Genomic DNA, 56,026 nt, shown 5'->3' on the forward strand with positions numbered 1-56,026 from the left:
GTATGCGGGAGGGGGATGGGGTGGGGGATAAGAGGGATAAGTGAGCTCTTTGCTGTCTCCAGCCACAATGTCATCCCCGCGAAAGCGGGGACCTCTGTTTGCTTTCTTTCAGCACCCCTAAACGGAGGTTCCCGCTTTCGCGGGAATGACACCGTGGGTGGGGGGCGAGTTGGTGCATTGCTCCCAATATCACCGCACCTCCCTCGGGCTCGACCCGAGGGCCTTTCTCAATCTGGCGCAAGCGGCGAGTGGCCCTCCGGTCGAGCCCGAGGGAGAGCGGTGGGAAGGAGAGATTGGGGATGAACCGGGCTCGCTCAATCAACCACAATATCATTCCGGCGCAGGCCGGAATCTATACTGAAGGCCATCGGCCGGAAATGCGGCGGCCAGCGCGGTCGGCTTTCGGCTTCCTGCCGTTGATTTGGGGGTAAGTTGAACGGGCCGAGACAGAGAGCTGATAGCCCGACCCCACCCCGTGTCACCCTCGGGCCTGACCCGAGGGCTCTTCACTTGACGATCTCGTCCCAAAGATCACGCCAGTCCGGATTGCTCTTCTCAATCAGCTCGATCTTCCAACTTCTGTACCAACGCCTCAATGAGGTCTCGCGCTGGATCGCCATACTAATCTCGCCAAACTCTTCGAAATAGACCAGCCGCTTAATGCAATTAGCTTTGGTGTAGCCTTCAGCCAAACTTTCGCGGTGCTCATAGACACGACGCACAAGGTCATTGGTGACGCCAATATAAGTGCGCCCGCGCCGCATGTCGGCAAGGATGTAGATATAGAAGCCCATGTCGGCATCTTGAAGTATAGCGTCCTCGGGTCAAGCCCGAGGATGACGGCCGGTGGGTTCTTCCAACTTTGGGGCTGCAAAGCCGATCGCACCACATTTTGTGTATTGAACGGGCGTAGTTGAAATCGAAGCGTAAAGTCAGCAGCGGCCGCCGATTCCCTCCGGTTCGCCCCTCGTGACCATGTCGGCAATCATTGCGCTACAAAACACCTGCCACCGGGCTAGCCCGGTGGCGACGTTTCGATGCCTCACCCCAGATGCGCCAGCACCGCCAACAGCAACAGCGCCACGATGTTGGTGATCTTGATCATCGGGTTCACCGCAGGACCAGCCGTGTCCTTGTAGGGGTCGCCGACGGTGTCGCCGGTGACGGAGGCTTTGTGGGCGTCGCCGCCCTTGTGGTGGACGACGCCGTGGCTGTCGGTGAAGCCGTCTTCGAAGCTCTTCTTGGCATTGTCCCAGGCGCCGCCGCCGGCGGTCATGGAGATGGCGACGAAGAGGCCGGTGACGATGACGCCCATCAGCATGGCGCCCAGGGCCGAGAAGCCCGCGGCGGCGCCCGCGATCCAGTAGATCACGAAGAACACCACGATGGGGCTGAGCACCGGCAGCAGCGAGGGCACGATCATTTCCTTGATCGCGGCCTTGGTCAGCATATCGACGGCCCGGCCATAATCGGGCTTTTCGGTGCCGGCCATGATGCCCGGCCGTTCCTTGAACTGGCGGCGCACTTCGACCACCACCGATTGGGCGGCGCGGCCCACCGCGGTCATGCTCATGCCACCAAAGAGGAACGGCAAGAGCCCACCGAACAGCAGGCCGACCACGACATAGGGATCGGCCAGCGAGAAGCTGAGCGTGCCCATGCCCTGGAAGATGGCCGGGGCATCGGGGAGATTGGCGAAATAGATCAGATCCTGCGTATAGGCGGCGAAGAGGACCAGAGCCCCCAGGCCCGCCGAACCGATGGCGTAGCCCTTGGTGACGGCCTTGGTGGTATTGCCCACCGCGTCGAGCGCGTCGGTATTGTGGCGAACGGCCTTGTCGAGCCCGGCCATTTCGGCGATGCCGCCGGCATTGTCGGTGACGGGGCCGAAGGCGTCGAGCGCCACGATAATGCCGGCCAGAGCCAGCATGGTGGCCACGGCAAAGGCGATGCCGAACAGGCCAGCCAGATTGTAGGTGACGATAATGCCGGCAATGATCACCAGAGCCGGTAGAGCCGTGGATTCCAGCGACACGGCCAGGCCCTGGATGACATTGGTGCCGTGGCCGGTGACCGAGGCTTCGGCGATGGAATTGACCGGGCGCCGATTGGTGCCGGTGTAATATTCGGTGATGACGATGATCAGCCCGGTAATGACCAGGCCCGCCGCGCCGCACCAGAACAGGCTCATCGGGGTGAAGGTCTTGTCACTGGCTTCGATGGCCACGTTGAGATCGCCAAAGATCAGCCAGAGCACGGGGAGCAGCGCGATCAGCGAGAGCACGCCGGTGGCGATGACGCCCTTGTAGAGCGCGCCCATAATATTGTTGGAGGCACCCAGCTTGACGAAATAGGTGCCGATGATCGAGGTGACGACACAGGCGCCGCCAATGGCCAAGGGCAGCACCATGCCGGCCAGCTTCCACTGCTCGGGCAGGATGATGGCGGCCAGCACCATGGTGGCAACGATGGTCACCACATAGGTTTCGAACAGATCCGCCGCCATGCCGGCGCAGTCCCCGACATTGTCGCCCACATTGTCGGCAATGGTGGCGGGGTTGCGCGGATCATCCTCGGGAATGCCGGCTTCGACCTTGCCCACCATGTCGCCGCCCACATCGGCGCCCTTGGTGAAAATGCCGCCGCCCAGACGGGCGAAGATGGAAATCAGCGAGGCGCCGAAGCTGAGCGCCACCAGGGCATCGATGACGGTGCGGCTGGTGGGGGCAAAGCCCATGCCGGTGAGGACGATGAAATAAAGGGTGATTCCGAGCAGGCCCAAGCCCGCCACCAGCATGCCGGTGACCGCGCCCGATTTGAAGGCCAGATCAAGCCCGCGGGCGAGCGAGGTGGTGGCCGCCTGGGCGACGCGCACATTGGCGCGCACCGACACATTCATGCCGATAAAACCGGCTGCGCCCGACAGCACCGCGCCGATCAGGAAGCCGATGGCGGCATAGATGCCGAGCAGGAAATAGGCGGCGATCAGGATGACCACGCCGACAATTGCGATGGTGGCATATTGCCGCTTGAGATAGGCCGAGGCGCCTTCGCGCACGGCCGCCGAGATTTCCTGCATGCGGGCCGAACCGGCATCGGCCGCCAGCAGCCCCTGGGTGGTGATCACGCCATAAACAATGCTGAGCCCGCCGCAGACGACGATCAGCCATAAAGCCAAAGTCATTCCTTAAGTCCCTCTCGGTGTTCCTCCAGGGACCCAGCATGGACCAGGGCCGATCCTCCAATCGGCGCCGAGCCCATCCTCCGCTGTGACCCTTCTGCGTCCGATGATGTGATGGATTTGTGCGTTAAGCAATGGATATTGCGATGATTTGCCGCAGCGGCGGCGGGCGGCTAGGACGGAATATTCCCGAGCGCCCTGATCAAGGCGGCACCGTTGCCCGCCACGGCCAGCGTCTTGAGCCGCGCCGTTTCGCCGCTCACCACTGTCACCGCCGATCTGGGCACGCCCAAAGCCTTGGCGAGCAACGCCACCACGGCTGCATTGGCCTTGCCCTTGTCGGGCACCGCCTTGACCCGCACCCGCAGCACGGCGCTGCCATTGTCGCGTTGTTCCACGCCCTCGATGGCGTCGCGGCCCGCATTGGGGGTGACGCGAACAAAAAGGCTCAGCCCCGCGGGGCTGAGCCGATAGCAGACCGGGCGATCCATAGACCCTATGGCACTGCGGCGTAGCCGTAGCGCAGGATAAGCTGCTGGATGAAGAATATGATCAGGAACAGGATGATCGGAGAAATATCGAGCCCTGAAAAATTCGGCATAAAGCGCCGGATCGGGTTGAGCAGAGGTTCGGTCAATTGGTTGACCACGCGCCAAACTGCAGCGACGAACTGATTGCGCGTGTTGATCACGTTGAACGATATCAACCAGCTCATGATGATCATGACCAGCAACACCCACCAGTAGAGCTGGAGGATGACCATGATCACGTCGAGTACGGCCTTCATAGCGGTCTCCCTTTTGTCGGCAAATTATCTAATGACTATGCGGCCTTGCCACAAGAGCGTGATTGCCTCGGCTCCCAAAGACATGAGAGCCCCGCACCGGTCGCACGGTGCGGGGCCCACATGACTGACATCCGGTACGCATTACATGGGAACTTCCGGACATCCCTATATTAGCAACAAGCGTGCCAAGTCGGGGAGGCAGGCAAACCGGGCGGCAGAGATTAAGTTCTTGTGAAGATTGGCATTTTGCGAGCGGGCCTGCCTTGCAGAATGCAAGGCGCGTTGCGTTTTGCGAAAGCCTATTCCGCTGGCCTACGCGGCTTGCTCGGCTTCCACATTACCAGCCGCACCAGGTAGATCAGCACCACCAGGGCCAGCACGATGTAGCTGAGAGGATCAAGGATCACCTCGACCAGTTCGTAATGCTCATGCAGCAGGTAGCCGGCGGAGGTGAGGATGATGTTCCAGATCAGCGCGCCTGATGTCGAGGCGAGGAGGAACACCGGCAGCGGCATGCGGGCGAGGCCCGCGGGAATGGAAATCAGCGTGCGGATCAGCGGCATCAGCCGGCCGAACAGCACGATGATGGGGCCAAAGCGGTGGAACCAGTCGACGGCCACGTCGATCTCTTCGGCATTGAGCGTCATGACGCGCCCGAAGCGGTCGGCCAGGCGCCGCACGCGCTCGAGCCCGAACAGCCGGCCGGCATAATACCAGGGCAGCATGCCCACCACCGCGCCGACAGTCGCCGCGATCAACACGCCAAAAAAGTTGAGATCGCCATTGGCGGCGGCAAAGCCGGCAAAGGGGATGATCAATTCGGACGGGATGGGCGGGAAGATCGACTCGGCCAGCATCACGGCGAAAATGCCGGCATAGCCCCATTGGGAAATGGTCTGGATGATCCAATCGGTCATGGGGATGCTCCTTGCCGCGCCAGCGTCACCACCCGATGCGGTGGCCCTAGAAATGGATTGCCCGGACAAGCCGGGCAATGACGTGATGGAAAACTAGTGGCGAAACCCTAACCCCGGCTTACGCCGATTTCTGGGCGCGCATATTGCGCTTGCGATCATTGGGATCGAGCCAGATCTTGCGCAGGCGGATCGACTTGGGCGTGACCTCGACATATTCGTCTTCGGCGATATAGCCGAGCGATTGTTCGAGGGTGAGCTTCTTGGGCGTGGTCAGGCGCACCGCTTCGTCCTTGGACGTGGTGCGGATATTGGTCAGCTGCTTGCCCTTGAGCGCATTGACCTCAAGGTCATTCTCGCGGGAATGCTCGCCGATGATCATGCCTTCATAGATATCGACGCCAGCGTCGATCATGATCGGGCCGCGGTCTTCGAGGTTCCACAGGGCGAAGGCGACGGACTGGCCGGTGCCGTTGGAGATCAAGACGCCCGTGCGGCGGGTCGGCAGGTCGCCCTTGAAGGGCACGAAGGAGTGGAACAGGCGGTTGAAGATCGCCGTGCCACGGGTGTCGCTGAGCAATTCGGGCTGATAGCCGATCAGCGAACGGGTCGGAACCAGCAGCTGAATGCGGGTGCGGCCAACGCCGGACGGACGCATATCGGTCAGTTCGCCCTTACGCTCGGTGAGCTTCTGCACCACGGTGCCGGTATGCTCGTCATCGACGTCGATGATGACTTCTTCGATCGGCTCGTGGCGGACGCCATCGATATCCTGCATCAGCACCTTGGGGCGGCCGATGGTCAGCTCGAACCCTTCGCGGCGCATGTTTTCGATCAGCACGGCCAGCTGCAATTCGCCGCGGCCGGCTACGTCGTAGGAGTCATTGTCGTCGCCGGGCGTCACCTTGATGGCGACATTGCCTTCGGCTTCGCGCATCAGGCGCTCGCGGATGACGCGGGACTGCACCTTGTCGCCTTCGCGGCCGGCCAGCGGGCCGTCATTGATGCGGAAGGTCACCGACAGGGTCGGGGGATCGATCGGCTTGGATGCGATGGGCTTGGTCACCGAAGTGGCGCACAGCGTATCGGCCACGGTCGAGGTGACGAGGCCCGCAATAGCGACGATATCGCCGGCTTCGCCGACATCGACCGGAGTGCGCTCGAGGCCACGGAACGCCAGCACCTTGGAGACGCGGCCCTTTTCGACTTCCTTGCCTTCACGATTGAGCGTGTGGATCGGATCGTTGGAACGGACACTGCCCGAAGTGATGCGGCCGGTCAGGATACGGCCCAGGAAGGGATTGCGCTCGATGGTGGTGACCAGCATGCGGAACGCGCCTTCTTCGACGGTCGGCTCCGGCACGTGTTCGATGACCTTGTCGAGCAGCGGGCCCAGATCTTCCTTGGGACCTTCGGGCTCCAGCGCCATCCAGCCCTGCTTGGCCGAACCGTAGAGCACGGGGAAATCGAGCTGCTCGGGCGAGGCGTCGAGCGCGATGAAGAGGTCGAAGATTTCTTCGAGAACTTCCAGGTGCCGCTCGTCGGACTTGTCGATCTTGTTGATCGCCACGATCGGGCGCAGGCCCTGCGCCAGCGCCTTGCCGAGCACGAATTTGGTCTGGGGCATCGGGCCTTCGGCCGCGTCGACCAGGATCACCACGCCATCGACCATGGAGAGGATGCGCTCGACTTCGCCGCCAAAGTCGGCGTGGCCGGGGGTATCCACGATATTGATGCGGGTGTCTTTCCAGAGCAGGCTGGTGACCTTGGCCAGGATGGTGATACCGCGCTCACGCTCGATATCATTGCTATCCATGGCGCGTTCTTCGACGCGTTCGTTCTCGCGGAACGAGCCGGACTGCTTGAGCAGAACGTCGATCAGCGTGGTCTTGCCGTGGTCAACGTGGGCGATGATGGCGATATTGCGCAAGCTCATAAGGGATCGGCCTCTTTGGCATGATCCCAAAAATTGGCCCCGGAAGTGTTTCGGAGCGCGCCTTGGCTGAAATCATGCGGAAACATGAACGCCAGCCGCAATTTTTCGGGCAGGCTGGCGCATTTGTCGCGGCTATTACAGCACTTGAGCCCGCCCGACAAGCGCCCGACACGCAAAGGTGGGTTGCAGGGCGGCCAGGACCGCCCCGCAGGACTACTTCAGCGAGCGCGGCAGCGCCTCCGATTGCCAGAGCCCCAGGCCAAAGCCATCGGGGTCCAGAAAGTCGGCGCTCCAGCCGCCCGGCGCCTCCGAGACGGGGGTGACGATGGTGACCCCCTTGGCGACGAGATCGGCAATCACGTCGTCAATGCCGCCTTCGGTGACGTCAAACACCAGAGCCGGCGTATCGCCGCGCTTGCCATCCATCTGGAAGAAGACCAGGTCGAGTCCGTTTTCGAGCCGGCCGGACAGCCAGAACGGCTCGGCCCCTTCCTCGCGCTTGAGCTCGAGCCCGAACACGTCATTGTAGAAGCTCTCGGTGCGGGCAATGTCGGAAACGTAAAATACGATGCTGGCCGATTTCGGCTTGAATGCCATGGCGTCCTCCTGTGGCTGATATGCCTTGTTGCCGCGCTCAGCTGTTTTGTGAGCGCCGCACGATAAAAAGATGCCCATCGGGATCGTGGCTGGCGAAAATCCCGCCCTGTCGCAACAGGCCCGGCAGCAAAGCATCGCGAATGCGGCCATAGGCCAGATCGAGATTGAGCCCCGGCATGCCCTCGGGCATGACAACGCCGCGCGCACTCAGCTGGCGCTTGAGCGCGGTGATGCGTTGGCGCAGGGCGGTATCGCTGAGATTCAGCAGATAGGCGATTTCACGGCGATTGTGCCCCGACAGGGTCAGGGCTGCGACGGCCTTGAGCGCTGGCGGCAGAGTGGCAAGCGTGGTGGTGAGGTCGGGTAGTTCGGCAGGCGGCGCAGGCTCGACCCGTAGAGAATGCCAGTGGCTCTCGCGCAGCCTTCGCCGGCTGGCGCCCCTTGCGGCGAGCTTGGCGCGGTTGCGGATAATGCCGGCCAGCCAGCGGACATCCTGCGGGCCGGCAATCGCACGGCCGCTGCGCACGGCTTCGAGCAGCGCATCCTGCACCAGATCGTCCGCTTCATCAGCCCGAAGGGTGGCGCGGCGGGCAATGGCGAGCAATTGAGCGTAATGGCTTGGCCGCATGGCGTCTCCTTGGCGTGGGGGTGGCAAGGCCGATTGGTACGCCTGATCTCACCACAAACGCGGTGTCACCCCGGCGCAGGCCGGGGCCCATCCTGAGATATATCCTACGCCGCCAGGTGGATGTTCCAACCCGCGATCTGGCGGCCGCCGGCACCATCTCGAGATGGGCCCCGGCCTGCGCCGGGGTGACACCGTGGCTAGGGCGGGTTCTGGTGCAAATAGCCGAAGGGAGGACGTCCTAAGACGCCTTTTTCCGCTCAGCCAGCACTTCGGCCTCTGCCTGCGCCGCTTCGCGCTGCAACAGGCTGGAGAGGGCGGTCGGCGGCAGGGGGGGCGAAAACAGAAAGCCCTGCACTTCCGAGCAGCCCTGCGCGCGCACCATGGCGAGCTGTTCTTCGGTCTCGACGCCCTCGGCGGTGGTCGACATGCCCAGCGATTGGCCCAGGCCGATCACCGCCCGGATAATGGCCTGGCTATCCTGGCGGCTGGTGAGATCGGCCATGAAGGAGCGGTCGATCTTGATTTTGTCGAAGGGGAAGCTGCGCAGATAGGACAGCGAGGAATAGCCGGTGCCGAAATCATCCATGGAAATGCGCACGCCCATGGCGCGCAGGTCGTGCAGCGCCTTGAGCACGCTGTCGCTTTCGGCCAGCAGCAGGCTTTCGGTGATTTCAAGTTCCAGCCGGGTGGCGGGCAGCCGGGCATCGCTGAGCGCGGATTTGACCAGGCCCACCAGATCGCGGCTCTTGAACTGCACGGGCGACAGATTGACCGCCACGCGGATTTCGCCCGGCCAGGTGGCGGCTGTCTTGCAGGCCTCGCGCAGCACCCATTCGCCGATCGGCACGATCAGCCCGGTTTCCTCGGCAATGGGGATGAATTCCACCGGCGAGACCGTGCGATCGTCATGGTCCCAGCGCAGCAGCGCCTCGACACAGGTAACCCGGTTTTCCTTGAGGCCGAGCAAAGGCTGATAGACCAGGCGCAATTCCTGGCGCTGCAAAGCCAGCCGCAACCCCGCCTCGATGGTGCGGCGCTGCTGCAGCTCGGCATCCATGCCGGCTTCAAAGAAGTGATAGGTCGAGCGGCCTTCGCTCTTGGCCTTGTAGAGCGCCAGATCGGCATTCTTGACCAAGGTATCGGTCTTGATGCCATCGCCCGGCCCCAGCGCGATGCCGATGCTGACGCCGATCTCGATCTGCTGACCGGCAATGTTCATCGGCGCCGATATCGCCTTGATGATGCGGTCGGCCACCCGTGCCGCGTCGCTCGCACTCTCGACCGGGCGCATCAGAATGGCGAATTCATCGCCACCCAACCGGGCCAACAGGTCGGTTTCGCGCGTCGTGCCCCAGAGCCGTGCCGAGGCCTGCTTGATGACTTCATCGCCCACCGCATGGCCCAAAGTGTCATTGACCGCCTTGAAGTGATCGAGATCGAGATACAGCACGGCGGCCATTTCGCCACGGCTGAGGCCCGCTTCGGTCTTGGCCATCTGTTCCAAGAATTCGATGCGATTGGGCAGGTCTGTCAGAGCATCGTGGCGGGCCAGGTGGCGGATGCGCGCCTCGGTCTGGCGTTGCTCGGTAATGTCTTCATGGGTCGACACCCAGCCGCCATCCTTCATCGGATGGTGCTGCATCAGGATGACCCGGCCATTGAGCTCATGCACGGTCTTGCCATATTCGCGCCGGGCGATCACCTCGCGCCGCCACACGATATATTCCTCGCGCGTACCCGACGAGCTCATGCCCACATCGAACAGATGGCCCAGAATATCCTCGAGCTGGGTGCCCGGCTTATGCAGGCGCTCGGGCAGATTGTAGATCTTGATATAGGGCTGGTTGCAGATGACCAGACGACCCTTGGGGTCGAACATGCACAGGCCCTGGGAAATATTGTTGACCGCCGCGTCGAGCCGAATGTTCTGCCGCTCGAGCTCCAGCTTGCGCTTGGCAACGATTTCGGTGCGGGCGATCTCGTCGGTGACATCCTCATGCGTCACCACCCAGCCCAGCGCTTCGGAATAGACATGAGCGGTTTCGATCACCCGCCCGCCATGCACCATTTCCTGGCTTTTGTAGCGGGCGCCGCCGCGATTGGCCAGGAGTTCGCCGGTGTAGGCCTCGTAAAAGCCCTGGGCGCCCTGTTCGCGGTGATTGCCCAATTGGGCCGACAATTCCACCACCTCTTCCAGGCTCATCCCCCGATGCACCTGATCGAAGCGGAAGCCGTAGAGATCGCGCCAGTTCTTGTTCCACATCACCAGCCGGAATTGCGGCGACCAGACGCAGAAACCATAGGGAATGTTTTCAAGGGCCGCATCGAGCAACAGGGCCTCGGCCATCTCGCTCAAGCTGCCGGCGTCTTCTGCTCGCACCAGCCGATATCTCCCCGCCCGATGCACCTGCATCCATGCTGGCGGGAAAGCTAGAGATTTCCCATTAACGAGCCATTAAGGCCCTGCCGGGACCTTGCGATCCCGGCAGGAGAATCAGCTACTTGCCGGCTTTTTTATTGCGCGCCGCATAGGTCTTGAGGCGCAGACCGTTGAGCTTGATGAAGCCTTCGGCATCGTGATGGTCATAGGTGCCCGAGCCTTCTTCGAAGGTGACCAGATCCATCGAATAGAGCGAATAGGGCGAAGTGCGCGCGATGACGCTGGCCGAACCCTTATAGAGCTTGACGGTGACTTCGCCGGTAACGAATTCCTGGCTCTTGTCGATCAGCGCCTGCAGCATTTCGCGCTCGGGCGCATACCAGAAGCCATTGTAGATCAGCTCGGCATATTTGGGCATCAGCTCATCCTTGAGATGGGCTTCCCCACGGTCGAGCGTGATGGATTCAATGCCGCGATGGGCCACCAGCATGATCGTGCCGCCGGGGGTTTCGTAAAGCCCGCGCGATTTCATGCCGACGAAACGGTTTTCCACCAGATCGAGCCGGCCCACGCCATGCTTGCCGCCCAGCTCATTGAGCTTGGTGAGGAGGCTCGCCGGCGAGAGCTTTTCGCCATTGATCGAGACCGGATCGCCCTTCTCATAGCCGATGGTGATGATCTCGGCTTGGTTGGGGGCGTCTTCGGGATTGACGGTGCGCTGGGCGACGTAATCGGGCGCCGGCACGGCGGGGTCTTCCAGCACCATGCCTTCGGACGAGGTGTGCAGCAGATTGGCATCGACCGAGAACGGGGCCTCGCCGCGCTTGTCCTTGGCGATCGGAATCTGGTTCTTTTCGGCGTAATTGAGCAGCGCCGTGCGGCTCTGCAAATCCCATTCGCGCCAGGGCGCGATGACCTTGATCGAAGGATCGAGTGCATTGGCGGTCAGTTCGAACCGCACCTGATCATTGCCCTTGCCGGTGGCGCCATGGGAAATGGCGTCGGCGCCGCTTTCCTGGGCGATCTGCACCAGGCGCTTGGCAATCAGCGGCCGGGCGATGGAAGTGCCCAGCAGATACTGGCCCTCATAGACCGTATTGGCGCGGAACATCGGAAACACGAAATCCCGCACGAACTCCTCGCGCAGGTCCTCGATGTGGATTTCCTTGATCCCCATCAGCTCGGCCTTCTTGCGCGCCGGTTCCAGCTCTTCGCCCTGGCCCAGATCGGCGGTGAAGGTCACCACCTCGCATTGATAGGTCTCCTGCAGCCATTTGAGGATGATCGAGGTATCGAGCCCGCCCGAATAGGCCAGCACGACCTTCTTGATGTCTTTTGCCATGAAATTCCGCTCCCGGTATGATAGCGACACAATAGACCGCCCTCCGCGCAATATCCTTGCGATCATCGCAAGTTTGGCGCAGTTTGTGGCATATTATCCCGCCAGATAATTGAAACAGCGCACGACATGCCAGAAACGCTCGACGCCATCGATCGCCGTATCCTGAGAGCATTGCAGCGCAATGCCCGCATGTCCAATGTCGAGCTGGCCAATGAAGTGGGCCTGTCGCCCTCGCCCTGCCTGCGCCGCGTCAAACTGCTGGAAGACCGGGGCGTCATCGACCAATATACCGCCCTGCTCAATGGTCCTGCCATCGGCCTGGGTCTGACTGTCTTCGCGCGCATCTGGTTCAAGACCCAGGACGCCCAGACCACGCACCAATTCGCCGAAACGGTGCGAAGCTATCCCGAAGTGGTGGAGTGCTACCTGACCACCGGGGAATGCGACGCCATCATGCGCATCGTCACGGCGGACCTACACGCCTATTGGCGCTTCCAGTCCGACTATCTGATGCGCATCCCCAGCGTGCAAAGCGTCAAGACCGACGTGCCGATGGAAACCATCAAGCGGAGTTATGAACTGCCACTGGCGTGATGCATCGGAAGGCTCGCTTCGCCACGCCTGGCGGGCTATGGCTAGAACATTCAACACGCGGAAAATCCCATGCCCGGCTTCGTTCCCGATCTTCCCGTCATCCTGGCCTTTGCGCTGGCGACCGTGGTTCTGGCCATCACGCCGGGGCCGGATATGGCGCTGCAGCTCAGCCGGGCGATCAATTATGGCCGCGCGCATGGCCTGGCCTGCATGGCTGGCGCCATGGCGGGGATCATGGTGCATACCACGCTGGTTGCCTTGGGCATTTCCGTGCTGATCATCGCCGCCCCGCCCCTGTTCCTCGGGCTCAAGATCGTGGGCGCACTCTATTTGCTGTGGCTGGCCTATCAAGCCGTCGTCCATGGCGGGGGCCTGCGCATTGCCGAAGCCGCCAAGCGCAAGCCCAGTGTGGGCCAGAGCTTTGCCACCGGCATTGGCATCAACCTGCTCAATCCCAAGGTCGTGCTGTTCTTCGTGACCTTCCTGCCCCAGTTCGTCGATGCGCATGATCCCTCGGCCACCGGCAAACTGTTCTTTCTCGGCGCCGAATTCGTGCTGCTTTCGATTCCACTGGGCGTCGCGACCGTGTTCGCCGCCGATTGGCTGGCCGCCGCCTTCCGCCACAGCAAATGGGTGGAACGCGCCCTCAACTGGAGCTTTGCGGCGATCTTCACCACTTTCGCCGTGACCATCCTCACCGCACAAGCCCGCCACTAGTTATGACTGCCGCACTCCAATGAATTACCGCCACGCCTTTCATGCCGGCAATTTTGCCGATGTGGTCAAGCACCTGATCCTGGTCCGCATTCTGGACTATCTCAAACGCAAGCCGGCCGCCTTCCGCGTGCTCGATACCCATGCCGGTGTCGGGCTCTATGATCTGGAGGGTGATCAGGCCGAGCGCACCGGGGAATGGCTCGAGGGCATTGCGCGCCTGGTGCAAACCGGATTGCCCGCTGAGGCCGCGGAATTGGCCAAGCCCTATCTCGACGCGGTCAAGACGCAGAATCCCGACGGGCAATTGCGCTTCTATCCCGGCTCGCCTCTGATCACCCGTTCCCTGCTGCGCGAGCAGGACCGGCTCTTTGCGCTGGAGCTGCACCCGGCCGATGCCGCGGCGCTGCACGAAAACTTTGCCGGCGATTTCCAGACCCGCGTCACCCATCTCGACGGCTGGGCCGCCCTGGGCACGCATCTGCCGCCCAAGGAAAAGCGCGGCCTGGTCCTGATCGACCCGCCCTTCGAGGAAAAGGGCGAATTTTCCCGCATGGTCGCTGGGCTGGTCAAAGGCCATCGCCGTTGGCCCGGGGGAATTTTTGCCTTCTGGTATCCAATCAAGGAGCCAAGCGAGGTCGAAACTTTCGTGGCCGACCTCAAAGCGACCGGCATTCCCAAAATCCTGCGCCTCGAGCTGACCATTCGCGCGCCGTCCACGCCGGCACGGCTGTTTGGTACCGGCATGATCGTGGTCAATCCACCCTATGCGCTGGAACAGGAAATGAAGACGCTGCTGCCGCCCCTGTCGGCATTGTTGGCCGAGGAAGGTCGTGGTGGGTTCAAGATTGACTGGGTGGCGGGGGAGTAAGAAGCCCCCTCACCCGTCTCGGCCTCCGGCCGATCCACCCTCTCCCACAAGGGGCGAGGGTTGGCTCCGGTTTCAGCCCAACCACCGAGCCTCCCTTCTCCCCTCGTGGGAGAAGGTGCCCGAAGGGCGGATGAGGGGGCCTAAAGCTTGAACTCGTAATATTTGATCGTGTCCTCATCCCCATCAAAGCGGCGATAGAGGCCATTGGCCGCCTCATTATCGAGTTCGGTGCCCAGCCACGCTTCCTTGCACCCCAGCTCGCGCGCCCAGGCGAACAGCTCGGTCAACATGGCCGTCGCAATGCCCCGCCGCAGATAGGCGCTGCTCGTGCCGACTTCATCGACATAAAGCTCGGTGACCTTGTCCGGGTGGTAATGGACCACGCCCGTGCATTGCCCGACGACCAGATCGCCATCGAAAGCCAGCACCATCAGATGCCCCGGCGCGGCGAGGTAGGCCGCCAGCCGGTCCGGCCGGACTGGTTCATCGAATACATCAATGGCGATATTGGCGAATAGGGACGCGTCTGCAGCCGTTATCCGGTGACAGACGACGCTCATGGGTTAGACACCCGCCAGCGCGTCGCGGTCTTTCTTGCTCAGGCGTTCGCTTTCGCTCTTGAGCTGGCCGCAGGCGGCGAAGATGTCGCGGCCGCGGGGGGTGCGGACGGGGCTGGCATAGCCGGCCTTGTTGACGATATCGGCAAAGCGCTCGATGCGGCTCGAGGGCGAGCAGCCGTAATTGGTGCCCGGCCAGGGATTGAACGGGATGAGGTTGATCTTGGCAGGAATGCCGGCTAGGAGCCGCACCAGTTCGCGCGCATCGGCGTCGCTGTCGTTGATGCCGTCCAGCATCACATATTCGAAGGTGATGCGACGAGCGTTGCTGAGGCCGGGATAATTGCGGCAGGCGTCGAGCAGCTCGGCGATCTTCCATTTCTTGTTGATCGGCACCAGCACGTCGCGCAGATCGTCATTCACCGCATGCAGGGAAATGGCCAGCATGACATCGATCTCGCGGCCGGTCGGCTCGATGAAGGGCACGACGCCCGAGGTCGACAGCGTAATGCGGCGCTTGGACAGGCTCATGCCGTCACCGGCCGAGGCGATCAGCAGCGCCTGCTTCACATTGTCGAAATTGTAGAGCGGCTCGCCCATGCCCATCATCACGATATTGGTGATGGCGCGGCTTTCCCCACCGGGCACCAGACCGCCATCATCCGGGCGCACGCCACCGGGAAAATCACCCAGGCGCTCGCGGGCCATCAGGATCTGGCCCAGAATTTCGCCGGCGGTCAGGTTGCGCACCAGCTTCTGCGTGCCGGTATGGCAAAAAGTGCAGGTCAGCGTGCAGCCCACCTGGGACGAAACACAAAGTGTCCCGCGATCTTCCTCGGGGATGTAGACGGTTTCGATTTCGACCGGAGGATAGTTCGGATTGGCCGGATCGCGGAAGCGGAACAGCCATTTGCGGGTGCCGTCGGAGGAGACCTGCTCGGAAGCGATCTCGGGGCGATCGAGGATAAAGGTATCGGCCAGCTTCTGCCGCACGGGCTTGGCCACATTGGTCATGCGCTCGAAATCGGTGACGCCATTGACATAGAGCCAGTTCCACAACTGGCTGGCGCGCATACGGGCTTCCTTGTCGGCCGCGATCCCCGCAGTGGTCAGGGCCTCGGCGAGCTGCAGCTTGCTCAGGCCGATCAGCGACGGCCGGCTCGCCGCAGCAGGGCGGATAGCAGACGAGTGATCGAGATTAAGCGCAATGCTCATGGCAAGGGGGTCCAGACGTGACGGAAACGCGGGCCAATAGCATATAGGACAGCTTTAGGCAAAGTCACGGGGCGGGGAGGTGCTTTGCTTGCGGCGCAGGGACCCCAGTAGACCTCATCCTGAGCTTGTCGAAGGACGAGGGCGGGCACACCGGCCTCCACTCGCTCGACCTCGTGGTTCGACAAGCTCACCATGAGGTCTTCTTGGCAGCGGCGCTCACCCGGTGCCGTTGCTAGCAGCTGCTCGCCGATTGCGATGCGGCGGTCGCGCCGGACAGCGAAAAGGTCTGCACCACTTTGATGCCGGCAGCGCTGGTGCCTTCCACGGTCAGGCTCGACCCGGCGCGGATGGCGCTGGCGAGCGCCCCCGACTGGGCGGCATCGTCGAGCCAGGCGGCGTCGTTCTGGGTGAAGAGATTAAAGCTCTGCCCGCTGACGGTCACCGTGGCCATGCTGTCGGGCTGAAAGGCAAAGCCGGCAACCAGGTTGAATTCATTGGCGACACTCTCGCCGGGCCGGTTGGTGATATAGAGATAACTCTGGGTATAGCCATCGGGCTCGGGCTGCACGCTGGTCGGCTTGGTCATGGCAAAGCACACCGCGCCCGCGCTGTCATTGGCGGCATAGCTCGACCAGGCCCGGTGCTCGCCCAAGAGCCGCACTGATTGCGCCATGGCTGCATGGGGCAGCATCACAATGGCGGCAAGAGCAAGTGCGGCAGCGAGTTTGGTCATCATGGCCTCTGGATATGCAATGGGGCGAGCCCTTTTGGACCCGCCCCGAATTATGGCGTTTCGCCCGAAGCGGGCAAGGCAAATTACGTGCAGCAACGTTACTTGCAAGCCGCGTCGATGGCGTTGACGGCCGCAGTGGCGCCGGACAGCGAATAGGTGTCGGTCGTATTGGTACCGCGCTGGCTGGTGCCCTTGATGACCAGGTTACTCCCCGCCTTGAAGGCCGCCACGAACCCGGCTTCATCCCCGGTCGAAGCGAGCCAGGCGGCCGAGCCTTCGGTGACCATGGGATAGGTCTTGCCATCGATGGCCGCGCTCGCGCCGGCATTGGTGGAATTATAGGGGTAGCCGATGATCGTCTGCACCTCGTTCTTGGTGCCCATGCCCTTGCGATGGATGATCATGAAATGGATCGGGTCGCGATTGGCGCCGGCCGGCTCGCTTTTCTGCGGCGTCGCCGAGACGTAGCAGATCACGCCGGAAGCATCGGTCGCCTGCCAGGCGGTCCAGGCGTTGAAAGTCCCCAGTTCGGTCGCCTGCTGCGCTTGGGCGGCAGGGGCCAGAGCCATGATTGCGGCGACCGCGAGCCCAAGTGTCAGGCCACCGGTTTTCGTCGTCATTGCCAATTTCTTCCTCATCATCAGATCCGGGTTGGGAGGAGCTTGCCCGCTTCAACTTGCCCCAACATGGTTACCAAGGTGTCAAACGCCGCCGCATCCAACCGATTTGTCTCAAATGCGAGCCAATCGCGGCGGCATTTTGGCGTATAGCCCATCATGGCCCCCGGTTTGCGCCGTCGCGGTTAACAATGTGCTAACACTTGCGTTACCTTAAGCGGCCAAAGGATAACTTTGCTCCACCACATAGGGGCCGCCGCCCACCGAATCCTTGCTCGAATAGAGCACGAACCGGCCCACCGGAAAGCTCAACGGCTCGAACCGCCCGGCCTCGGCCATGAACCGGGCGACGTCTTCGGCGCTGGAATTGCGCAGCCGCGCCAGCGACACATGCGGCACGAATTTGCGCCCCTCGGGCGGTAGGCCGGCCCGCTGCAATACCCGCTCCTGCGCCGCCTGGAGGCGGGTCAGCGCCTCGTTCATCTCCACCCCGGCATAGAGCGCGCGCGGCTTGTCGCCGCCGAAAATCCCCAGATGTGTCAGCCGGATGGAAAAGCGCAGCGAATTGGAGAGCCGGTCGAGACTATCGACCACCTCATTGGCGGTCTGGTGATCGACATCGCCGATAAAGCGCAGCGTGATGTGGTAATTTTCGGGGTCGATCCAGCGCGCCCCGGTCAACCCGCCCCGCTTGAGCGAGAGGGCAAATCCCACATCGGCCGGGATTTCGAGGCCGGTAAAGAGCCTGGGCATGGGCTCCTCCTCTAGTGGATCAGTCACGCGATTCGTAGTTTGACCCTAACACAAGCGCGTCATGGGGCCAGTCCAAACGTCGCGGGGGCCCCGTTCGGTCTTGTAAACGACTGGTCTCCCATCCATATTGTGCGTCAAGTGGCGAAACAATGCGCCCACCGGCGGTGCAACGGACCGCTCTACCAATTGGGAAAGGAAACCGACTATGGCTGAATATGACCGTCAGACCCTCGGTGCGCGGGCCGGCTCGGCCTTGGCCATCGACGAGGGCCTGCGCAGCTACATGCTGCGCGTCTACAATTACATGGGTATCGGGCTGGTTGTGACCGGGCTTGCTGCCTGGTTCGCTGCTTCCGCCGCCATCACCACCAATCCGGACGCCGCCGTGGGCCAGCTGGCCAATGGCCAATATGTCACCCAGTGGGGCGCCCTGCTCTATGCAAGCCCGCTGCAATGGGTCGTGATGCTCGCGCCGCTCGCCTTCGTGATGGTGCTGAGCTTTGGCATCAACAAGCTCTCGGTGCCGGCCGCACAGGCCGTGTTCTGGGCCTTTGCCGCCATTATGGGCGTGTCGCTCAGCTCGATCTTCCTGGTCTATACCGACGCTTCGATCGCCAAGGTGTTCTTCATCACCGCCGCGACCTTTGGTGCCATGAGCCTTTACGGCTATACCACCAAGCGCGACCTGACCCAGATGGGCAGCTTCCTGATGATGGGCCTGATCGGCCTGATCATCGCTTCGCTGGTCAATATCTTCATGCAGTCCTCCATGCTCGAATTCGCCATCTCGGCGGTCGGTGTGCTGATCTTTGTGGGCCTGACCGCCTATGACACGCAGAAGATCAAGGAAGGCTATTCGGAGTCGCATGGCGCCGATGTGCTGGCCAAGGGCGCTATCATGGGCGCGCTGAGCCTCTATCTCGACTTCATCAACCTGTTCCTGATGCTGCTCCGCCTGTTCGGCAATCGCGAGTAAGCACCAGCTTCCTTGATTGGACGATCAAGGAATTTGGTTGGACGACAGATTGGACCGCATCCTAAAAGGGGTGCGGTCCTTTTCTTTTGCCGGGTTGTGAGCCGTGTCCACCCCCATCCTGCGTCCCTTCGCCTGGGCCGATATTCCCGCCATTACCGCCATCTACCGGCACTATGTGGAAACCACGGCGATCACCTTTGACACCGAGGCGCCGGGCGAAGCGGCCATGGCCGAGAAATTCGCCCATCTGGTCGCGCTGGGCCACCCCCTGATGGTGGCCGAACAGGATGGCAAGGTGCTCGGCTATGCCTATGCCAGCTTCTACCGCCCCCGTGCCGCCTATCGCTTCACCTGCGAGGATTCGATCTATCTCGACCCCGCGGCGACCGGCAAGGGACTGGGCAAGCTGCTGCTGACCGAGCTTCTGGCGCAGTCGAGGGCCTTCGGCTTCAAGCAGATGCTGGCGGTGATCACGGCCGACACCGCCAATTCCATCGCCATCCACGAAAAATTCGGCTTTACCCGGGTCGGGCGCTACGAAGCCGTCGGCTACAAATTCGATCGCTGGCACGACATCGTGCATTTGCAACTGGCGCTCTAGCCGATGACCATCCTGCACCTCATGGTCGGCCTGCCCTGTTCGGGCAAGAGCACCAGGGCCAGGCAGCTGGAGGCCGAAACGGGTGCATTGCGGCTGACGCCGGACGAATGGCACATCCAGCTGTTCGGCGACGACGTGGCCGACCCTGACCATGACCGGCGCCACGATGCCGTCGAAGTGCTGATGTGACGGGTTGCCAGTGTGGCGCTGCAGAAGGGGATCGACGTGATCCTCGATTTCGGCTTCTGGGCGCGGGGCGAGCGCGAGGACTTTGCGGCCCGCGCCGCGGCTTTGGGCGCCATGACCAAAATCCATTTCATGGATGTGCCGCGCGACGAGCTATTGGCCCGCCTGGCGCGGCGCAATGCCGAAGCGCCCGAGCATGCGTTTATCATTCCCGAAAGTGACCTGCTGGGCTGGCTAGCGCGCTTCGAGCCGCCGACGGCGGATGAACTGGAGACGATCGCAGCGGCCGGCAGCCAGCAGCCAGCAGCAGCAGACCTCATCCTGAGCTTGTCGAAGGGCGAGGGCGTGGCATAGAAGCCTCCACTCGCCCGACCTCGTGGGTCGACAAGCTCACCATGAGGTCTTTCACAATCAGGACGCATCGATGACGCCGCAAAAAACTCTGGCCCATGATGCCTGGACCCCCTTCCACCCACGCGAACTGGCGCAGCGGCTGGAACACATATCCTGGCCCTGGTGCATTGTCGGCGGCTGGGCGCTGGACCTCTGGCATGGTCATGAGACGCGCGAGCATGAGGATATCGAATTCACCGTGCTGCGCGGCGATGTGAGTCTGTTCCGACAAGCCCTGTCGGACCTCGAATTCTACGCGACCGGCAGCGGTGTAGTTGACTATCTGCCCGATGGGCAGGAGCCGCCCGCGGATATTTTCCAGATCTGGTGCCAGGACCCGGCGGCGCAGCGCTGGCGGGTCGATATGATGATCGAGCCGGGCACGCCGGATATGTGGGTCTATAAGCGGGACCCGGGCATCACCCGACCGCGGGCCGACATGGTGGCGGTGACGCCGGATGGCGTGCCCTATCTCAAGCCTGCAGCTATCCTGCTATTCAAGGCAAAGCTGGCCCGGGATAAGGACGTGGCGGATTTTGCCAACGCGGTGCCGAAGCTGGAAATCGCGGAACGGGCATGGCTCAAGGCGATGCTGGAGCGGGCGCATCCGGGGCATGAATGGATTGGGCGGCTGTAGAGCCGCGAGCTGCAGCGCCGGCTACACCAACGCTTTTCGCATAGGATAGCCATTGACCACGCGGCCGCTGGCTTGCGGGCCATCCGCTTGCCAGCCACGGCTTTCATAGAAGGCGCGGGCTGTTCTGGTGCTTTCGAGCCGGCCTTCGTTATGGCCCAGCGCGACGAGCGCCTGTTCCAGTCGGGCGAGCAGGGCTGTGCTGATGCCGGCAAAATGCGCTTGGGGAGCGACATAGTTGAGCGCCACTGTGCCGCCCTTCGTTACGGCGCCGACGGCCACGATTACGCCGTCGCGCTCGGCCACGTAGAGTTCGAGATCGGGATTGGCCAGCATGCCGGCGACGCCCGCTTGGCTCTTATTGCGCGTCCAGGCGGCAATGGCGCCGGCATCCATGCCATGGTCGGTGGCGCAGAGTTCGGTGATCGAGGCGGTCAGCACTACGCTCATGGCTGGCACATCGGCCGCAATGGCGCGGCGAATGGGCAGTGTCACCCCACCACCGCCAATTGCGGATCGAGCACGCGCAGCACCTGGCTGAGGTCGTGGCCGCGCTTGAGGATGCGGCCCTGCTGGTTGGTGACCGAATATTGCCCCTGGCGATTGCGCAGCTTGGGCGATTTTTCGACGATGAACAGCGGGCGCTCGGAGACGCGGGCGTAAATGGAGAAGACGGCGCGCTCGCGCAAAAAGTCCATGGCATAGTCGCGCCACTCACCTGAGGCCACCTTGCGGCCATAGACCGACAGGATCAGCATCAGCTCGCGGCGATCGAACGCCACGATGGGCATGGCCTTGGCCTGAGGCACACTGGAAGGCGCCTCTCCGGAATGGACCAGAGCCAGGCTAACCGTCTTGTCATGCGGCGTACGGCCTTGCACCGGTAACGCTCTCTCCGCTTGTCAACGCAGTGTCATGATTGCGGCATTTGCCTTTGCGCGCAAGGGTGCATGTCCAATCCTATGGCGGGGAGACAAAATACCCAATTTCGAACACAGTTTTTCCCTCACAGCGCCAGATTGGGCGGTCAGGTTCTCAGCATTGCCTCCAGTGGTTGGCAGCCGGACCGAACGAGCCCCCAAACCATGACGTTCGGTTGCCAACCAACCTTTTAGTTGACCAAGTCAGTCTATCGCTCCCGTTCTTGCCCCCAGGAACGGGAGTTCTTTTTGTCTGGATGCCGGCTTAGCGTTCGAAGGCTGCGGCGCCCAGGATCGGGCCGGGCAGCCCATCCTTTTCCTGCTGCACGATGACGGCCATGCCGGTATTTTCCGCCAGCATTTCGGGCAGCGGTAGTTTCAGATCCGCCCCCGTTGCGCTTTCCCACATGCCCAGCGCCTGCCGGCCGGTCACCACCTGGGTATAGACCATGGTCTTGCCGGCATTCTCGCCCTTGTCGATGGCGACATCCGCCCGGTCGAGATAGGTCACCAGCCACACCACCGCATTGCCGAAATCGGCATTGGGCGGCACGGCGATCTTGAGCATGTCGTCCTGCCTGGTGATGTCCACGGACAGGGGGAGCGTCGCCCGATCGAGCGCTCCATGCACTTCGTTGCGGCGCGAACCGACCACGCCCTTGTCGCCATTGACCACCATTTGCGGGGTATAGATGCGCGAGGAGCCCCAGCTTTTGGCATAGGCGCGCTGGCGATCGGAATAATCGGCTTTGCCGAACGTGTCTTCCCAGCCCACATAATCCCAGTAGTCGACATGGTAGGCGAGCGCGATGACATCGCCCTCTTCGGCCAGGCTGGTCAGTAGCGCATCGGCCGGCGGGCATTGCGCGCAGCCTTGGCTGGTGAACAATTCGACCACGGCCTTGGGGCGGTCATGCACTTTTTCCGCGCCGGCCGGAAGGGCCAGGAGGAGGAAGACGGCAATGCCGGAGACCGGTGCAAATAGGGAACGCGATATCATGGGCAAACTTGTAAGCTGGCCCTGACAAGCCCCGCCAGTCAAAAGAGGGTGAGAGCAGGAAAAACGCCGCCAGCGTTTCCTTCATGCCACGGTTCAAAGAAAATGGCGGCCCCGAGGGACCGCCATTTCCAATTCGGCATGTGAGCCGTGTTTACGCGGCGACGAGGCTGCGCAGCACGTAATGCAGGATGCCGCCATTCTTGTAGTAATCGAGCTCATTGGCGGTATCGATGCGGCAGAGGGTCTGCACATTGAGCACGCTGCCATCGGCGCGGGTGATCTTGACGGTCACCTGAGCGCGCGGCGCGATCTCGGTGACGCCTTCGATATCGACGGTTTCCGAACCATCCAGCCCCAGGCTCTGCCAGCTCTCGCCATCCTTGAACTGCAGCGGGATGACGCCCATGCCGACCAGGTTGGAGCGATGGATACGCTCGAAGCTCTGGGCGATCACGGCGCGCACGCCGAGCAGGTTAGTGCCCTTGGCCGCCCAGTCACGCGATGAACCCGTGCCATATTCCTTGCCGGCAAAGATCACCAGCGGCGTGCCGGCGGCCTGATAGGCCATGGCGGCGTCGTAGATCGCCATCTGGCTGCCATCGGGGCCTTTGGTATAGCCGCCCTCGACGCCATCGAGCATCTGGTTCTTGATGCGGATATTGGCGAAGGTGCCGCGCATCATCACTTCATGATTGCCGCGACGGGCACCATAGGAATTGAAATCGCGCGGGGCGACCTGGCGTTCTTCGAGGTATTTGCCAGCCGGGGTCGAGGCCTTGAACGAACCGGCCGGGGAAATGTGGTCGGTGGTGATCGAATCAAGGAACAGGGCGAGCACCTTGGCCCTTTCGACATTGGTGATGGGCTTGGGCTCCATCGACATGCCTTCGAAATAGGGCGGGTTCTGCACATAGGTGGAAGACGAATTCCACTTGTAGGTTTCGCCGCCATCGACGGCGATGCCCTGCCAATTGGTATCGCCCTTGAACACGTCCGAATAACGGGCGCGGAACATTTCGGCGGTCACATGCTTGCGCACGATCTCGGCGATCTCGTGGTTGGAAGGCCAGATATCCTTGAGATAGACCGGCTGGCCATTGCTGCCAATGCCGAGCGGCTCGGTGGTGACATCGACATTGAGCGAGCCGGCCAGCGCATAGGCCACCACCAGCGGCGGGGAGGCCAGGTAATTGGCGCGCACATCCGGATTGACGCGGCCTTCAAAGTTACGATTGCCCGACAGCACCGAGCAGGCCACCAGCTTGTTCTCGTTGATGCAATCGGAAATGGCCTGCGGCAGCGGGCCGGAATTGCCGATACAGGTGGTGCAGCCATAGCCGACAAGGTTGAACCCGAGCGCGTCGAGGTCTTCCTGCAGGCCCGCGGCGGTCAGATAGTCGGTAACCACCTGCGAGCCGGGAGCCAGCGAGGTCTTGACCCAGGGCTTGGAATTGAGCCCCAGCGCCCGCGCCTTGCGGGCGACGAGGCCCGCGGCCACCAGCACCGAAGGATTGGACGTATTGGTGCAGGAGGTGATCGCGGCGATCACCACATGGCCGTCATTGATACCATATTCCGCGCCCTTGACGGGGAAAGCGGCTTCCTCGGGAATGTCGTCGACGCCGGTGGCGCCTTCCTCGACAAAGCGCGATTCCTGCTTGTCGGCCGGCAGGCGGGTGCGTTCGGCACGGCCACCGGCCAGCTCGGGCAAAGCCTTGGCGAAGGAGGTCGCGGCATCCTTGAGGGCCACACGGTCCTGCGGACGCTTGGGACCGGAGAGCGAGGGCACAACGGTCGAGAGGTCGAGTTCGAGCGTCGAGGTGAAGACCGGATCGGGCGAATTGGTTTCGCGGAACATGCCCTGGGCCTTGGAATAGGCTTCGACCAAGGCAACGCGCTGCGGATCACGACCCGAGGTGGTCAGGTATTTGAGCGTATCCGTATCGACCGGGAAATAGCCGCAGGTAGCGCCATATTCGGGGGCCATATTGGCGATGGTCGCCTGGTCTTCGAGGCTGAGGTAATCAAGACCCGGGCCGTAGAATTCCACGAACTTGCCGACCACGCCCTTCTTGCGCAGCATTTCGGTGACGGTCAGCACCAGATCGGTGGCGGTGATGCCTTCGTTGATCTTGCCCGTAAGCTTGAAGCCAACGACTTCGGGGATCAGCATGGTGATCGGCTGACCCAGCATGGCAGCCTCGGCCTCGATGCCGCCCACGCCCCAGCCCAGCACGGCCATGCCATTGACCATGGTCGTGTGCGAATCGGTGCCCACCAGGGTGTCGGGATAGGCGACGGTTTCGCCATTCTCGTCCTTGGTCCACACGGTCTGGGCCAGATATTCGAGATTGACCTGATGGCAGATGCCGGTGCCGGGGGGCACGACGCGGAAATTATCGAAGGCCGACTGGCCCCAGCGCAGGAATTCGTAGCGCTCGCCATTGCGCTCATATTCGAGCTCGACATTCTGCCCGAAGGACAGCGCCGTGCCGAAGCTATCCACCATCACCGAGTGATCGATTACCAGATCGACGGGAACCAGCGGATTGATCTTCTGCGGATTGGCACCGAGCTTGGCGGTGGCGTCGCGCATGGCGGCAAGATCCACCACGGCGGGAACGCCGGTGAAATCCTGCATCAGCACGCGGGCCGGACGGTAGGAAATTTCATGTTCGGAGGTACGGGTCGTGAGCCACGTGGCGACGGCCTCGATATCGGCCTTGGTGACCGTGCGGTTGTCTTCGAAACGCAGCAGGTTTTCCAGCACCACTTTCATCGAATGGGGCAGGCTCGACACGCCCTTGAGGCCGTGCTTTTCGGCTTCGGCGATGGAATAATAGGTATAGGTCTTGCCGCCGACCGTAAGGGTCGATTTGGACTTGAAGCTGTTTACTGAGGTCACGGTGCTCCGCCCTTTGCTGGAATTGCTGCTGACGCGACAAGCGCAGTCGGAAAAGCTCCCGAAATCCGCCGGATAGCGCCGCCTTTTCTGGAATGACTCCAATCTGTGACGGCTTATAGACACTAAAGATTGCCCTTGCCAGTCTTGCCTTTGGTTCAATACGAGATGGGGTCATGACGCAAAGGCAAGCCTACCCATCTTTAGTGCTGCGCGCGCAGGGGCTTGCCTGTGGTCGCGGCGGCTTGCCGCTGGCCGATGACATGAGCTTTGCGGTACATGGCGGCACCTGTCTTTTATTGCGCGGGCCCAATGGCACCGGCAAGACCACGCTGCTGCTGACACTGGCCGGGATCGTCGCGCCATTGGCGGGTGCTTTTGCCGTTGAAGGGGCAGACCCCGAGGCCGGGCCATTGCTGCATTATTGCGGCCATCGCAATGCCGCCAAGCCACGGCTCAGCGTGGCGGAAAATCTTGGCTTCTGGGCCGCGGTCAATGGCGCGACAGGCGATAGCGTGGAAACAGCGCTTGATCGCGTCGGGTTGAGTGATCTCGCCACGCTCGATGCGGGTTACCTCTCGGCCGGCCAGAGTCGGCGGCTGGCATTGGCGCGGCTGCTGGTCACACAGCGGCCGGTCTGGCTGCTCGATGAACCGACGGCGGCGCTCGACACCGAGGGCCATCAATTGGTGACCGATCTGATCGACGGCCATCTCGATGCCGGCGGCATTGCCATTGCCGCCACGCATGATCCGATCACCCTGCCCGATGCCGCCCGCATGGAAACCCTGGCCTTGGGCAAAGCTGCATGAAGGCGTTTTCCGCCATTATCGGCCGTGAACTGGCGCTGGCCCTGCGCGGTGGCGGCGATGTGCTGACGCTGGTGCTGTTCTTCATCATCACCGGTGCCATCGTGCCCTTTGCTGTTGGCCCCGACAAAGCACTGCTGGCGACTATTGCGCCTGGCATTATCTGGATCGCGGCCTTCCTCGCCATGCTGCTGGGGCTGGACCGGCTGTTCCGCCCCGATCATGAAGACGGCACGCTGATCCTGCTGCGGCATGCCGAGCTGCCGCTCTCGGCCATCATTGCCGCAAAAGTGATCGCCCATTGGCTTTTGACCGCGCTGCCACTGATTCTTGCCAGTCCGATCCTCGCCGTGCTGCTGGCCATGGATTTTTCCGCCTTCTGGCGCATGGTGCTCTCGCTGCTGCTGGGCACCCCGGCACTGGCCGCGTTCGGCGCCATTGGCGCGGCGGTGACCGTGGCAATCCGGCGGGGCGGGCTGATCGCCCCCATTCTCATCGCACCCCTCTCCGTGCCCGTATTGATCTTCGGCACCGGGGCGATCAGCGCCACCCAATCGAGTGCCGCGCTGCTGTTTCTTGCGGCATTGAGCCTCATGGCGGTGGCGCTGGCTCCCTTTGCCGCCGCCCTTGCGATAAGCTCGGCCGAGGATTAGAGCGCTGATGTCATGACTATCCAAACCACACCCAAACAGAGCTGGTGGAGCCGCATCGCCCATCCCGGGCAATTCGTCGCCTGGACCCGTCCCCTGCTCTGGCCGCTCACCATCCTCACCGCCCTGCTGTTCGTGGTGGGGCTGTGGTTTGCCCTCTATAATTCGCCGCAGGATTACCAGATGGGCGATACAGTGCGCATCATGTATGTGCACGTGCCCACCGCCTGGCTCAGCCAGTTCGTCTATGCGGTGATGGCGGTTTCGGCACTGGGTTCGCTGGTCTGGCGCCACCCTATGGCCGATGTGTCGATGAAAGCGGCAGCGCCGCTGGGCGCGACCTTTACCGCTCTGGCGCTGTTTACCGGCTCACTCTGGGGCCGGCCCACCTGGGGCACGTTCTGGGAATGGGACGGGCGCATGACCTCGACCCTGGTGCTGCTGTTCATCTATCTGGGCATTATCGCGCTATGGCGCGCCTTCGACGATCAGCTGCGCGCTGCCCGGGTCATTGCGGTCTTTACCCTTGTGGGCGCTGTTAACATTCCCATCATCAAATTCTCGGTCGATTGGTGGAGCACGCTGCACCAGCCCGCCAGCGTGTTCCGCGCCGATGGCCCGCGCATGCCCGGCTCGATCCTGACACCGCTTTTCGTGATGTTTTTCGCGTTTACATTCCTGTTTCTGGTGCTGCATCTGAAAGCCATGCATACCGAGGTCAGCCGCCGCCGTGTCATGGCGCTGGAACGGCAGGCCGCGCAGGGAGCCAAATCGTGATCGATCTCGGGCCGCACGCCGTTTTCATCGTCGCCGCCTATGCCGGGGTGACCTTGGCCGTCGCCGCACTGATTGTCTGGACCCGCCTCGATGCGCGGCGTGTCGCCAAAAAACTGGCCGACCTCGAAGCCCGCGGTATTCGCCGCCGCTCGGCGGGTCCGGCCTGATGCGCTATGTGCTGTTTGCCCTGCCGCTGCTGCTGCTGGTCGCGCTGGTCGCGATCTTTGCCTCATCCATGGATCGCGATCCCAGCCTGGTGCGCAGTGTCCTGATCGACAAGCCTGCCCCGGCCTTTGCCATGGAAGCAGTGCCCGAACTGGGCGTGCCGGGCTTTGATACCGCTGCGCTCAAGGGCGAAGTCACCGTGGTCAATGTCTTTGCCAGCTGGTGCCTGCCCTGCCGGGCCGAGCATCCGCTGCTCGAGGCACTCAAGGATGTCGCCAAGGTCCGCCTCTTCGGCATCAACCAATCCGATGCGCCCGAAAATGCCCGCGCCTTCCTCGCCGAACTGGGCAACCCCTATGACGCCGTCGGCGCCGATCGTGACCGGCGTGTCTCGATCGATTGGGGTGTCTATGGCGTGCCCGAAACCTTCGTGGTCAATGCCGATGGCATCATCACCTTCAAGCATGTCGGCCCGCTGACGCCGCAGGCTGTGACCGATCATCTGATGCCGGCCATCGAACAGGCCCGGCTCTAGCATGGCGCTCCTCTGGCGCAGCATATTACTGGTCCTGATGATGGGAGGAGCCGCCATGGCCGATGATCTCATTACCGCCGCCCGCCAGGGTGACATTGCCGCCATAACGGCGCAGATCGCCGCTGGAGCCGATCTGGAAGCGCGCGATGCCGAGGGGGCAACGGCCCTGCTGGTCGCGACCCATGCCAACAATATCGAGGCGGCAAGGCTGCTGATCGAGGCGGGGGCCGACGTCAATGCCAAGGACGCCATTGCCGACAGCCCCTATCTCTATGCCGGAGCGCGGGGGCACCTCGAAATTCTCAAGCTGACGCTGGCCCACGGCGCCGACCTGACCAGCACCAACCGCTATGGCGGCACGGCTTTGATACCCGCCGCAGAGCGCGGCCATGTGGAAACCGTAGCGAGCCTGATCGCGGCGGGCGTCGATGTCGATCACGTCAACCGGTTGGGCTGGACTGCGCTGCTGGAGGCCATCATCCTTGGAGATGGCGGGCCGCGTCACGTCGCCATCGTCAAATTGCTGCTCGACGCCGGAGCCAATCCAAACCTGGCCGATGGCGACCAGGTCAGCCCGCTCACCCATGCCCGCAATCGTGGCTTTACCGACATGGTGCAGCTGCTGCAGCAGGCCGGCGGCCGCTAGACCCCGCTTTTCCGGCTAGAAATCGCTGGTCAGGCCTTTGATTTCCCAATCGCCGTAGCGACCGGGTTCGAGCCCGCCGCGGCCGCCTTTTTCCCGCGGGGCAAAGGCAGTTTTGCCGTCGATGGCGCGGCGGCGCTCTTCGGCTTCCGCCAGCGCGCGCTGGGCGGCGGGGGTCAGCGGCGGGCGCGGTTCGCCCTCATCCGAACTCTGTTCTGCATCACTCATTGCAGGCTTCCCAATTGTGGTATGGTCATGCGCCTTGCATGAAACCGTCGCCGTCACAACATAGTTGCAGGAAAGACGAACCCCAAGAGGCTCCGATGTTCAACATGTTTCGCACCTCCGTCCTGATCGCGGCCCTTACGGCGCTGTTCATGGTGGTGGGCTATTTCATCGGCGGCACGGGGGGCATGATGATCGCCCTGCTGTTTGCGGCGGGGACCAACCTGTTCAGCTACTGGAACTCCGACAAGATGGTGCTGCGCATGCAGAACGCCGTCCCGGTCGAGCGCAGCCAGGTGCCCGAGCTTTACGACATGGTCGATACGCTCTCGCGGCGAGCCGGCATTCCCACTCCGGCGGTCTATGTCATCCAGTCCGACCAGCCCAATGCCTTTGCCACCGGCCGCAATCCGCAAAATGCGGCGGTCGCGGTCTCGACCGGCCTGCTGCGCACGCTGGAAACGCGCGAAGTGGCGGGCGTCGTGGCGCATGAATTGGCCCATATCCGCAATCGCGACACGCTGACCATGACCATTACGGCGACCTTTGCCGGTGCGATCTCGGCGCTCGCCCAGTTCGGCCTGTTCTTTGGCGGCGGCAATAATCGCGACAATCCGCTGGGCGGCATTGGCGCATTGCTGATGGTGTTCCTCGCCCCGCTGGCCGCCATGGTGGTGCAGATGGCGGTGAGCCGCACGCGTGAATATGAGGCCGATAAGCACGGCGCCGAGATTTCGGCGGACCCGCTGGCACTGGCCTCGGCGCTGCAAAAGATCGCGGGCGCGGCCCATCGGACCGTCAATGTCGCGGCCGAGCGGAACCCCGCCATGGCCCATATGTACATCATCAATCCCCTGTCGGGGCAGCGCATGGATAACCTCTTTTCCACGCACCCCGACACCGCCAATCGCATCGCGGCCTTGCAGAAGCTTGCAGCGGAGATGCAGGTGAACGATAAGGGCGCAGCGCCTCAGCCCCGTTCGCCATCGGCATCGCCGTCTCGCGGCACGAGTGGCAACAGCACGAGCGGCTGGCGCGTGCCCCCCACCGGAAGGTCCGGCGAGGGTGGCGGACAAAGCGGTCCCTGGGGATAATTCGTAAGCGTGGCACCAAAATCCGAACCGGCGGGGCTCAAGCTCCGTCTCGTTGCCGCCCAGCGGCTCAAAGCCGTTCTGGCGGGCGACAATTTTGTCCCCCTCAATGCGGCTGACCTGGCCGACGGGCGTGATCGCGCGCTGGCCAACCGGCTGATCACCACGGCCCTGCGCCGCCAGGGCCAACTCAATTTCATTCTCCATGCCGTGCTCGACAAGGGCATGCCCGCCAAGTCCGGCACCTTCGAAGCCATTCTGCGCCTGTCGCTGGCCCAATTGGTGTTTTTGCCCGATCTGGGGGCGCATAGCGCGCTGTTCCTGGCTGTGGAAGCCACCAAGCGCGATCCCAAGGCGCGGCATCTGTCGGGCCTGATGAATGCGGTCTTGCGCAGCGCCCAGGCCAATTCGGCCAAATTCGGCATGCTGAGCGACGACCTGCTGATCCCCGATACCTTTGGCGACACCTGGCTGGACGCCTATGGCGAAGCGGCCATTGACGGCTTTTCCGATGCCCTGCTCGCCGGCGCCCCGCTCGACCTGACGCTCAAGAGCAATGATCCCGACCTGATCGACACTTTGGGCGCGCAGGTCGCCCTGGCCGATACCGTCCGCATCGAACAGCGCGACCGCCCCGTCGAGGCCCTGCCCGGCTATGCCGAGGGCCAATGGTGGGTGCAGGATGCGGCTTCCGCCATCCCCGCGCGCCTCCTGGCGCTGCAACCGGGCGCTCGTGTGCTCGATCTCTGCGCTGCGCCGGGCGGCAAGACCGCCCAATTGATCAAGGCCGGCTATGCCGTGACCGCGCTCGATAGCGACGCGACCCGCATGGAACGCCTGCGGGGCAATCTGGCCCGGCTCGACTACACCGCCGAAACCATTGTCGGGGATGCCGGCACGTTCGCACCCGCTTCGCTCTATTCGGGCGTGTTGCTCGACGCGCCCTGTTCGGCCACCGGCACGTTCCGCCGCCACCCGGAAGTGATCTGGCATCGCTCGGTGGGTGACGTTGCCGGCCGCGTACGGCTGCAGCGGGCTTTGCTGACCAATGCCTTCCGCTGCCTCGATGTGGATGGCGTGCTGCTCTATTGCGTCTGCTCGCTCGAGCCGGCCGAGGGCGAGGAGCAGGTCGATTGGGCGCTTGATTCGCTGCCGGGACTCGAATTGTTCCCGGTTTCGGCCGCCGATCTGCCCGGTCTCGAGCAGGCGGTAACGCCCAAAGGGCTGGTGCGCACCCATCCGGGCATGAGCCCGAGCGGATTGGCTGGGGGCATGGACGGATTCTTCGTGGCGCGCTTCCGCCGCCGGCGCTAGAATCGGCACGGGGGCGAATGGCAACGATCGGGGGACGTTGCACCGCAAAGGATTTGGGTCGTTGAGGTTTTTGACTAGCAAGAGACTGATCCCGGGCGCGCGGCGCGCGGGCGCAGTTTGATGTCCGGACAGATTCGATTCGCGTTGCGCCGGCTGTTTCTCGGCCTGGCCGACACCGTCGTGACCCTGCCTGTCTTGCGCTGGACCTGGCGGGGCCTGGCCGACGACGCCTTTGCCGGCGAATTGCCCGAATTTCGTCCCTCCGACCGCGAAGCCGTGCGCGACATGATGAGCGGCCGCTACCTTTTGGCCTCGAAGCTAGTGGAAACCGGGGGCGCCTCGCCCTTCGGGCTTGAGGCCGAGCACCAGGATTGGTGGCTCAACCTGCATGGTTTTTCCTGGCTGCGTCATTTCCGCGATGTGCGTGACCCCGGCGAGCGCAAATTTGCCCGCATGCTGGTGCTCGACTGGATCAGCCGCGAAGCCCAGTTCGAACGCGATACCTGGGCTCCTGCGCTCTGTGCCCAACGCATACTCAATTGGCTGCGGCATTTGCCGCTGTTGCTCGACGGGGCCAATCCCGAACAGGCCAAGACCATCCAGCGCGTGCTGGGGACCCAGATCCAGAGTCTCAAAGTACGGGCGCCGCTGACCAGCGACCCTATTGAAGCGCTTTATGCCGCCATTGCCCTGCTCGGCGCCGAAATCTGTGACCAGGACGACAAGACCGACGTGCCGGCGCGCATTGCCAAGCTCAATACCATCCTGGCCAGCCAGTTGGACGCCGACGGGCTGCATCTGTCACGCAATCCCAAGCTGCAATTGCAGCTATTGGTGGAGCTGGCCAGCGTCCGTCGCGCCGCCGGCAGCTACAAGACCGAGGAAAGCAACGAGCTGGGTGCCCAGATCGACCGCATGCATGAAAGCCTCGACGCACTGACGCTGTCGAGCGGCGAGCCCGTCTATTTCAATGGCGCCGGACAATTACCCCATGATGTGCTGATCGCCGTGCAGGCGCTGTCGCCGCTGCGCAAGCGGCGTTCCATGCTGTTGGGCGGCTATGGCATTCTGCGCAATGGCGAAGCAGTGGTCATCGCCGATTCCGGCCGCGTGCCGCCCAAGGGGTTCGATGCCGAAGCCCATGCCAGCGCATTGGCCTTCGAATTCTCCCATGGCAATGAACTGATCTTGGGCTCCTGCGGCCCCGCCCCGGCGGATCTACCGGACAGCCAGGCGCTGTTCCGCCAGACCGTGGCGCATTCGGCCCCGTCCATCGATGCCGAGGACGCCGAGCGGACGCCGCCGATCATCACGCTCGATACGGCCGATCATCTGCTGACGCTGGGCACCACCGGCTATGCCAGGCGCTACGGCGTTGACCTCGAACGCCGGCTGACCCTGCTCGCCGAAGGCACCACCCTGGTGGGGCAGGACCGCATGATCGCCAATGGCACGCCATCGGGCCTGCTCTCGGTGCGCTTCCATCTGGCGCCCAAGGTCATGGTGCGGCGGGTGTCCGGCGAGGGCCTGGTGCGGTTGGTGCTGCCCAATGGCGCGGTCTGGAGCTTTTTGTGGGAAGGCGCCGATTTCCATGAGGAGGAAAGCGTGCGCCAATCCTCCTATCTCGGGTTTCACAAGACGCGCCAGCTGGTGCTGGAGACCGAAGCGGCCGCCGACCGCGAGATCGCCTGGATCTTTACGCTCGAACAATAGTGCATGGTTCCCATTGCCGCCGCTTCGTGCTAGCGAGCGCGCAGAATTTCCATTCTCTCTGCGGGACATTTTTGATGAGCAAGACGGTCAAGGTCGGGCGCGCACTGCTTTCGGTATTCGACAAATCCGGCATGGCCGATTTTGCGCGAGGCCTGAGCGAGGCGGGCGTGGAACTGGTCTCGACCGGGGGCACGCATAAGCTCATCAGCGATGCCGGCCTTAAGGTGCGCGAGATTTCTGACCTGACGGGCTTTCCCGAAATGATGGATGGCCGCGTCAAGACGCTGCATCCCAAAGTGCATGGCGGGCTGCTGGCGGTGCGCGACAAGGCGGACCATGCCGCCTCCATGGCCGAGCATGACATCGGCGCCATCGACCTGGTTGCGGTCAATCTCTACCCCTTCGAAAAGACCGTCGCTTCGGGCGCCTCCTATGACGAGATCATCGAAAATATCGATATTGGCGGCCCGGCCATGGTGCGCTCTGCCGCCAAGAACCATGCCTATGTGACGGTCGTCGTCGATCCCACCGACTATCCGGCCATTCTCGAGGCCATCAGGACCACGGGCGGCGTACCGTTCGAGCTGCGCCAGAAGCTGGCTGCCAAGGCCTATGCCCGCACCGCCGCCTATGACAGCGCCATTTCGAGCTGGTTCGCCCAGGCGATCGACTATCCCGAAATCCCCTATCGCAGCTTTGCCGGCACGCTGCGCGAAGTCATGCGCTATGGCGAAAACCCGCATCAATGGGCCGGTTTTTACGCCAATGGCGACAGCCGCCCGGGCGTCGCGACCGCCACCCAGGTACAGGGCAAGACGCTCAGCTACAACAATATCAACGATACCGATGCCGCCTTCGAGCTGGTCAGCGAATTCGATCCGGCCCAGGGCGCGGCCGTCGCCATCATCAAGCATGCCAATCCCTGCGGCGTGGCCGTCGCCGGCGATCTGGTGACCGCCTATAAGAATGCGCTGCGCACCGACCCGGTCAGCGCCTTTGGCGGCATTGTCGCCACCAATCGCGAGATCGACGCGGCGACCGCCGAAGAGATCGTCAAGGTCTTCACCGAAGTGATTGTCGCCCCCTCGGCCACGCCAGAAGCCCAGGCCATCATCGCCGCCAAGAAGAACCTGCGCCTGCTGCTGACCGGCGGGCTGGCCGATCCCAAGGCCGATGGCCTAATGGTCAAATCCGTTGCGGGAGGCCTCTTGGTCCAGTCGCGCGACAATCGCAATGTCGATGATTGCGATATCAAAGTGGTGACCAAAAAGGCTCCGAGCGCAGCGGAAATGGCCGACCTGCGCCTGGCTGCCAAGGTGGCCAAGCACGTCAAGTCCAATGCCATCGTTTATGTCAAAGATGGCGCCACGGTCGGCATCGGCGCCGGGCAGATGAGCCGGGTCGATTCAGCACTGACCGGCCATCGCAAATCGATCGACGCGGCCAAGGCGGCTGGCATTGAGGGAGCATTGTCGCAAGGCTCCGTCGTCGCCTCGGATGCCTTCTTCCCCTTTGCCGATGGGCTTGAGGCGCTGGTCGCCGCTGGCGCCACCGCCGTGATCCAGCCCGGTGGCTCGATGCGCGATGATGAAGTGATCGCCGCCGCCGACGCGGCCGGGATCGCCATGGTGATGACCGGGATGCGCCATTTCCGGCACTGATCGGCCTGCCTATTGCTGCGTTACCGAATTGTAACGGGACCGGTAAGAGCTTCTTGAGATAGACCTGTCACATTGGCCGTACCGGTTTCTGCCAACGGCCAATGTGTTAGGGGCACGCATGCTGAGGCAAAGGGACGCTTTGGGGTCGCTGCTGCGAACGGGTTTGGCCCGCTCGCTGGCGAGCGGCATAGGAGCCGGCTGGGAAAGGCGCGGTGCGGGCCTTTCCAGATTAACCACTCTGGCGAGTATCCTGGCCCAAATTGCCGTCCTGCCTAGTTTTGGTGTTATTGGCGTGGCCATAGTAAGTTCACTTAGCCGTGTGCTGACTTACAGTCTATTGTGCTGGCGGTACGCGTTCAAAACGGGGCTCGACCCCACGATCTTTGATATTTTGCGGCTCGGTCCCGTTCGGGGGGACAGGACGGCGCCGCCGACGAGACACATCTGGTGAAAAACGAACCATGAGCATGTCGATCCCATCCCCCCGCCCCAAGGGCGCCATTATCCTGGGCGGGTCGCACGGCGCCATCGCGCTGGCACGCAGCCTTGCCGGGCAAGGGCTCGACGTCTGGTTCGTCACCAATTTCACCCCGCTGCCCCGGTTTTCCAATGCCGTGCATCACTGGGCCGAATGGCCGGGCGCCGAAAGCCCGGGTGCCATCGAGGCGCTTGAAGCGCTGGTGCACAAGCACAGTCTTGAAAACTACCTGCTCATCCCGGCCGCTGACGAGGACGTCAAGTTCGCCGCCCAGCAGCGCGAGCGGCTCTCGAGCCTGCTGGTGGTCACATTACCCGATTGGGCGCAGTTGCAATGGGCCTGCAACAAGGCGCTGACCTATCAACGCGCCGCGGAATTGGGCATTGCCGTGCCGCGCATTTATGTGGTGGGCGACGATCTGGCTGCAACCGCCGCCAGCATCGAATTCCCGGTCGTGCTCAAGCCCACCATGCGCATCGCGGTCAATCGCTTCACCCAGGCCAAGGCCTGGCGGGCCGACAATGCGGCCGAGTTCATCGACCTCTTCACCCAGGCTGCGCAATTGCAGCAGGGCAAGGACCACATCGTCGTGCAGGAATATATTCCTGGTGGTGGCGAGACCCAGTTCTCCTATGCTGGCCTGTGGTGGAACGGCACGCCGCGCGCCAGCTTTGCCGCGCAGCGGACCCGGCAGTTTCCGGTTGAGTTCAGCTATACCTCGACCTTTGTCGAAACCGTCGAGCAGGCCGATGTCATCGCCAAAGGCGAAGCATTCCTCGCCTCCATCGGCCATCACGGCCTGTGTGAAATCGAGTTCAAGCGCGATCCCCGCACTGGCGAGCTCAAGCTGCTCGACGTCAATCCGCGGCCGTGGTCCTGGTTCGGCCTGGCCCAGGCGGCGGGCATGGATTTTGGCGCCCTGCTGATTGCGCTCAGCGCCGGCGAGACCGTCGACCCGCCCGTGGCACGCCCGGGTGTCGGCTGGATGTTCATGCTGCGCGATAGCATTGTCAGCCTGCAATTGCTGGCCCAGGGCAAGCTGCGCCTGGGTGATTACCTGCGCTCGATCGGCCGCACCCGCACCCTCGCCACCTTTGCCTGGCGTGATCCCAAGCCCGGCCTGATCGAGTTGCCGCTGACCGCCTGGCGCTTGCTGCAACGCCGGATCAAACCGGCTGGCGCCCTGACGCCGGCCGCCAGCACCGCAGCAAGCACGATTTCGGAATAGCCAGCCGTACCCGAGGGTACGGTTATGCTTGACCCCTGCCCCGTCCCGGCTTAGAACGGCTCCAAACTTCGCATTCCTGCCGGAACCTGAACAATGACCAAGGCGCGCACGCTTTACGACAAGATCTGGGACGACCATCTGGTGCAGAACAACGAGGACGGGACCTCGCTGCTCTATATCGACCGCCACCTCGTGCATGAAGTCACGAGTCCCCAGGCCTTTGAAGGGCTGCGCATGAACAACCGCAAGGTGCGCCACCCCGAGCGCACCCTGGCCGTGGTCGATCACAACGTGCCCACCACCGACCGTTCCTTGCCCAATCCGGACCCGGAAAGCGCGATCCAGATCGCTGCCCTGGCCGAGAATACCAAGGATTTCGGCATCGAATATTTCGACCCCTTCGACAAGCGGCAGGGCATCGTGCACATCGTTGGCCCCGAGCAGGGCTTTACCCTGCCCGGCATGACCATTGTGTGCGGCGACAGCCATACCTCGACCCATGGCGCCTTCGGCGCCCTGGCGCATGGTATCGGCACCTCCGAAGTCGAGCATGTGCTGGCCACGCAAACGCTGATCCAGCAAAAGGCCAAGAACATGCTGGTGCGCGTGGATGGGCAATTGCCGCCCCACGTCACCGCCAAGGACATTATCCTCGCCATCATCGGCGAGATCGGCACGGCCGGTGGCAATGGCCACGTCATCGAATTTGCCGGCGAAGCCATCCGCTCGCTGTCCATGGAAGGCCGCATGACGGTCTGCAACATGACCATTGAAGGCGGTGCCCGCGCCGGCCTGATCGCGCCCGACGAAACCACCTTCAACTATGTGAAGGGCCGCAATCGCGCGCCGACCGGCAAGGCCTGGGACATGGCGCTCGACTATTGGAAGACCCTCTATACCGACGAAGGCGCGGTCTATGACAAGGTCGTTATTCTCGACGCCGCCAAGCTGCCGCCGATCGTGTCCTGGGGCTCCTCGCCCGAAGACGTGATCTCGGTGACCGGCGCGGTGCCAAACCCCGATGACATCGAGGACGAGAACAAGCGCGCTTCCAAGTGGCGGGCGCTCGACTATATGGGTCTGAAACCCGGCACGCCGATCACCGACATCACCATCGAGCGCGTGTTTATCGGCTCCTGCACCAATGGCCGTATCGAAGACCTGCGGGCTGCCGCAGCCGTCATCGGCGACCGCAAGGTTGCCGCCGGTGTCGACGCCATGGTCGTTCCGGGCTCGGGCCTGGTAAAGGACCAGGCCGAGGCCGAGGGGCTGCACACGATCTTCCTCAATGCCGGCTTTGAATGGCGCGAGCCCGGTTGCTCGATGTGCCTGGCCATGAACCCGGACAAGCTCAAGCCGCAGGAACGCTGCGCCTCGACTTCCAACCGCAATTTTGAAGGCCGCCAGGGCTTCAAGGGTCGCACGCATCTGGTGTCTCCGGCCATGGCCGCAGCGGCGGCAATTGCCGGCCACTTCGTCGACATCCGCGAGTGGCAGTAAGCTCGGCTGATTGGGGGGCGCGGTTCGCGCCCACCCTCGACGATATCGAAGCCCTGGCGACGGCGGCCCTCAAGGCGCTGCCGGAGCCGTTCCGCTCGCTGGCGGCTGACGTCACCTGCGCAGTGGCCGAATTTGCCGAGGATGATGTGCTCGAAGGCTTTGGCATGGAGAGCCCCTTCGAATTGATGGGGCTGTTCACCGGCATCGGGATGACCGAGGACGGCGCCATGCCCCAGACCGGGCAATTGCCCAACACGGTCTTCCTCTACCGCCGCGCCATTCTCGATTATTGGGCCGAAAACGACGACAATACGCTGGGCGAAGTCGTCACCCATGTGCTGATCCACGAACTGGGCCACCATTTCGGCTTTTCCGACGAGGATATGGAAGCCATCGAGGCGGCCGCGGAGAGCGACTAGGACGCTCGGTCGTCCTTATTGGGCGACTGGATGCTGATTGCAGCAGGCTTCTTTCCAGCTTCAGAAGTGTTGTCGCCGCCCTCACGCGGCACGAATTCGAACTCCGCCTCATTCCCCCCGGCCAGATCGTCCGACACCCGCAGCGTCAGCTTGGCCGCGTCGAGCGCGGCGAACCAATCGTCCCAGCTCACCAGCTGAAAGCCACCGATCCGGTCCGGGCCCTCATTGCCATCGGTATTGATGGCGTGCTGGCCAAAGGTCAGTTGCAGCAGCGTCCGGCTACCGGTGCCGTCGGGCGTTTCCATCAGCATGGGATTGCCGCCACGCGCTTCGGCCCATTGCCGGATCTCACCATGGGAAGTCAAAGTCCTGGCCATTACAGCGCTCCTGTGTTGCTGCCTCCACAATCACCAGCGCTGCCACACGGTTCCGCCGTCTCGAAGAATTCCCATTCGTGTCGCCGCCTGCTAGGAACGGCACAGCAAAGCCGGGAGCCGCAATGACCGACACCAACAAGACCATCCTGATGGGCCAGATCGGCGCCGCCCATGGCATCAAGGGGCAAGTGCGCATCACCCCCTTCACCCAGGACCCCGCCGCCATTGGCGATTACGGGCCGCTGGAGACTGACCGGCCGGGCCTGATCATCACCATCACTAAACTGCGCGTGCAGAAGAATGTGATCATCGCCAACATCAAGGGCATTGCCGATCGCACCGCGGCCGAGGCGCTGAACGGCGTGTCGCTCTTCGTCGATCGCGCCCGCCTGCCCGAGCCCGAGGACGAGGACGACTTCTATCATGCCGACCTGCTGGGGCTTGAAGCGCGGCTCGATAATGGCGTGGTGCTGGGCAAGGTTTCGGCACTGCCCAATTTCGGCGCTGGCGATTTGATCGAAATTCGCGATCCCCAATCGGGCGATACCTATTTGTACCCCTTCACCAAGGCCGTGGTGCCCGATATCCACCTCGCCGAGGGCTATCTGACCATTGTCGTGCCGCTCGATGCCGAAGAGGGCGAGGAAGAACCCGATTGAGTTTTTCCGCTGATATCATCACGCTGTTTCCCGAGCTGTTTCCCGGCCCGCTGGGCGCCTCCGTGCTCGGCCGTGGGCTGGCGGACGGGCTGTGGTCGCTCAACGCCACCCAATTGCGTGATTTTGCCACTGACAAGCACCGCACCGTAGACGACACCCCCTCCGGCGGCGGCGCGGGCATGGTGCTCAAGCCCGATATCCTGGCCAGCGCCATTGACGCGGTCTCCCCTGCCGGCGACTCCCGCCCCCGCATTCTGATGTCGCCACGCGGCACGCCGCTCACCCAGCAAAAGGCGCGGCAATTGGCGCTCGGCCCTGGCGCCGTGATCATCTGCGGGCGCTTCGAGGGTATCGACCAGCGCGTCATCGACGCTCGTGGGCTCGAGGAAATCTCGATTGGCGACTATGTGCTGGCCGGGGGCGAAGTTGCCGCCATGGTGCTGCTGGAAGCCGTGGTGCGGCTCATCCCCGGCGTCTTGGGCAAGGCCGAAAGCCATGCCGATGAGAGCTTTGAGGACGGGCAGCTCGAATATCCGCAATACACACGGCCGCAGCAATTCGAGGGTATCGATATTCCGGCGGTGCTGACCTCGGGCGATCACGGCAAAATCGCCAAATGGCGGGCCGAGCAAAGCCTGGCCCTCACCCGGCAGCGGCGGCCCGACCTGCTGGGTCCGGACAAGTCATAAAACTGTCCGAAACCCTAGACTCTGGGGCGTTTTTGCCCTATAGCCGCGCCACGACTGCGACATTGGGCTGATCGGACCCGATGACGTGCGAATAAAAAGACGAAAAACCTCCGTTACCAACCAAGACCGGGCGATCGGAATTTTCCCAAAAGGTTCCGAGCAATCGCTCCATTGAAAAGATCAGAACGGATCAAGACATGTCCAATATCATCGAACAGATCGAGGCCGAGCAGGTCGCCGCCCTCTCCGCCAAGCGCGAGCTTCCCGAATTTACCCATGGCGATACCATCAAGGTGTGGGTGAAGATCAAGGAAGGCAACAAGGAACGCCTGCAGGCCTATGAAGGCGTCGTGATCGCCGTCACCGGCGGTGGCATCACTTCCAGCTTCACCGTGCGCAAGATTTCCTATGGCGAAGGCGTGGAACGCGTGTTCCCGCTCTATTCGCCCAATATCGCTTCGGTCGAAGTGCTCAAGCGCGGTAAGGTGCGTCGCGCCAAGCTGTACTATCTGCGCGATCGTCGCGGTAAATCGGCTCGTATTTTCGAATCGACCAATTCGCGCACCAAGAAGATCGAAGCCAGCGAACGCACCGCCGCCCAGGCCGCGCGCGAGGCTCGTGAAGCCGAAAAGATTGCCGCTGCAGAGGCTTTTGCCGCTGAACAGGCCGCCAAGGACGCGGAAGCCGCAGCAGCGGCCGCCGCTGCCGAGCAGGCTGCAGCCGCTGAAGGCGAAGCCAAGAGCGAATAAGCTCTTCGGCCCTACGCTGATTTTTGAAGAACCCGGTCGCAAGGCCGGGTTTTTTGTTGTTGTACTGACGCCCGATGTCAGCAGTCATCACCTCACTGCCGTTTCCGGCTTGTCCTTGGCGGCCCCCTCCGCGATAAGAATGCCCTCTGCTCAAGGGGCCAATCAATGACCGTCGCCGTCGTCACCTGGAACATCAATTCGGTTCGCCTGCGCCTGCCCATGGTGCTCGATTTCATCAGCCAATATCAGCCCGACGTGCTGATGCTGCAGGAAATCAAATGCACCAATGACCAGTTCCCGACCAATGCCTTTACCGAAGCTGGCTATCCGCATCAGGCGGTACACGGCCAGAAGGGCTATCACGGCGTCGCCATCATTTCGAAATTCCCGCTGACCGACATTTCAAGCCGCGTGTTCTGCGAAATCCCCGAATCACGCCATGTCTCGGCGGTGCTCGATCTGGGCCGCGGGCCGCTGACCGTGCATAATTTCTACATCCCCGCCGGCGGCGATGAACCGGACCCCGAAATCAATCCCAAATTCAAGCACAAGCTGGGTTTCCTCAGCGAATTGACCAGCTGGTTTTCCGAGCCGGAATTCCAGCGCGGCCATCTGATTGCCGGCGATTTCAACATCGCCCCACATGAAAACGATGTGTGGAGCCACAAGCAACTGCTCAAGGTGGTGAGCCACACCCCAATCGAGACCGAAGCGCTCAACGCCATTCTCAATGGCGGTCATGGCTGGACTGACCTCGTGCGCAAGCATGTGCCGTTCGACCAGAAGCTTTATTCCTGGTGGAGCTATCGCAGCGCCGATTGGGAAAACGCCAATAAGGGCCGCCGCCTCGACCATATCTGGGCCACCGCCGACATTGCCGAGCATTGCATCGCCGCCGAGATCGCCAAGCCGTACCGCGGCTGGGCCGACAAGCCGAGCGACCACGTACCGGTCATCGTGCGGTTTGCCGGGGTTTAGGCCTCAACAACTGGATTCACGTGAAACAGCCGGGCAAAGAACCTATTCGCCCTTCATGCGGGCGCGGACGGGCTCGAGCGCGCCCAGGTAATTGCCTAGGTCGCGCTGCACGCGTTCGACGGCGCGTTGCGCCAGATCGGGCGATTGCTGCACCAGCTTGAGGAAAGCCTGGCGCGGCACGAACAGGGTCTGGCATTCGGTAACGGCGGTGATGGTGATCGGCCGCGGCTTGGCCAGGATCAGCGCCATGGCGGATACCACGCTGCCCGGCTCGGACATGGCATAGGGCTTGCCGGACGCCGGACCCTCCGGCTTGGCGCGCAAGGTTCCCGAAATCAGCACGAACGCACCCAGAGGCACGTCGCCGGCCTTGTACAGCACGGCATCGGCCTCGAAACGACGTGTGTCGCCGGCAAAGGCCAGCATGCGCCTTTGCTCGTCGTCGCAGATATCGAAAAATTCGGCCCTGGCCAGCGCCTCGGCCGCGTCGTCCCTGATCATAAGCCCCAAGTCCAGATGCACACCGTCCGCACCCAAGGCGCGGACAGTCTTCATCCTATAAGGCATTTTGTGCCGATTTGTACCCGATTTCCGCGTTACGGAACCAGGCGATAGCCACCCTCTTCAGTGACCAGCAGGCGCGCATTGGAGGGGTCACGCTCGATCTTCTGGCGCAGGCGATAGATATGAGTTTCCAGCGTATGCGTGGTGACCCGGTTATTATAGCCCCAGACTTCCTTGAGCAGCACGTCGCGTGTGATGGTCTTTGGGCCTTGGCGATAGAGGAACTTGAGGATCGAGGTTTCCTTGTCGGTCAACCGCACCTTGCCGCCATCATTGGCTTCGAGCAGCTTGGCCGAAGGCTGGAAGCTATAGGGTCCGATGGTGAAGACCACGTCCTCGCTCTGGTCATGCTGGCGCAGCGCCGCATTGATTCGCGCCAGCAGCACCGGAAAGCGGAAGGGCTTGGTCAGATAGTCATTGGCGCCCGATTCAAGGCCTTGGATCTGGTCGGCATCACTATCGTGACCGGTCAGCATCAGGATGGGGCTTTTATAGCCTTCGGTGCGCAACACCTTGACGGCGTCGCGCCCATCCATGTCGGGCAGGCCGACATCGAGGATCATCAGATCGATATTGTTTTCGCGGGTGGCCTTGAGCGCGTCATTGGCGGTGCCGGCCTGGAGAATGTCGAACTCGTTGTGCGTTTCGAGCTGCTCGACCAGGGTCTGCCGCAGATCGGTATCATCGTCCACCAGCAGAATGCGTCGCTTGTTCATTGTTTTCTCCGGGTTTTTGGCGCTTTGCCCGATCAAGGGTCACACTATTGCGACCGGTTTTTGTCCAACCAATCACATCGGCGTTACGACAGTCAGGAACGATGCGAGAGCGTTAAAAGTTGCAGCGATCTCCGCGATTTACACTTGCTCGTCCACGGTTCAGCGCGGGTCTGCCTTGGGCCGGTAGCCGAACAGCGCCGACCCTACCCGGATATGGGTAGCCCCCATGGCAATGCCAAGCTCGAAATCCCCGCTCATGCCCATGGAGAGCCCCGCCACACCACAGATCTCTGCCAATCCAGCCAGATGCGCGAAATAGGGTCCGGGCGGCACGCCATCGGGCGGAATGCACATCAGCCCGACAATATCGAGCCCATGCTCGGCGCGGCAACGGGCGATGAATGCCGCCGTCTCAGCGGGTGCAATACCGCTCTTCTGCTCTTCGCCACCGATATTAACCTGCACGAAGCACGGCAAGCGCTTGCCGGCGCGCGCCATTTCCTCGGCCAGCACAATGGCCAGCTTTTCCCGATCGAGCGTTTCGATGACATCGAACAAAGCCACCGCTTCGCGCGCCTTATTGGTCTGCAGCGGCCCGATCAGGTGTAGCTGCACATCGGGATAGGCCTCGCGCAAGGCGGGCCATTTATCCTTGGCCTCCTGCACGCGATTTTCCCCAAACACGCGCTGCCCAGCCTTGAGAAAAGGCAAGACAGCCTCGGCCGCAAAGGTCTTGGACACGGCCACCAGCTCGACATGATCGGCGGGCGGGCCGAAGCGCTTTTGCGCGGCCGCCATGCGCTCGTGGATCTCGCCCAGGCTCCGGGCGGCAAGGATATCGTTGTCGTCCATGCTTTTGCCCTGTTCCTGTTGACCTTGAGGGGGTTTTCTGTTGATGGTCCGGTAGCCAAAATCCCCTTACAACGCAAGCTGCGCGCCAGTTTTTCGCCGCTTGCGATTCCAACATATTCGAGGACGAAATCGTGAGCGTCGAACGCTACAATCCGCGCGAAGCAGAGCCCCGCTGGCAGCAGGTCTGGGACGATGCCAAGAGCTTCGTGACCAATAACGACGATCCGCGCGAGCCCTATTACGTCCTCGAGATGTTCCCCTACCCCTCTGGCCGCATCCATATGGGCCATGTGCGGAATTACGCCATGGGCGATGTGGTCGCCCGCTATTGGCGCGCCAAGGGGCGCAATGTGCTGCACCCCATGGGCTGGGACGCCTTCGGCCTGCCGGCCGAGAACGCCGCCATCGAGCGCAAAATGAACCCGGGCACCTGGACCCGCCAGAACATCGCCTCGATGAAAGCCCAACTCAAATCCATGGGCCTGTCCATCGACTGGACGCGCGAAATCGCCACCTGCGAGCCCGAATATTACCAGCACCAGCAATCGATGTTCATCGACATGCTGGCGGCAGGCCTGATCACGCGCAAGAATTCCAAGGTTAATTGGGACCCGGTCGACATGACCGTGCTGGCCAACGAACAGGTCATCGATGGGCGCGGCTGGCGCTCGGGCGCCGTGGTGGAACAGCGCGAGCTGACCCAGTGGTTCTTCAAGATTTCCGACTTTGCCGAGGAATTGCTGACCGGGCTGGACGGGCTGACCGAATGGCCCGAAAAAGTGCGCACCATGCAGCGCAACTGGATCGGCAAGAGCCAGGGCCTGGCCTTTGACTTTGGCGTCAAGGGCGCGCCGCATGGCTTTGCGACCCTGCCGGTCTATACCACCCGCCCCGACACCATGGCTGGCCCCACCTTTGCCGCCATCGCTGCCGACCACCCGCTGGCCAAGGCGCTGGCGGAGGACAATGCGGAGATCGCCGCGTTCAACAAGCTCTGCCAGCAATCGGGCACGTCGACCGCAGCACTGGAAACCGCCGAAAAGCTGGGTTTTGACACCGGGATCAAGGTAACCCATCCGGCCGATCCGAGCTGGGAGCTGCCGCTTTACATCGCCAATTTCGTGCTGATGGATTTTGGCACCGGCGCCATTATCGGCTGCCCCGCCCATGATCAGCGCGACCTCGATTTTGCCCGCAAATATGGCCTGCCGGTCATCGATGTGTTCAAGCCGCTCGACAGTGACGAAGCCGTCGGCGACGTGGCTTTCTCCCCGCTCAAGACCCAGAAGGTGCGCTATGTGCACTGGTTTGGGGAAAGCGGCGCCGAACTGACGTGCCAGGAAGCCATGGACCAGACCCTGGCGCTGTTTGAAGCCAAGGGCTGGGGCAAGGCACAAACGCAATATCGCCTGCGTGATTGGGGCCTGTCGCGCCAGCGCTACTGGGGCGCGCCAATTCCGATCATCCATTGCGAGGTCTGCGGCACCATACCCGTGCCGAAAAAGGACCTGCCCGTCGTGCTGCCCGAAGACGTCAGCTTCGACAAGCCCGGCAATGCCCTGGACCATCACCCGACCTGGAAGCATGTGCATTGCCCGCAATGCGGCGGCGCGGCGCGGCGCGAAACCGACACCATGGACACCTTTGTGGATAGTTCCTGGTATTTCGCTCGCTTCACCGCCCCCCATGCCGAAACCCCGACTGTCCCCGAGATTGCCAATCGCTGGCTGCCGGTGGACCAATATATCGGTGGCGTGGAGCACGCGATTTTGCACTTGCTCTATTCGCGCTTCTTCACCCGTGCCATGAAGGCGACCGGCCATGTCGATCTGGACGAGCCCTTCAAGGGCCTGTTCACCCAGGGCATGGTGACCCACGAGACCTACAAATCCCCCAAGGGTGAGTGGGTGGCGCCGGCCGAGATCGTGCTGGAAGCCGTGGGTGAAACCCGCACCGCCAAGCATCTGGTTTCGGGCGAGCCGATCACTATCGGCTCGGTTGAAAAGATGAGCAAATCCAAGAAGAACGTGGTCGATCCCGACGAGATCGTCGCCACCTACGGCGCCGATACCGCGCGCTGGTTCATGCTCTCGGACTCCCCACCGGAGCGCGATGTGCAATGGACCGAGGCCGGCGTTGAAGGCGCTAGCCGTTTCCAGCAACGCATCTGGCGCTTGGTCAGCGAAACGGTCGAGATTGCCAAACAGTCTTCCGGCATTGTTCGCACACCTGATGATGAAGAAGCTCTGGCCCTGCGCAAAGCCGTTCATCGCGCCGTGCACAATGTCGGCGGCGACATCGAGGGCCTGCGCTTCAACCGGGCCGTCGCCCAGATTTACGAGTTGACCAATGCGCTGGTCCGCTCGGCCGGCCTGGTCGCCGTGGCCCCCGCCGCCCGCCTGGCAGCGCTGGAAGAGGGCGTAGAACGCCTGATCCAGCTGATTGCGCCCATGATGCCGCATTTGGCCGAAACCTGCTGGGAAGCGTTGGGCAATCCGGGCCTGGTTGCCGACGCCCATTGGCCCAATGTCGATCCGGCCTTGCTGGTGGACGACGAAGTGACCTTGCCCATTCAGCTCAATGGCAAGCGCCGCGGCGAGATCGTTGTTCCCAAAGGCCTGCCCGCGGCTGAGGTCGAAAAACGCGTCTTGTCACTGGACGAGATTGTCCGCATGCTGGATGGCAAGGCACCCAAGAAAATCGTCGTTGTGCCGGACAGGATCGTCAATGTCGTTGTCTAAAGCCCTGCGCCCCATTGCTCTTGCCGGTATCCTGGCCATGTCAGCGGCGCTGGGCGCATGCAGCTTTGCGCCGGTCTATTCGAGCGGCACGCTGGCCAGCCAACCGCTATTGAACCTGGCTTTTGCCAAGCCCAATAGCCGGCTGGAACAGGTCGTCTACCACGAGCTTTCGCTGCGCTTCGGCCATTCCGAGGCGCCTGATGCCCCACTGGCGCAGGTATCGGTCAGCACCTCCGCCGCCGATACCATGCTCTCGCAGACAGCCAACCCCGAAAAACCGGTGGAAGTCACCGCAACGGCAACGCTCACCATCACCTATCGCGATGGTAGCAGCAAACCGCCGATCAAACTGACGCGCTTCGCCACGGCCGGCTATACCCGCAGCGATCAGGTGCTGGCCGATCGAGAAGCTGCCCGCGAAGCCGCCGAACGCGCCGCCAAGGCCGCTGCCGAATCGCTGCGTCTCGGCCTGCTGGCAGCCCTGAGCCGCTGATGAGCGCGCTCAAGGCGCATGAGGTTGCCCGCTTTCTGGCACGCCCCGACCTGACCGAGGGCATTTTCCTCGCTTATGGGCCGGATACCGGGCTGGTGCGCGAAACCGCGCAAAAGCTGATCCGCTCCCTCACAGGAGACGATCCCGAAAGCGCCAGTCTGGTCGTGCTCGATGGCAGCGAAGTGGATGCCGAGCCGTCAATCCTGGCTGTCGAGGCCAAGACCATCTCGCTCTTTGGTGGCAAGCGTATCGTGCGCGTGCGCGGCGCCACCAAGTCCCTGGTGATGACGTTGACCGAGTTACGCGACGATCCCGGCGGCGCCGCCATCGTGCTCGAGGCCGGCAATCTCGCCCCCAAGGATGCCCTACGGGCGTTAGTGGAGGCCGCCAAGCTCGGCCGCGCCCTGCCCTGCTACCCCGACAATGACGAGACACTGACGGCGCTGATTCGCGAGACATTCAACCAGCAAGGTATTCGCGTCGATGCCGACGTCATCGCCACCTTGCGTGAAATCCTGGGCAATGATCGCGAAATTACCCGCCGCGAGTTGGAAAAGCTCTCGCTCTATGCCGCCAGCAGCAAGGTTCTGACGCGCGAGGATGTGTTGCTGCTCTGCGCCGATAATGGCGCCTTGGTGATCGACGCCATTCTCGACGCCACTGGCGGCGGCCATGCTGAAAAGCTGGAACTGGCGCTCAACCGCGCCCTGTCGTCGGCCGTCGACCCCCAACGCCTGCTAGCCATGACCACGATCCACTTCGCCAATCTGCGGCGCTGGCGAGTGGAAGTCGATGCCGGCAAGACGCCGCGCGCCGTACTGGACGGGCTGCGCCCCAAGCCGCATTTTTCGCGCGCCTCGGCCCTGGAACAGCAATTGCGGCTTTGGACGGACAGTGCCCTTGCCACCGCCAGCGACCGCATCCTGCAGACCACCGCCGACAGCCGCCGCCGCCCGGCTCTGGCTGAAACCAGCTTGCGCCGCGCCCTGCTCGCCATCTGCATGATGGCCGCATCGCATTAAGTAAGTCAGGAATCAGCATGCACGTTTCACGTGAAACGTTGCGGTTACACGATCAGTTCGGGTAACCAGTCAGCCGCGCACAAATGCCATCGAGCTGCTCAAGCGTTTTGTAGCGGATCTCCAGCTTTCCGCCGCGTTCGCTATGCGCCAGCGATACCGACAGCCCCAACGCGTCCGACAGCCGGCGTTCCAGCGCGACAGTATCGGCGTCCCGGCTGGCACTTGGCTCAGTGGCCTTGCGCTTGCCCGCGACATCACGCTGCTGGCTCAAGGCTTCCGCCTCACGCACAGAAAGACCGCCAGAAACGATCTGCCGCGCCAGCTGGGCCGGATCTTCGGCTGTGATCAAGGTCCGCGCATGGCCCGCCGTCAGCGTGCCGCTGGCCACCATGCCGCGCACGTCCTCGGGCAGCTTGAGCAGCCGCAATGTATTGGCGACATGCGAGCGGCTCTTGCCGATCACCTGCGCCAGGTCCTGCTGGGTATAGTCGAATTGCTCGATCAGCTGGCCATAGCCCATGGCCTCTTCGAGCGGATTGAGATCGGCGCGCTGCACATTTTCGATAATGGCCAGCTCAAGCGCTTCCTTGTCATCGACATCGCGCACAATGACCGGCACATCATGCAGGCCCGCCTTTTGCGACGCGCGCCAGCGGCGCTCACCGGCAATCAGCTCGAAAATATTAGGATCTTCGCTCGGCCGCACCAGCAAGGGCTGCATAACGCCCTTTTCGCGAATCGAATTGGTCAGCTCTTCAAGCTGATCCGCGTCGAACGAGCGGCGTGGATTGGAACGATTGGCGATGATCATCTCAACCGGCAGGCGCTTGACGCCGCCGCTCTCGGTGACGCGGGCGCCCTCAATGGTCGCCATATCGCCGATCAGCGCGGCCAGCCCGCGGCCCAGTCGTGTCGGTTTTTCGTTCATATCGGGCTCCTATGCCGCGTTGAGCTGCCGCTCACGGCGGATCACTTCGGTCGCCAGCCGCAGATAGGCCTGGCTGCCGGCACATTTCAAATCATAGAGCAAAGCCGGCTTGCCGTAAGACGGCGCCTCCGACAGCCGCACATTGCGCGGGATCACCGTGTCATAGACCAGATCGCCCATTTCGCTGCGCACGTCCTGCAAAACCTGCTCGGAGAGATTATTGCGCTTGTCGAACATGGTCATCACCACACCCTGGATCGACAGGCGCGGGTTCAGCGTCGAGCGAATCTGCTCAATGGTCTGCAGCAGCTGGCTGAGGCCTTCCAGCGCAAAAAACTCGCATTGCAGCGGCACCAGCACGGCATCGGCCGCCACCAGCGAATTGATGGTCAGCAGGTTCAGTGACGGCGGACAATCAATCAGAATATAGCTGACCGGCCGATCATTGATCGTCAGATCGCTCAATTGTTTGAAAGCATTGCGCAATTTGAAAGCACGATCAGCCTGTCCGGCGATGGTCAGCTCGACGCCCAACAAGTCCATAGTCGAGGGAACGATGGCAACATTGGGCACGCTGGTCATGATCGCCGATTGCGCGACGGTCGCCTCGCCTACCAGCAAGTCATAGGAGGACACTTCGCGGTCATTGCGGGAAATCCCCAGCCCCGTCGAGGCGTTGCCTTGCGGATCGAGATCGACGATCAGCACCCGCTCGCCAATGGCCGCCAAGGCCGTCGCCAGGTTGATCGCCGTCGTGGTTTTACCCACGCCGCCTTTCTGATTGGCCAGAGTCAGAATTCGGGGCGTCAAATCAGCCTCCAGTGTCGTTCCGCTAACGCACTGATTTCCGTCGCAGATTCGTGATCTCGAGGATCACGCCGCCCGGATCGGTGTCGCTAGGAACCATTAACACGTCATGATGCCAATGCGCACCCGAATCCGCCAATTCTTCAACATATTCCCTGCCCTTATGCAGCAAGGCCCGGGTTTTGCTGGTGAAAAACGGCTCCATCCAGTCGCAGAGCAGTGGCATTGCCGCCAGTGCGCGGGAGGTTATGACATCAGGCGCTGGTGTTTCACGTGAATCAATCTGGTCGCTGCGCTGCGCAAAAACCGTCACCGCCAAGCCCAGTTCCCGCGCTACAGTGCGGAGAAAGCTGGCCTTTCTGCCATTGGGCTCCACCAGCACGAATCGCTGTGGCCCGCCCTTGAGAGCAATAGCCAATGGCAGCGCCGGGAAGCCACCACCGCTGCCCAGGTCCATGAAATTATGATCACCCTCCCGCAATAGCGGAAGAATCTGCAGGCTGTCGGCAAAATGTCGGGTCCATACCTGGTTCAGTGTTTCACGTGAAACAAGATTCTGTACCGCCTGCCACTTACGCAACAGCTGAGCATAGGATTCCAGATCGGCAGTGACCGCATCGGGGGACCGCACAAAGTGCGGCGCGTATTTAAGAGAGGCAGCAGTTTCAGACATCAACTCGCCTTGCGCAGCTCGCCGCGACGAATCACCGACAGCAACAGCGTAATGGCCGCAGGTGTCATCCCATCCAGTGCCTGTGCCTGTGCAATGGTCTGGGGCTGGTGCTGTTGCAGCTTCTGCCGCAGCTCGATAGAGAGACCGGGGATCGCTGCATAGTCCAGCCAATCGGGAATGCCCCGCTGCTCATCGCGGCGCACCGAGGCGATGTCTGCACGCTGACGTTCCAAATAGACAGCATATTGCGCATCGACCACCAGCTGCTCGATGGTCGTCGCATCGATCTGGGCAATCTCTGGCCAAAGTCGCGTAACATCATCCGGTGTCACGTCCGGATAAGACAGGAGATCAAAGGCCGAGCGCGCCTTGCCATCTTCGTTGACGGCAATGCCGGCCTTGCGGGCGGCACTGGGCGACACGCTCAATGTTTCGAGCAACTTACGCCCGCTCTGCAAACCGTCTGCCTTGCGGCGGAACATAGATTCACGTTGCTCGCCGACCAATCCGGTTTCGATCCCGGTCTGGGCCAGGCGCTGATCGGCATTATCGGCGCGCAGATAGAGCCGGAATTCGGCGCGCGAGGTGAACATGCGATAGGGCTCGGACACACCGCGCGTCACCAGATCGTCCACCATCACGCCAAGATAGCTTTCGGTGCGCGACAGGGTCAGCGCTTCGGCACCACGAGCCGCCAGGGCGGCATTGGCGCCGGCCAGCAGGCCCTGCGCGCCAGCTTCTTCATAGCCGGTCGTGCCATTGATCTGGCCGGCCAGGTAAAGGCCCGGTTGCTTCTTGACCTCAAGCGTCAGCCGCAGCTCGCGCGGATCGACATAATCATATTCGATGGCATAGCCGGGGCGGACGATCCGCACATTTTCGAGCCCCGGCATGGACTTCAAAAACGCGTCCTGCACATCGGCCGGTAGCGAGGTCGACAGGCCATTGGGATAGATCGTGCTGTCGTCGAGCCCTTCGGGCTCAAGGAAAATCTGGTGGCTGTCGCGATCGGCGAAGCGCACCACCTTGTCCTCGATGGACGGGCAATAACGCGGACCCCGGCTCTGGATGCGGCCGGAATACATGGCAGAGCGATGCAGATTGTCCGAGATGATTTTATGGGTCTCGGCCGTGGTGCGGGTGATGTGGCAACTCACCTGCGGCGTGGTGATCGCGGTCGTCAGTGCAGAAAACGCCTCGGGCGGATTATCGCCAGGCTGCTCTTCAAGGGCAGAAAAATCGATGGAGGTGCCATCGAGGCGTGCCGGAGTTCCGGTCTTGAGACGGCCGAGATTGAGGCCAAGCGCCTCAAGCCGGGTGGAGAGGCCCAGCACGGGCTTCTCTCCAACGCGGCCAGCAGGCACGGTTTCTTCGCCGCGATGGATCAAGCCGCGCAGGAAGGTGCCGGTGGTCAGGACCACTGCTTTCGTGGAAATCTGGCGACCGTCCAGCAGAACGACGCCGCTGACCACGCCGTCCGTGAGGACGATGTCATCGACCTCGCCCTCGATGACATCGAGATTGGGCTGAGCGGTGATCGCCGCCTGCATAGCCTCGCGATAGAGCTTGCGGTCGGCCTGGGCACGGGGGCCGCGCACGGCTGGACCCTTGCGACGGTTGAGCACACGAAACTGAATGCCGGCCTGATCTGCGACGCGGCCCATTAGCCCATCCAGCGCATCGATCTCGCGCACCAGATGGCCTTTGCCGAGGCCGCCAATAGCAGGATTGCAGCTCATTTCGCCGATGGTCGCGAATTTGTGGGTTATCAGGGCCGTGGGAACACCCAGACGTGCCGAGGCCGCGGCAGCTTCGCAGCCCGCATGACCGCCTCCGACAACGATGACTGCATAGTCGCGCATGATAAAATCTCCGGCGCGCCCTCATAGGCCAATGTTTCACGTGAATCAATTCACGGCGCCGCAGGGCCGTGTTTCACGTGAATCACTTGCCGATGCAAAAACTCATAAACAGCCGGTCCAGGACGCGCTCGGCATCAAGCCGACCCACCAGCCGCTCCAGCGCGAATGAAGCTTGGCGCAGGTTCTCGGCGGCCAGTTCCATATCATCCAGGCGGGTCGTGGCAGCGTCAAGGGCCGTGCTGGCGTCCTGCAGTGCCAGCCGGTCGCGTTCACGGCTCAGCAGAGCGGGCTCACCCGTCCCCAGCGTTTGCCCAATAGTGCGAAGACGGGCAAAAAGCTGATCAAGGCCAGCGCCTGTTTGTGCGGAGACGGCGATGTCTGCTGTAGCATCCGCGCCGCCAAGATCGGACTTGGTTGCTATGTGCAGCATGGGGACGGAAACAGTCGGCGGCGTCATATCAGCGGTATCTGGCGCGGTCAGCCACAGCACGATGTCGGCCAACTCGATGGCGTGACGGGCTCGGCGCACGCCTTCCGCCTCGGCCTTGCTGTCAGTCTCGCGAAGGCCGGCAAGGTCCAGCAGCACAAAGAGCTGGCCGGCAATGTCGAGCGGTACTTCGCGGACATCGCGGGTGGTACCGGCCTCGTCGGTGACAATAGCGATATCGGAACGCGCCAAGGCATTGAGCAGACTGGATTTTCCGGCGTTGGGGACACCGGCCAGCGCCACCCGAATGCCCTCGCGGACGATGCGGCCATGCTCAATCGAGGCCAACGCCGTTTCAATGCTGGCTTTCAACGCCGAGATGTCGTCGCCGAATTGGGGCGGTAGACCATCGGCAACATCGCCTTCGTCGGAAAAATCGAGCCGCGCTTCAATTTCGGCCCGCAGATCAAGCAGTCGATTGCGCCAATCATCGATCTGCCGCGATAGACCACCCTCGAAACGAGCCAGGGCCTGGCGCCGCTGGTTTTCCGTTTCGGCTTCCAGCAGATCGCCAAGACCTTCGATTTCAACCAGGTCCAGCTTGCCATTCTCGAAGGCACGGCGGGTGAATTCGCCAGCCTCGGCCAGGCGGGCACCCTGCCCGGTCAGCAATTTGAGGATGGCGCGAACGCCCGCCGGTGAACCATGCACCTGCAATTCGGCGCAGTCTTCGCCGGTAAAGCTATGGGGCGCAGGAAAGAAGGCAACCAGGCCACGATCGAGGACGGAACCCAGACCAATCGGTCGAAGCACCATGCGACGCGGTTCGGGGACGTTGCCAGCCACCAGGGCGAGGATTTGGGGGACGGCGGGACCGGAGAGCCGGATCACCGCGACGCCCGAGGGCGGTGCCCCGGAGGACAACGCCACGATTGTATCGCCTGACCGCATCGGATCAGACGGCAATAGGCGCGGCGAAAGCTCGCGACGCGCCCATATGCTTTAGGTATTCATCGAATCGAAGAAGTCGGAATTCGTCTTGGTTTGGCGGATCTTGTCCATCAGGAATTCCATGGCGTCGATCGTGCCCATCGGGGTCAGGATACGGCGCAACACATACATCTTCTTCAGGATATCGGGCTCGACCAACAGCTCTTCCTTGCGGGTGCCGGACTTGGTGATGTCCAGCGCCGGAAAGACGCGCTTGTCGGCGACCTTACGGTCCAGAATAATTTCCGAGTTACCCGTGCCCTTGAATTCTTCAAAGATCACTTCGTCCATGCGCGAACCGGTATCGATCAGCGCCGTCGAAATAATGGTCAGCGAACCGCCATCTTCGATATTGCGCGCGGCGCCGAAAAAGCGCTTGGGGCGCTGCAAAGCATTGGCATCCACGCCACCGGTCAGCACCTTGCCCGAGCTTGGCACAACAGTGTTGTAGGCGCGGCCGAGACGCGTGATAGAATCGAGCAGGATCACCACGTCGCGCTTGTGTTCGACCAGGCGCTTGGCCTTTTCGATCACCATTTCAGCGACCTGAACGTGGCGGCTGGCTGGCTCGTCAAAGGTCGAGGAAATGACTTCGCCACGCACCGAGCGCTGCATGTCGGTCACTTCTTCGGGGCGCTCGTCGATGAGCAGCACGATGAGATAGCATTCGGGGTGATTGGTCGCGATAGATTGTGCAATATTCTGCAACAATACCGTCTTACCAGTACGCGGGGGCGCAACAATCAACGCACGCTGGCCTTTGCCAAGTGGCGCCACCAGATCGAGGATTCGGGCCGAACGATCCTTCAAAGTGGGATCAGGCAGCTCCATGCGGAGCCGTTCTTCGGGATAGAGTGGGGTCAGGTTATCGAAGTTGACCTTGTGGCGGACCGCCTCGGGATCTTCGAAATTGATGGTCGAAACCTTGAGCAGCGCGAAATAGCGCTCGCCTTCCTTGGGAGAGCGGATTTCGCCCTCGACCGTGTCGCCGGTCCGCAAGCCGAAGCGGCGGATCTGGCTGGGGCTGACATAGATATCGTCGGGACCGGGGAGGTAATTGGCGTCGGGAGAGCGCAGGAAGCCAAAACCGTCCGGCAGCACTTCGACCACGCCTTCCCCGGTAATGTCGATATCCCGAGCCGCCAGCTCCTTGAGAATGGCAAACATCAATTCCTGTTTGCGCATGGTCGAGGCATTCTCGACCTCGTGTTCTTCGGCGAACACCAGCAATTCGGCCGGAGATTTGGCCTTGAGCTCGCTGAGCTTCATATTCTGCATGTAGCGGATGGACCCTTGAGGGAAATCGAAAAGAGCGTTGAGGCTATTTTGGGAGGGTGGGCACCGCGCAGCGACTTGGGAAGTCAGCTTTGAGTCTCGGGTGCGTTGGCCATCATGTAGCGTGATCCCGGCCCGATTTCAAGATCGAAACACGAACGCCCGAACCGGATTCACGTGAAACAGGATTTCAGAACGGCCGCGCGATCACCGCGATGACGATGATGATCATCAAAACCGTGGGCACTTCGTTGATGATGCGGAAGTACTTTTGCGGCTTGGTGTTCTTGTCCCCAGCGAATTCGCGGCTGTGCCGAGCCAGAATCCCATGGCAAGCGGTGAGCGCCAAAACGCAGACGGCCTTCAGATAGGGCCAGCCGGCGCTCCAATCGACCGCACCCAAAGCCACCATCCAAAGACCAAAAATCCAGGTGGCAATCATGGCCGGGGTGATGATGCCGCGCAGCAGCCGGCGTTCCATGATTTTGAAGGTCTCGGATTTGTCCGAGCCGATCTCGGCCACAGAATGATAAACGAAGAGCCGCGGCAGATAGAGCATGCCGGCCATCCAGGCGATGACGGCGA

Annotated in this window: 57 protein-coding genes and 1 pseudogene (1 of these 58 cut by a window edge); 27 read left to right on the forward strand and 31 right to left on the reverse strand. The window is 62.3% G+C overall.

Annotated features, from left to right (window positions below):
- Positions 1-506: 506 nt before the first annotated feature.
- From ACI3KW_RS14315 to ACI3KW_RS14360, 10 genes are all read right to left on the reverse strand, one after another.
- Positions 507-794 (reverse strand): GIY-YIG nuclease family protein, encoded by a 288-nt coding sequence (locus tag ACI3KW_RS14315; RefSeq protein ID WP_404848631.1) that lies wholly within the window; start codon positions 792-794, stop codon positions 507-509.
- 248 nt (positions 795-1,042) lie between these two features.
- Positions 1,043-3,184 carry a sodium-translocating pyrophosphatase gene (locus tag ACI3KW_RS14320; RefSeq protein ID WP_404848632.1) on the reverse strand — a complete coding sequence of 714 codons (2,142 nt, stop codon included), beginning with the start codon at positions 3,182-3,184 and terminating at the stop codon, positions 1,043-1,045.
- A 170-nt stretch (positions 3,185-3,354) separates the two neighbouring features.
- The gene (locus tag ACI3KW_RS14325) at positions 3,355-3,672 is read right to left on the reverse strand and encodes a DUF167 family protein (protein WP_404848633.1); all 318 of its coding nucleotides are present in this window, start codon (positions 3,670-3,672) and stop codon (positions 3,355-3,357) included.
- 5 nt (positions 3,673-3,677) lie between these two features.
- The gene (locus tag ACI3KW_RS14330; protein ID WP_113124100.1) at positions 3,678-3,968 is read right to left on the reverse strand and encodes a YggT family protein; all 291 of its coding nucleotides are present in this window, start codon (positions 3,966-3,968) and stop codon (positions 3,678-3,680) included.
- A 299-nt stretch (positions 3,969-4,267) separates the two neighbouring features.
- The gene (locus ACI3KW_RS14335; protein WP_113124101.1) at positions 4,268-4,885 is read right to left on the reverse strand and encodes a DedA family protein; all 618 of its coding nucleotides are present in this window, start codon (positions 4,883-4,885) and stop codon (positions 4,268-4,270) included.
- Positions 4,886-5,003: 118 nt separating this feature from the next.
- Positions 5,004-6,818, reverse strand: a complete 1,815-nt coding sequence (typA, locus tag ACI3KW_RS14340) for a translational GTPase TypA (protein WP_262170995.1) — start codon at positions 6,816-6,818, stop codon at positions 5,004-5,006.
- Positions 6,819-7,031: 213 nt separating this feature from the next.
- Positions 7,032-7,415, reverse strand: coding sequence for a VOC family protein (locus ACI3KW_RS14345; RefSeq protein ID WP_404848634.1), 384 nt, complete (start codon positions 7,413-7,415; stop codon positions 7,032-7,034).
- 37 nt (positions 7,416-7,452) lie between these two features.
- Positions 7,453-8,043, reverse strand: a complete 591-nt coding sequence (locus ACI3KW_RS14350; RefSeq protein ID WP_404848635.1) for an RNA polymerase sigma factor — start codon at positions 8,041-8,043, stop codon at positions 7,453-7,455.
- Between the two features lie 238 nt (positions 8,044-8,281).
- Positions 8,282-10,423 carry a putative bifunctional diguanylate cyclase/phosphodiesterase gene (locus tag ACI3KW_RS14355; RefSeq protein ID WP_404848636.1) on the reverse strand — a complete coding sequence of 714 codons (2,142 nt, stop codon included), beginning with the start codon at positions 10,421-10,423 and terminating at the stop codon, positions 8,282-8,284.
- A 118-nt stretch (positions 10,424-10,541) separates the two neighbouring features.
- Entirely contained in the window at positions 10,542-11,765 is a 1,224-nt protein-coding gene (locus ACI3KW_RS14360; RefSeq protein ID WP_404848637.1) for an argininosuccinate synthase, read from the reverse strand.
- A gap of 126 nt (positions 11,766-11,891) precedes the next feature.
- Between ACI3KW_RS14360 and ACI3KW_RS14365 the strand changes: the two genes are divergently transcribed.
- From ACI3KW_RS14365 to ACI3KW_RS14375, 3 genes are all read left to right on the forward strand, one after another.
- Positions 11,892-12,359, forward strand: coding sequence for an Lrp/AsnC family transcriptional regulator (locus ACI3KW_RS14365; RefSeq protein WP_113123378.1), 468 nt, complete (start codon positions 11,892-11,894; stop codon positions 12,357-12,359).
- Between the two features lie 69 nt (positions 12,360-12,428).
- Complete coding sequence (locus ACI3KW_RS14370; protein WP_404848638.1) at positions 12,429-13,076, forward strand: LysE family translocator; 648 nt, start codon at positions 12,429-12,431, stop codon at positions 13,074-13,076.
- A 19-nt stretch (positions 13,077-13,095) separates the two neighbouring features.
- On the forward strand, positions 13,096-13,944 hold the full coding sequence (locus tag ACI3KW_RS14375) for a 23S rRNA (adenine(2030)-N(6))-methyltransferase RlmJ (protein ID WP_404848639.1): 849 nt from the start codon (positions 13,096-13,098) through the stop codon (positions 13,942-13,944).
- 140 nt (positions 13,945-14,084) lie between these two features.
- On the opposite strand, the gene ACI3KW_RS14380 is transcribed toward ACI3KW_RS14375, so the two are convergent.
- The 5 genes from ACI3KW_RS14380 to thpR form a co-directional block, all read right to left on the reverse strand.
- Positions 14,085-14,504, reverse strand: coding sequence for a GNAT family N-acetyltransferase (locus tag ACI3KW_RS14380; protein ID WP_404848640.1), 420 nt, complete (start codon positions 14,502-14,504; stop codon positions 14,085-14,087).
- A gap of 3 nt (positions 14,505-14,507) precedes the next feature.
- The gene (gene rlmN / locus ACI3KW_RS14385; RefSeq protein ID WP_113123374.1) at positions 14,508-15,716 is read right to left on the reverse strand and encodes a 23S rRNA (adenine(2503)-C(2))-methyltransferase RlmN; all 1,209 of its coding nucleotides are present in this window, start codon (positions 15,714-15,716) and stop codon (positions 14,508-14,510) included.
- Between the two features lie 232 nt (positions 15,717-15,948).
- Positions 15,949-16,449, reverse strand: coding sequence for an invasion associated locus B family protein (locus tag ACI3KW_RS14390; RefSeq protein WP_404848641.1), 501 nt, complete (start codon positions 16,447-16,449; stop codon positions 15,949-15,951).
- 98 nt (positions 16,450-16,547) lie between these two features.
- A complete protein-coding gene (locus tag ACI3KW_RS14395) occupies positions 16,548-17,069 on the reverse strand; it encodes an invasion associated locus B family protein (protein ID WP_113123372.1) in 522 nt (173 codons plus the stop codon).
- A 210-nt stretch (positions 17,070-17,279) separates the two neighbouring features.
- Positions 17,280-17,819 carry an RNA 2',3'-cyclic phosphodiesterase gene (gene thpR / locus ACI3KW_RS14400; RefSeq protein ID WP_113123371.1) on the reverse strand — a complete coding sequence of 180 codons (540 nt, stop codon included), beginning with the start codon at positions 17,817-17,819 and terminating at the stop codon, positions 17,280-17,282.
- A gap of 205 nt (positions 17,820-18,024) precedes the next feature.
- Between thpR and ACI3KW_RS14405 the strand changes: the two genes are divergently transcribed.
- From ACI3KW_RS14405 to ACI3KW_RS14420, 4 genes and pseudogenes are all read left to right on the forward strand, one after another.
- Entirely contained in the window at positions 18,025-18,795 is a 771-nt protein-coding gene (locus tag ACI3KW_RS14405; protein ID WP_404848642.1) for a Bax inhibitor-1/YccA family protein, read from the forward strand.
- Between the two features lie 103 nt (positions 18,796-18,898).
- Positions 18,899-19,396 (forward strand): GNAT family N-acetyltransferase, encoded by a 498-nt coding sequence (locus tag ACI3KW_RS14410; protein ID WP_404848643.1) that lies wholly within the window; start codon positions 18,899-18,901, stop codon positions 19,394-19,396.
- 21 nt (positions 19,397-19,417) lie between these two features.
- Positions 19,418-19,936, forward strand: a pseudogene (locus ACI3KW_RS14415) (AAA family ATPase).
- A gap of 70 nt (positions 19,937-20,006) precedes the next feature.
- Positions 20,007-20,612: a nucleotidyltransferase domain-containing protein gene (locus ACI3KW_RS14420; protein ID WP_404848644.1), complete on the forward strand. Its 606-nt coding sequence runs from the start codon at positions 20,007-20,009 to the stop codon at positions 20,610-20,612.
- Between the two features lie 21 nt (positions 20,613-20,633).
- Here ACI3KW_RS14420 and ACI3KW_RS14425 read toward each other — a convergent pair whose 3' ends face one another.
- The 4 genes from ACI3KW_RS14425 to acnA all read right to left on the reverse strand — a co-directional run bounded on the left by ACI3KW_RS14425 (position 20,634) and on the right by acnA (position 25,434).
- A complete protein-coding gene (locus ACI3KW_RS14425) occupies positions 20,634-21,104 on the reverse strand; it encodes a GNAT family N-acetyltransferase (RefSeq protein WP_404848645.1) in 471 nt (156 codons plus the stop codon).
- On the reverse strand, positions 21,101-21,490 hold the full coding sequence (locus ACI3KW_RS14430; RefSeq protein ID WP_390888819.1) for a DUF2794 domain-containing protein: 390 nt from the start codon (positions 21,488-21,490) through the stop codon (positions 21,101-21,103). Before ACI3KW_RS14430 ends, ACI3KW_RS14425 begins: the two co-directional genes overlap by 4 nt.
- A 304-nt stretch (positions 21,491-21,794) precedes the next feature.
- The gene (locus tag ACI3KW_RS14435) at positions 21,795-22,529 is read right to left on the reverse strand and encodes a DUF1223 domain-containing protein (protein WP_404848646.1); all 735 of its coding nucleotides are present in this window, start codon (positions 22,527-22,529) and stop codon (positions 21,795-21,797) included.
- A 151-nt stretch (positions 22,530-22,680) separates the two neighbouring features.
- On the reverse strand, positions 22,681-25,434 hold the full coding sequence (acnA, locus tag ACI3KW_RS14440; RefSeq protein ID WP_404848647.1) for an aconitate hydratase AcnA: 2,754 nt from the start codon (positions 25,432-25,434) through the stop codon (positions 22,681-22,683).
- Positions 25,435-25,607: 173 nt separating this feature from the next.
- Between acnA and ccmA the strand changes: the two genes are divergently transcribed.
- From ccmA to ACI3KW_RS14470, 6 genes are read left to right on the forward strand one after another with little or no spacing between them, the layout of a single operon-like run.
- Entirely contained in the window at positions 25,608-26,243 is a 636-nt protein-coding gene (gene ccmA, locus ACI3KW_RS14445) for a heme ABC exporter ATP-binding protein CcmA (protein WP_404848648.1), read from the forward strand.
- Positions 26,240-26,893, forward strand: coding sequence for a heme exporter protein CcmB (gene ccmB, locus ACI3KW_RS14450; RefSeq protein WP_404848649.1), 654 nt, complete (start codon positions 26,240-26,242; stop codon positions 26,891-26,893). The genes ccmA and ccmB overlap by 4 nt, the downstream gene beginning before the upstream one ends.
- A 12-nt stretch (positions 26,894-26,905) precedes the next feature.
- Positions 26,906-27,667: a heme ABC transporter permease gene (locus tag ACI3KW_RS14455; RefSeq protein WP_404848650.1), complete on the forward strand. Its 762-nt coding sequence runs from the start codon at positions 26,906-26,908 to the stop codon at positions 27,665-27,667.
- Positions 27,664-27,834 (forward strand): heme exporter protein CcmD, encoded by a 171-nt coding sequence (ccmD, locus tag ACI3KW_RS14460; RefSeq protein WP_315974543.1) that lies wholly within the window; start codon positions 27,664-27,666, stop codon positions 27,832-27,834. The genes ACI3KW_RS14455 and ccmD overlap by 4 nt, the downstream gene beginning before the upstream one ends.
- Complete coding sequence (locus ACI3KW_RS14465) at positions 27,834-28,367, forward strand: DsbE family thiol:disulfide interchange protein (RefSeq protein WP_404848651.1); 534 nt, start codon at positions 27,834-27,836, stop codon at positions 28,365-28,367. The genes ccmD and ACI3KW_RS14465 overlap by 1 nt, the downstream gene beginning before the upstream one ends.
- A gap of 55 nt (positions 28,368-28,422) precedes the next feature.
- Entirely contained in the window at positions 28,423-29,013 is a 591-nt protein-coding gene (locus ACI3KW_RS14470) for an ankyrin repeat domain-containing protein (RefSeq protein WP_404848652.1), read from the forward strand.
- Positions 29,014-29,028: 15 nt separating this feature from the next.
- On the opposite strand, the gene ACI3KW_RS14475 is transcribed toward ACI3KW_RS14470, so the two are convergent.
- Complete coding sequence (locus ACI3KW_RS14475; RefSeq protein ID WP_035099113.1) at positions 29,029-29,238, reverse strand: DUF1674 domain-containing protein; 210 nt, start codon at positions 29,236-29,238, stop codon at positions 29,029-29,031.
- Positions 29,239-29,333: 95 nt separating this feature from the next.
- On the opposite strand from ACI3KW_RS14475, the gene htpX reads away from it, so the two are divergent.
- The 7 genes from htpX to ACI3KW_RS14510 all read left to right on the forward strand — a co-directional run bounded on the left by htpX (position 29,334) and on the right by ACI3KW_RS14510 (position 38,639).
- Positions 29,334-30,329 (forward strand): zinc metalloprotease HtpX, encoded by a 996-nt coding sequence (gene htpX / locus ACI3KW_RS14480; RefSeq protein WP_113123357.1) that lies wholly within the window; start codon positions 29,334-29,336, stop codon positions 30,327-30,329.
- Between the two features lie 9 nt (positions 30,330-30,338).
- Positions 30,339-31,640 (forward strand): RsmB/NOP family class I SAM-dependent RNA methyltransferase, encoded by a 1,302-nt coding sequence (locus ACI3KW_RS14485; protein ID WP_404848653.1) that lies wholly within the window; start codon positions 30,339-30,341, stop codon positions 31,638-31,640.
- A gap of 120 nt (positions 31,641-31,760) precedes the next feature.
- A complete protein-coding gene (locus ACI3KW_RS14490) occupies positions 31,761-33,353 on the forward strand; it encodes a heparinase II/III family protein (RefSeq protein WP_404848654.1) in 1,593 nt (530 codons plus the stop codon).
- Positions 33,354-33,427: 74 nt separating this feature from the next.
- Positions 33,428-35,014 carry a bifunctional phosphoribosylaminoimidazolecarboxamide formyltransferase/IMP cyclohydrolase gene (purH, locus tag ACI3KW_RS14495; protein ID WP_404848655.1) on the forward strand — a complete coding sequence of 529 codons (1,587 nt, stop codon included), beginning with the start codon at positions 33,428-33,430 and terminating at the stop codon, positions 35,012-35,014.
- Positions 35,015-35,481: 467 nt separating this feature from the next.
- Positions 35,482-36,720: an ATP-grasp domain-containing protein gene (locus ACI3KW_RS14500; protein WP_404848656.1), complete on the forward strand. Its 1,239-nt coding sequence runs from the start codon at positions 35,482-35,484 to the stop codon at positions 36,718-36,720.
- A 93-nt stretch (positions 36,721-36,813) separates the two neighbouring features.
- Positions 36,814-38,220, forward strand: a complete 1,407-nt coding sequence (leuC, locus tag ACI3KW_RS14505; RefSeq protein ID WP_404848657.1) for a 3-isopropylmalate dehydratase large subunit — start codon at positions 36,814-36,816, stop codon at positions 38,218-38,220.
- Positions 38,211-38,639, forward strand: a complete 429-nt coding sequence (locus tag ACI3KW_RS14510) for a metallopeptidase family protein (RefSeq protein WP_404848658.1) — start codon at positions 38,211-38,213, stop codon at positions 38,637-38,639. Before leuC ends, ACI3KW_RS14510 begins: the two co-directional genes overlap by 10 nt.
- On the opposite strand, the gene ACI3KW_RS14515 is transcribed toward ACI3KW_RS14510, so the two are convergent.
- Positions 38,636-39,016 (reverse strand): hypothetical protein, encoded by a 381-nt coding sequence (locus ACI3KW_RS14515; protein ID WP_404848659.1) that lies wholly within the window; start codon positions 39,014-39,016, stop codon positions 38,636-38,638. The genes ACI3KW_RS14510 and ACI3KW_RS14515 overlap by 4 nt on opposite strands.
- A 122-nt stretch (positions 39,017-39,138) precedes the next feature.
- On the opposite strand from ACI3KW_RS14515, the gene rimM reads away from it, so the two are divergent.
- From rimM to ACI3KW_RS14535, 4 genes are all read left to right on the forward strand, one after another.
- Positions 39,139-39,675, forward strand: coding sequence for a ribosome maturation factor RimM (gene rimM, locus ACI3KW_RS14520; RefSeq protein ID WP_404848660.1), 537 nt, complete (start codon positions 39,139-39,141; stop codon positions 39,673-39,675).
- Positions 39,672-40,364 carry a tRNA (guanosine(37)-N1)-methyltransferase TrmD gene (gene trmD, locus ACI3KW_RS14525; RefSeq protein ID WP_404848661.1) on the forward strand — a complete coding sequence of 231 codons (693 nt, stop codon included), beginning with the start codon at positions 39,672-39,674 and terminating at the stop codon, positions 40,362-40,364. The genes rimM and trmD overlap by 4 nt, the downstream gene beginning before the upstream one ends.
- Positions 40,365-40,561: 197 nt before the next feature.
- Positions 40,562-41,113 (forward strand): 50S ribosomal protein L19, encoded by a 552-nt coding sequence (rplS, locus tag ACI3KW_RS14530; RefSeq protein ID WP_404848662.1) that lies wholly within the window; start codon positions 40,562-40,564, stop codon positions 41,111-41,113.
- Between the two features lie 165 nt (positions 41,114-41,278).
- Positions 41,279-42,091 (forward strand): exodeoxyribonuclease III, encoded by an 813-nt coding sequence (locus ACI3KW_RS14535; RefSeq protein WP_404848663.1) that lies wholly within the window; start codon positions 41,279-41,281, stop codon positions 42,089-42,091.
- Positions 42,092-42,133: 42 nt separating this feature from the next.
- Here the strand turns inward: ACI3KW_RS14535 and ACI3KW_RS14540 are convergent, their stop codons facing one another.
- The 3 genes from ACI3KW_RS14540 to ACI3KW_RS14550 all read right to left on the reverse strand — a co-directional run bounded on the left by ACI3KW_RS14540 (position 42,134) and on the right by ACI3KW_RS14550 (position 44,223).
- A complete protein-coding gene (locus ACI3KW_RS14540) occupies positions 42,134-42,592 on the reverse strand; it encodes a cyclic nucleotide-binding domain-containing protein (protein WP_404848664.1) in 459 nt (152 codons plus the stop codon).
- 95 nt (positions 42,593-42,687) lie between these two features.
- Positions 42,688-43,371 (reverse strand): response regulator transcription factor, encoded by a 684-nt coding sequence (locus ACI3KW_RS14545; protein ID WP_262170938.1) that lies wholly within the window; start codon positions 43,369-43,371, stop codon positions 42,688-42,690.
- Positions 43,372-43,530: 159 nt separating this feature from the next.
- Positions 43,531-44,223, reverse strand: coding sequence for a YggS family pyridoxal phosphate-dependent enzyme (locus ACI3KW_RS14550; RefSeq protein ID WP_404848665.1), 693 nt, complete (start codon positions 44,221-44,223; stop codon positions 43,531-43,533).
- A gap of 131 nt (positions 44,224-44,354) precedes the next feature.
- Here ACI3KW_RS14550 and leuS point away from each other — a divergent pair, with 131 nt between their 5' ends.
- From leuS to holA, 3 genes are read left to right on the forward strand one after another with little or no spacing between them, the layout of a single operon-like run.
- Positions 44,355-46,964, forward strand: a complete 2,610-nt coding sequence (leuS, locus tag ACI3KW_RS14555; RefSeq protein ID WP_404848666.1) for a leucine--tRNA ligase — start codon at positions 44,355-44,357, stop codon at positions 46,962-46,964.
- Positions 46,951-47,457, forward strand: coding sequence for a hypothetical protein (locus ACI3KW_RS14560; RefSeq protein WP_404848667.1), 507 nt, complete (start codon positions 46,951-46,953; stop codon positions 47,455-47,457). The genes leuS and ACI3KW_RS14560 overlap by 14 nt, the downstream gene beginning before the upstream one ends.
- A complete protein-coding gene (gene holA / locus ACI3KW_RS14565) occupies positions 47,457-48,479 on the forward strand; it encodes a DNA polymerase III subunit delta (protein WP_404848668.1) in 1,023 nt (340 codons plus the stop codon). The genes ACI3KW_RS14560 and holA overlap by 1 nt, the downstream gene beginning before the upstream one ends.
- A 52-nt stretch (positions 48,480-48,531) precedes the next feature.
- Here the strand turns inward: holA and ACI3KW_RS14570 are convergent, their stop codons facing one another.
- The 7 genes from ACI3KW_RS14570 to hemJ form a co-directional block, all read right to left on the reverse strand.
- Entirely contained in the window at positions 48,532-49,407 is an 876-nt protein-coding gene (locus tag ACI3KW_RS14570) for a ParB/RepB/Spo0J family partition protein (protein WP_404848669.1), read from the reverse strand.
- 9 nt (positions 49,408-49,416) lie between these two features.
- Positions 49,417-50,217, reverse strand: a complete 801-nt coding sequence (locus ACI3KW_RS14575) for a ParA family protein (protein WP_404848670.1) — start codon at positions 50,215-50,217, stop codon at positions 49,417-49,419.
- A gap of 22 nt (positions 50,218-50,239) precedes the next feature.
- Entirely contained in the window at positions 50,240-50,887 is a 648-nt protein-coding gene (gene rsmG / locus ACI3KW_RS14580; RefSeq protein ID WP_404848671.1) for a 16S rRNA (guanine(527)-N(7))-methyltransferase RsmG, read from the reverse strand.
- Positions 50,887-52,749, reverse strand: coding sequence for a tRNA uridine-5-carboxymethylaminomethyl(34) synthesis enzyme MnmG (mnmG, locus tag ACI3KW_RS14585; RefSeq protein ID WP_404848672.1), 1,863 nt, complete (start codon positions 52,747-52,749; stop codon positions 50,887-50,889). Before mnmG ends, rsmG begins: the two co-directional genes overlap by 1 nt.
- A gap of 82 nt (positions 52,750-52,831) precedes the next feature.
- Entirely contained in the window at positions 52,832-54,127 is a 1,296-nt protein-coding gene (gene mnmE, locus ACI3KW_RS14590) for a tRNA uridine-5-carboxymethylaminomethyl(34) synthesis GTPase MnmE (protein ID WP_404848673.1), read from the reverse strand.
- A 51-nt stretch (positions 54,128-54,178) separates the two neighbouring features.
- The gene (gene rho / locus ACI3KW_RS14595) at positions 54,179-55,444 is read right to left on the reverse strand and encodes a transcription termination factor Rho (protein WP_035099144.1); all 1,266 of its coding nucleotides are present in this window, start codon (positions 55,442-55,444) and stop codon (positions 54,179-54,181) included.
- A 187-nt stretch (positions 55,445-55,631) separates the two neighbouring features.
- Positions 55,632-56,026, reverse strand: the 3' portion of a protein-coding gene (gene hemJ, locus ACI3KW_RS14600; protein ID WP_404848674.1) for a protoporphyrinogen oxidase HemJ. The gene runs 28 nt beyond the window's last position; only the last 395 of its 423 coding nucleotides appear in the window; its start codon lies beyond the right edge, outside the window; the stop codon is at positions 55,632-55,634.

Source organism: Devosia sp. ZW T5_3 (assembly GCF_044987315.1).
Lineage (GTDB): Bacteria > Pseudomonadota > Alphaproteobacteria > Rhizobiales > Devosiaceae > Devosia.

Coding starts and splice junctions, on each gene's coding strand:
- ACI3KW_RS14365 (WP_113123378.1), top strand. CDS start 11,892: ATGCCAGAAACGCTCGACGCCATCGATCGCCGTATCCTGAGAGCATTG.
- rsmG (WP_404848671.1), bottom strand. CDS start 50,887: ATGTCTGAAACTGCTGCCTCTCTTAAATACGCGCCGCACTTTGTGCGG.
- ACI3KW_RS14315 (WP_404848631.1), bottom strand. CDS start 794: ATGGGCTTCTATATCTACATCCTTGCCGACATGCGGCGCGGGCGCACT.
- ACI3KW_RS14465 (WP_404848651.1), top strand. CDS start 27,834: ATGCGCTATGTGCTGTTTGCCCTGCCGCTGCTGCTGCTGGTCGCGCTG.
- mnmE (WP_404848673.1), bottom strand. CDS start 54,127: ATGCGGTCAGGCGATACAATCGTGGCGTTGTCCTCCGGGGCACCGCCC.
- ACI3KW_RS14540 (WP_404848664.1), bottom strand. CDS start 42,592: ATGATCAGGGACGACGCGGCCGAGGCGCTGGCCAGGGCCGAATTTTTC.
- ACI3KW_RS14405 (WP_404848642.1), top strand. CDS start 18,025: ATGGCTGAATATGACCGTCAGACCCTCGGTGCGCGGGCCGGCTCGGCC.
- ACI3KW_RS14490 (WP_404848654.1), top strand. CDS start 31,761: ATGTCCGGACAGATTCGATTCGCGTTGCGCCGGCTGTTTCTCGGCCTG.
- ACI3KW_RS14500 (WP_404848656.1), top strand. CDS start 35,482: ATGTCGATCCCATCCCCCCGCCCCAAGGGCGCCATTATCCTGGGCGGG.
- ACI3KW_RS14475 (WP_035099113.1), bottom strand. CDS start 29,238: ATGAGTGATGCAGAACAGAGTTCGGATGAGGGCGAACCGCGCCCGCCG.
- ACI3KW_RS14370 (WP_404848638.1), top strand. CDS start 12,429: ATGCCCGGCTTCGTTCCCGATCTTCCCGTCATCCTGGCCTTTGCGCTG.
- leuC (WP_404848657.1), top strand. CDS start 36,814: ATGACCAAGGCGCGCACGCTTTACGACAAGATCTGGGACGACCATCTG.
- ccmB (WP_404848649.1), top strand. CDS start 26,240: ATGAAGGCGTTTTCCGCCATTATCGGCCGTGAACTGGCGCTGGCCCTG.
- ACI3KW_RS14455 (WP_404848650.1), top strand. CDS start 26,906: ATGACTATCCAAACCACACCCAAACAGAGCTGGTGGAGCCGCATCGCC.
- typA (WP_262170995.1), bottom strand. CDS start 6,818: ATGAGCTTGCGCAATATCGCCATCATCGCCCACGTTGACCACGGCAAG.
- ACI3KW_RS14535 (WP_404848663.1), top strand. CDS start 41,279: ATGACCGTCGCCGTCGTCACCTGGAACATCAATTCGGTTCGCCTGCGC.
- ACI3KW_RS14470 (WP_404848652.1), top strand. CDS start 28,423: ATGGCCGATGATCTCATTACCGCCGCCCGCCAGGGTGACATTGCCGCC.
- ACI3KW_RS14345 (WP_404848634.1), bottom strand. CDS start 7,415: ATGGCATTCAAGCCGAAATCGGCCAGCATCGTATTTTACGTTTCCGAC.
- ACI3KW_RS14550 (WP_404848665.1), bottom strand. CDS start 44,223: ATGGACGACAACGATATCCTTGCCGCCCGGAGCCTGGGCGAGATCCAC.
- rimM (WP_404848660.1), top strand. CDS start 39,139: ATGACCGACACCAACAAGACCATCCTGATGGGCCAGATCGGCGCCGCC.
- holA (WP_404848668.1), top strand. CDS start 47,457: ATGAGCGCGCTCAAGGCGCATGAGGTTGCCCGCTTTCTGGCACGCCCC.
- ACI3KW_RS14435 (WP_404848646.1), bottom strand. CDS start 22,529: ATGATATCGCGTTCCCTATTTGCACCGGTCTCCGGCATTGCCGTCTTC.
- ACI3KW_RS14560 (WP_404848667.1), top strand. CDS start 46,951: ATGTCGTTGTCTAAAGCCCTGCGCCCCATTGCTCTTGCCGGTATCCTG.
- ACI3KW_RS14570 (WP_404848669.1), bottom strand. CDS start 49,407: ATGAACGAAAAACCGACACGACTGGGCCGCGGGCTGGCCGCGCTGATC.
- mnmG (WP_404848672.1), bottom strand. CDS start 52,749: ATGCGCGACTATGCAGTCATCGTTGTCGGAGGCGGTCATGCGGGCTGC.
- ACI3KW_RS14390 (WP_404848641.1), bottom strand. CDS start 16,449: ATGACCAAACTCGCTGCCGCACTTGCTCTTGCCGCCATTGTGATGCTG.
- htpX (WP_113123357.1), top strand. CDS start 29,334: ATGTTCAACATGTTTCGCACCTCCGTCCTGATCGCGGCCCTTACGGCG.
- ACI3KW_RS14330 (WP_113124100.1), bottom strand. CDS start 3,968: ATGAAGGCCGTACTCGACGTGATCATGGTCATCCTCCAGCTCTACTGG.
- rlmN (WP_113123374.1), bottom strand. CDS start 15,716: ATGAGCATTGCGCTTAATCTCGATCACTCGTCTGCTATCCGCCCTGCT.
- ACI3KW_RS14420 (WP_404848644.1), top strand. CDS start 20,007: ATGACGCCGCAAAAAACTCTGGCCCATGATGCCTGGACCCCCTTCCAC.
- purH (WP_404848655.1), top strand. CDS start 33,428: ATGAGCAAGACGGTCAAGGTCGGGCGCGCACTGCTTTCGGTATTCGAC.
- ccmA (WP_404848648.1), top strand. CDS start 25,608: ATGACGCAAAGGCAAGCCTACCCATCTTTAGTGCTGCGCGCGCAGGGG.
- ACI3KW_RS14515 (WP_404848659.1), bottom strand. CDS start 39,016: ATGGCCAGGACTTTGACTTCCCATGGTGAGATCCGGCAATGGGCCGAA.
- thpR (WP_113123371.1), bottom strand. CDS start 17,819: ATGCCCAGGCTCTTTACCGGCCTCGAAATCCCGGCCGATGTGGGATTT.
- ACI3KW_RS14335 (WP_113124101.1), bottom strand. CDS start 4,885: ATGACCGATTGGATCATCCAGACCATTTCCCAATGGGGCTATGCCGGC.
- ACI3KW_RS14380 (WP_404848640.1), bottom strand. CDS start 14,504: ATGAGCGTCGTCTGTCACCGGATAACGGCTGCAGACGCGTCCCTATTC.
- ACI3KW_RS14395 (WP_113123372.1), bottom strand. CDS start 17,069: ATGACGACGAAAACCGGTGGCCTGACACTTGGGCTCGCGGTCGCCGCA.
- rho (WP_035099144.1), bottom strand. CDS start 55,444: ATGCAGAATATGAAGCTCAGCGAGCTCAAGGCCAAATCTCCGGCCGAA.
- ACI3KW_RS14325 (WP_404848633.1), bottom strand. CDS start 3,672: ATGGATCGCCCGGTCTGCTATCGGCTCAGCCCCGCGGGGCTGAGCCTT.
- rplS (WP_404848662.1), top strand. CDS start 40,562: ATGTCCAATATCATCGAACAGATCGAGGCCGAGCAGGTCGCCGCCCTC.
- ACI3KW_RS14545 (WP_262170938.1), bottom strand. CDS start 43,371: ATGAACAAGCGACGCATTCTGCTGGTGGACGATGATACCGATCTGCGG.
- ACI3KW_RS14350 (WP_404848635.1), bottom strand. CDS start 8,043: ATGCGGCCAAGCCATTACGCTCAATTGCTCGCCATTGCCCGCCGCGCC.
- ACI3KW_RS14360 (WP_404848637.1), bottom strand. CDS start 11,765: ATGGCAAAAGACATCAAGAAGGTCGTGCTGGCCTATTCGGGCGGGCTC.
- ACI3KW_RS14375 (WP_404848639.1), top strand. CDS start 13,096: ATGAATTACCGCCACGCCTTTCATGCCGGCAATTTTGCCGATGTGGTC.
- ACI3KW_RS14320 (WP_404848632.1), bottom strand. CDS start 3,184: ATGACTTTGGCTTTATGGCTGATCGTCGTCTGCGGCGGGCTCAGCATT.